Genomic DNA, 55,735 nt, shown 5'->3' with positions numbered 1-55,735 from the left:
ACAGAAACGCTTTAATACTGGTAATTGTGGTTATTCTTGTCATAGTGGGCGTAGCGGCCCTTATGACCAGAAACCCAACGGTAACACCCCCTGCAGCAGGCAACACACTTCTTGCACTGGACAACCATGCAGCTGACCACCAGGTACATGCCGTGGCAGTAGTGGAGAATGTATCAAAGGCCGACGGGTCACTTACAAACATATACCTTGATTCATGGACCCAGCCCGGTGGAAGGGTCACCGTGGATCTATCCAAGGAACTTGGCTACAACGGATCATTACCCGCCGGGACAACATTCACCCTGAAGATGTGGCTTGATCCACACGGGAACAAAACAGGAAACGCAACACTCAACATGACAGTTCATGGAGGCTCAGAGAATAAAATAACTGATGAGACAAACGCTTATCTCCTCACCGCTTCACACGTATTCTATCCATTATCCAGTATAACATCAAACCAGGTTAACACAACTCAGGATCCAGCAAAGGGTGCTGAGTTCCTCAAGGGCATAAGGTCCGTGTACGTTGAGCTTCTCATCACAGTAAACGCAGATGGGACCGTTACAGTAACACAGCTAGCGCCTCCGGTTCTATGCACACTTGCAGCGGGTGGTTAAAAAAACTTTTTTTCTTTTTTATTAAATGGGAGGTTTTTTTCATGAAGGCAGTTATACCAGCAGCTGGTCTTGGGACCCGTTTTCTTCCTGCAACCAAGGCACAGCCCAAGGAGATGTTACCTGTATTTGATAAACCAACAATCCAGTATGTTGTGGAGGAAGCTGTGGCTTCAGGCATAGACGATATCCTCATAATAACAGGTAAGGGTAAGAGGTCAATCGAGGACCACTTTGACAGGTCCTTTGAACTTGAATACTTCCTCAGGAAGAACAACAAAAAGGAGTACCTTGACGAGGTTGAGGCCATCTCGGACCTTGCAGATATATACTTTGTGAGGCAGAAGGAGCAGAAGGGGCTCGGGGATGCAATATACTGTGCAAGAAAACACATAGATGGTGAGGACGCCTTCGCTGTCCTCCTTGGTGATACAATAACATCATCTGATGTTCCCTGCACCCGTCAGCTCATGGACATATATGAAAGGTACGGTGCCTCCGCCATTGCCGTTGAGGAGGTCCCAAGGGATAAGGTTGAAAGGTATGGTATCATTGATGGAAAGGAGGTCAGTGAGGGCATCTACAGCATAGCTGACATGGTCGAAAAACCCCCCATCAGTGAGGCTCCATCGAATCTTGCCATAATGGGAAGGTATGTCCTTGAGAGTGAAATATTTGATCACATAGAGAATGTTCCCCCTGGATTTGGGGGTGAGATTCAGCTGACCGATGCCATGAGGGAACTTAAAACAGTTTATGGCTGTCTCTTCAGGGGAAAAACCTATGATATAGGTAACAGGGTGGACTGGCTTAAAACGTCCCTTGAATTTGCCATGAGGGATGATGAGATAAGGTCAGAACTGGTTGATTACCTGAGGGACCTCATTTCAGGGTACTAAAAAATATATTTTTTAAGGTCTTTTTTTATAGAAACGGCATTACAAGGAAGAGTATGGAATTTGATATCCCGTGGGATACAGTTATACCCGCAATACTCCTTGTTCTCTGGAATACAAATCCATAGACCAATGCGACACTGAACACAAATATAAGGTCGTAACCGGATTTCCAGCCCACGTGAAGTGCTGTAAATAGTAGTGATGCATAGAGGAGTCCTGGAACCTTCCCCATAACATCCTCAGCGTTTCTCTGAACAATACCCCTGAAGAGGAGTTCCTCAGCAAGTCCTGTTCCTATGAGCATAACAGTAAACCCCATGATAAAATTCTGAAGAGAGAGATGGGGTATGAGGGCCTCTGGTCTCAGTATCTGGTATTCAATGTATCCCATTGGAAAACCTGTAAGTGCAACTGCAACCTGCCACCGTAACTTCCTTAGGTTCAGCCCTGCATCATCCCTTGTGAGGTTCTGGGTTTTCATGAGGGCTGCTGATGCTGCAAAGAGTGGAAATGCTATTATTATGTACCAGTAAAGGTGCCTGATAACCAAGAGGGGCATTGAAAGTCCCACGATCCTTATTAGGGGAAGCATCATCATTGCGGCAAGGAGGACCTTCATCTTTTTCTTTGAGAGGGATGAGTGGATAAAAAGGGCAAAGAGAAGTGCTGTGTGAATCACAAGCCCCAGTTTCATGCTTATAAAGGTTGTCGTGTACTCTGCAATAACAAGGATGGAGAGGTAAAGGAAGAGGACAGAGGTGTTGTACCTCAGGAACTCATCGCTGAGCTGGTCCTCCAGCTCCTTCATCTTTGCATAGGCAACAAGCACCTTGACTTTCTCCTGGTTCCTTAGGCAGATTTCATTATAACGTTTGTATGCATCAATGGCCTCATCATGCTTCCCGAGCCTTTCAAGAATCCTTGCACTGTGTAGAACAGCCTCTGATTCACTTTTGAGATCGTTGATCCTTCTGAAACCTGACGCTGCAAGGTTGTAGAACCATCCTGCCCGCTTCAGCTTCCCCTTCCCCTCATAAATCTTACCCATACAGAATGATACATCGGCCTCGCGTGGGTCGTGCTCCTCCCTGTACAGTTCAAGGGCGTTCCTGTAACTCTCGAGGGCAAGATCGGTTTTCTGAAGTTTATGGTACTCCCTCCCCATTTTGAAGAGCGTATCAGCAGTTCTTTTCACGTCCCCTGCCTCTGCATACTCCTCAGCCCTTAGATTCAGGTACCTGATCCTGTCAATGTAATCCTCCGGTCTGAGAATCCTCCGCCTCTCCAAGATACCACCTAATTTTTCATGACCATCCTCTGAAATAGTTCCCCATCAACTTGAAGGTCTAGCTGTCCTGCTGATGGAAGGGAAGCCTTTTCAAACTTCTTAACGTCCTGTAGCATGCTCATCTCGGGTATGGCCTCCATTGACCTCACACCATGCCTGTACTCTGGGATTCTCAGGAATGCATTCAGCACTCCATCATCGATTCTGAGGCGGCCGTCACCATCAAAGAGGTGTGGGGTCTTCCTCTCAAACATGGACCTTAAGAGTATTGCCCTCCTCAGCATAAAAAATTTGTCTCGCCTGTGCTGTGGATTGGAATCGATGATAAACGGGGCCACTGAGCTGCTCATGAAATTCTCACCTTGCCCATCGATTTTCATTTCCATCACCACCTGAAGGAATTCAATCATTTTCTTGCGGTTCTATGCCAGTTCCATGCTGTTTTGATGATCTCCTCCAGTTCAGTGAAAGCAGGCTTCCACCCAAGGATTTCACGTGCCATTTTTGAACTTCCAACAAGTTCTGGTGGGTCTCCGGGTCTTCTTTCATCCTCCACAACCCTGATACTGGCACCTGTAACCTCTCTGCAGGTTTCTATGACTTCCCTCACAGAGAACCCGTTCCCGTTTCCAAGGTTGAACACTCCACTTCTTTCACCTTCAAGGTATTCAAGGGCCCTCCAGTGGGCATCTGCAAGGTCCATGACGTGTATGTAGTCCCTTATGCATGTCCCGTCGGGTGTGGGGTAGTCTGTACCGAAGATCCTTACAGAGTCCCTCAGGCCCATTGCGGCGTCCAGTACTATGGGTATGAGGTGGGTTTCAGGCTCGTGTAGTTCCCCGATCTCCCCATCAGGGTCAGCCCCTGCTGCGTTGAAGTAGCGGAGCGATACATAGCTGAGGCCATATGCGTCACTGTAGTCCCTCAGTATCTCCTCAACCATGAGTTTGGACCTCCCGTAGGGACTTATTGGGTTGAGGGGGTGTTCCTCGGTTATCGGGATACTGGATGGGTTGCCGTAGACGGCACATGTTGATGAGAATATGAACCTGCTGACCCCATTCTCCAGCATGGAGTCAAGGAGGTTCATGGTGTTCGTCACGTTGTTCCTGTAGTAGTCTCCTGGTTTCTGCACTGATTCACCCACATCTGTGAAAGCCGCAAAGTGCATAACTGCCTCAATATCGTATCTGGTGAAGATCCTCTCAAGAATGATCCTGTCACCGAGGTCACCCTCAATAAATTCACCCCACTTTACAGATTCCCTGTGCCCCTTTGTGAGGTTATCCAGGATGAGGGTTTCATATCCCCTCTCTGAGAGGAATTTATTGACATGTGAACCGATATAACCTGCTCCGCCGACTATGAGTATCATTGTTACACCACACACTAAGCTATCTCTCTATCTGTCCTTGAGGCAGATAAACATTGATGCTCTCCCCATCACCTTTTGCTGCTGAAGCTTTTTTATGTGAGATCCCATAGTTATGATACATACACTCAGAGGTGATGGTTTGAATTACCTGGTATTTGCGCTCCTTGCAGCGTTGATGTTTGGTCTGGCCCCAATTTTCAGCAAGATAGGACTTGAGGGCGTTAACCCCGGGATTGCGCTCACAATAAGAAGTTCCGTCATAACAATGGTCATGCTCGTATGGGTCATGTTCAGCGGGGGCTTGGATGCTCTCTCAGATGTGGGTCCAAGGGGATGGTTCTTCCTGGCACTTGATGGTATATCAGCAGCCCTCCTGGGGCAGCTCTTTTATTACTATGCACTCAAATCAGGGGAGGCCTCAATAGTTGTACCCGTGGTTGCCGCCTTCCCCATATTCACCCTCATACTTGCGGTGTTTCTCCTGGGTGAGAGGGTAACGGCGGCAAAGGCCATCGGTTTGCTCATGGTGGTTGGGGGTGTGGTGCTTGTCCGTATGTGAACTGGAGTAACACATTTCAGATAAACTTTTATCATTTGACGTGTAAAATGTTAACATAACTTAAGGGGAGGTCTTTTATGGAGATAACTGAAAAGATGGTTGAGGGGGTTCGGGTTGCCTACAGGGAGTGCACTGGTAGCTATGACCGTATACCCATGTACATAGCTGAGGTTGCAGAGTGGGTCATAGGGAGTGGATTGCAGATGATGGGACGTGTATACGGGACCTACTATAACAGTCCAGAGGATGTCAGTGAGGATGAACTCGTCTATGAGATAGGGGTCTCCATTGCAGGTGAGGCGAAGCCCTCTGGAAAAATTAAGATAAAGGATATACCTGCTCACAGGGTCCTTGCAACGCTTCATGAGGGACCATACACTGAGGTTGGACCTGCAATCCATGTTCTCGTCGATTATGCCACTGAAAATGGCTATGAAATTGCAGGTCCCATAACAGAGGTCTACCTCAACAGTCCACTGGAGGTGGATGAATCAGAACTTCTCACGGAGGTTCACCTCCCCGTCAGAAAACCAGATTAATTCTTTCCTTTTAATTAGATGAGTCAGGTCATTTTTCTTTGTTTTTTTGATTTGGATCTGGATTTTGGAATTGGGATTGGTTTTTCTTTGTTTTAGTAAATAGATTAGATCTGGAGGGGTATCTCCAGAGAATTGGAATTTAAACTGTGTTTTCCACTTAAATCAGTGTAGGTTACACTGAAACCACCTATGAAGAATGGGTTTGATAACGTGGCGTTTTCACCGAAGTCCATCTTAACCTCTTCCTCAGTGGGTATGTAGATCTGTACCTGAAACTCCACCTCTTCCCCTGCGCCTATAACATCAAAGGACCTCTCAAAGTCCTGTGATGTGACCTTAACATTCCTAGCTGGTCCAGCACCATCATTCCTTATCCTGCATTTAACTGTGATATTTGTCCCCGGCCTTGCAGACTCGGGACCGGTCTGGGTTGCAATGATCCTGGCCGCACCGGACGTCTCTTTTTTTCCACTTAAATTTTCAGCTTCCGTGTTACCTGTGTCTCCTGTTGCGGTGAAGAGGTAAACACCTGCTGAGACACCTGCAATGAGAAGCACCGCGATTAAAGCGAAGATTTTCATATCCATCTTACCGCCTCCAGATTAACAGATTGGAAACCAGGCACATATAAGTGTTTTGATCCGGGTAAGGCTGATATGGTTGAACATACATACAGTATAATGTGATTTAAAATGAAAATTGAGGAACCAATTAAAACAACAGTTGAGGAGCTTCGCAAGCTCCTGGACGTGAAGAACCTTGTGGGTGAGGCCATCGAGACAGAGGATAAGGTGCTGATACCACTCATGAAGATGGGTGTCGGCTTCGGCGCAGGCATGGGTGAAGGAACATCCTCAGAGTCTGAGGGAGGCTCTGGAAGCGGTGCAGGTGCAGCTGCTGGAGCTGAACCAGTGGCCATGATAGTCCTCCTTAAGGGTGTTGAGGGCCCGGAGGGTGTGAGGGTGATTGACCTCAGATCAGGAAGCACCGGGAGGATCATACAGGAACTTGGATCAACCGTTACAGATATAATAAGGGAGATTTCAGATAAAGGGGAACCTGAAACTGAGAGCGAAGAATGAGATAGACCATGAAGATTCTCCTCATAATTATCTCATTTTCACTTGCAGCCATTTTACTGGCCCTTGTATCGAAGTATACGGTTATCCTGAGGGTTGTCAGGGATGGAGGGAGAACTGACTTCAGAATAGGTGTAAATCTCTGGAGGTTTAGAATTTTAACCAGGAGCTTTAATGGGGGAGGTAAGGAGGTGGATGTGGATGCATTGAAGCCCGCAGCCATAAAAAAGATTTTCAGAAGGGCCTGGAGGGCAAAGAGGTACCTAATGGACCTATTAAGGACCATAATATCCTCCATAACCATAAGGAGGCTCGGGATAAGAGTTTCGGTGGGCACCGGTGATGCATCTGACACAGCAATCATTACAGGTTACCTCTGGACCCTTTCAGCACTGACCTCCTCCTTGAGGAACATTGAAATAAATGCGGTCCCTGATTTCCTCAGCAGGGATATAAATGGAAAAATCGAACTTGAATTGACCATCAGGCCCCTGAAACCTGTCCTGGTGTTTACCATGCTTCTCCTTAGAAAACCATTCAGGGATCTTGTTATGGGATTCAGGGAATTTTAATGAGCTGTGGGATTTATGCGGATTTTTGATTGCTTTGTGGGTTTCCAGGAATTTTCACGTGGTGGTGTTCAATGAAGATTGTTGATTGCACGTATTCGGCTGAGGCCATGAACGTGGATGGAAGGGTTATTGTACCTGTATTCAGGTTAACCTTCGCTTTAACCGGAAAAACTATAAATGCCGTATCAGTGGAACCTATAATGTGTATCGTTATGGAGGATGATCTGAGATACCCTATTCTATTGGTGGATGACCTTTTAAGTTCAGGAGGAGATTGCATTGAAGAGTGAGCGCATATCAGACTTTTTAATGGTGACTTTCCTGTTTTCATGGATACTCTGGATACCAGTTGCAATGATCTCAAATGGCTTCACATTCCCTGAACCCATTCAGTCCTTTCTTAGAAGCCCCTACAACCCTGCAGCATTCGGACCAACCCTCGCTGCTCTTATACTTACCTACAGGTATGGGGGAAGAGGCGAACTCGTCGCACTCCTGAGGAAGGGAATTAAACGTGATTTCCCGAGGATCTGGTGGGCCATAATCCTCCTCCTGTTCCCGGTTATCACGGCCCTTTCACTTTACCTGGGTGTCCTCTGGGGTGATCCACAGCCGTTCCTCTACTGGACCTCTAACCCCCTGGTTGTTCTCATTGCATTCCTTTACATCCTCTTCCTTGGAGGTCCCCTGCAGGAGGAATTCGGGTGGAGGGGGTATGCCCTTCCACGGCTCCAGGAGAGGCACTCTGCCATCTACGCAGCCATGATAGTGGGGATCATCTGGGGACTCTGGCACATACCCCTCTTCTTTATACAGGGCAGTATACAGTCACAGGTACCCTTCTGGAGCTTCATGATCCTCATAGTATCTGCCTCTGTGATATACACCTGGGTCTACAACTCAACAGAGAGCATACTGGCTGTCATGATAATCCACACAACAGGTAACCTCTCCTACTTCCTCTTCCCTGTCCAGTCAACCATCGCCGGGGGAGTGTTCCTCATGATACTCAATGTATCTGCAGCCCTGGCGGTTCTCATCTTTGCAGGATCAGAGCTTAAAACAGACTTCAGCTAAAATAGAAAAAAGGAATTTGAGGGCTTCAGTACGGGTTCGGGCCTGTTACAGTTGGGTTGTCCTCTATCTGGGTCCATTCGGTGAATGAGCCCTCATATATCCTCACATCAGGGTACCCGAGGTACCACTTGAACAGGAGGAACTCGTTGGTGGCCTCCCTTCCGGTTCCACAGCTGCAGATGATTTTCTTGTCTGGTGTTGCCCCCACAGACTCCACCAGTTCCCTTATCTCGTCCTCTGGTTTCAGGAGTGTCTTGTTTTCATCGTCCATGAGGCTTGCCCATGGAAAGTTAACCGCACCCGGGATGTGGCCGGGTTTTATCCAGGGCCCCTGACCCTCATAGACCTCAGGGGGTCTTGCGTCAAGTACCAGGACATCATCATCATCCTTTATCTTCTTGAATTCAGGGTACTCTATGTAGAAGTCCTCCTGCTCTTTAACAGCAAAATCTGATTCCTTGACCTCCGGGAAGACCTTTGTCACCTCTCCCCCGGTGTTCTTCCACTCTGCAAGTCCCCCGTTCAGTACGAGGACCTCTTCATGTCCGAACCTTGCAAGGCTGTAGGCCACCATGGTCTGTTCAAGCCCGTCACCCCATCCCTTAACTCCACCGGTGCCTGTGTATACGACGGTCGGCCTGTTTTCAACACCGGCCTGTCTGAATATCGATTCTGCGGCGTCTTCTGGGATGTACATTGCGGGTGCGATACCATGGGGCTCCCTGAAGAGGCCCTCATTGAGGTACGCTGCCCCTGGTATGTGCTCAAGTATGTAGTCGTGGATGTTGGGCTGGCAGTCGATTACTGCAACATCCTCCAGGTTTTCCATTAGCCATGCGGGTGTCACCCACCTTATGCGGCCATCTCCCCCACCATATGGTTCCATATGAATCACTCCTAACATCTGATGTATAGATTATGTTGCATGGTGAATATACACCTTTTCATTGATGATTATGAAAAAATTGATGGAGATGCCGGCTAATGGCTGGATGATTTTCAACCCTGTCGACCGGTTTTTCAGTCCCCGAACCTCTTCCGGTAGTAGAGGAGACCCTCAGGTTCCCTCCCCATCAACCTCCCGGTTAAACCCTGATTCAGAAACTCATCCACGACGCCCTCAAGGACCTCAAGCTTTTCACGGGCATCGTCAAGGAGTCCCTTGGTTATCTCTATCCGGTGCTTGAGGCGGTTGTTCTCATCCTCAAGTTCCTGAAGGTTCCTGAGCTTAAGGTCAAGCTTCAGGACATGGAGCCTGTTAACCTCCTCCTGGAGTTCCGACTTCTCGGACCTCAGCTCATCAACGCGTCCCCTGCACTCGGCGAGCTTCAGTTCAAGTTCCCTTATCCTTTTATCCTTCTCCTTTATCTTAAACTCCAGTTCTTCAATTCTCTCTTCATGATCCATGAAAGGCCTCCTGTTACAGAAGTGATGATGCAACACTTAGATATATCAGTGTCGTTGTGAAGTCACTGAGTATGGTTGCAAGGGGTCCGGTTGCAACCGCCGGGTCGAAGCCGAGCTTGCGGAATACAAGGGGGGATGCGGTGGATATTAATACAGCTGCAAGGACACTGAAGAACATGGATATGAAGATGATCAAACCCAGCGAAGGGTTCATCCTTGTAAGACCCGCCATCAAACCGGCAAAGGCAGAGGAAAGGGCCCCTATCCCGGCTGCAACCATAACCTCCCTTCTAATATAGATGAGGGGTCTCATTGATGGGTCCACAGCGATCTTACGTATTATAAGGGCCTCTGACTGGGTTCCAACAGCGTCGCTCATGTAAACCATTATGGGTATGAATGATGCAAGTGCTATGAACTCTGATAGGAGGTCCTCAAAGCTTCCTATGAGTGCTGCTGTGATGGTACCGCCTATGACCCCCACAACGAGCCAGGGGACCCTGGACTTCACCATGTTCAGTGCCCCGGGGTCCTGGTCGATGACCCTGTGGAATACCCCCCCGAAGTGGAGGATGTCCCGGTCGGCCTCCATCTTCAGTATCCTTATGATCTCATCATGGGTCACCGCACCCCTGAATCTGCCCTCCTGGTCAACCACGGGGATGGCCTTAATTCCATGTGAAAGTGCCAGGTAGGGTATATCAAAGGGGTCATCTTCAGGGGTTGAGGCTATTATGTCCCTCCGCATGAGGTCACCGAGTTTTCCATCGGTGGATAGGAGTTCCCTCATGGAGACGACACCCATGAGTTTACCATCATCAAGGATGTAGATGTAGTCTATGCTGTCATATTCATAAACATTTTCCATTATATCTCTGAGGATATCGGTGGTGTGCTTATCAGGGGTGGCTGATGGGACCCTATCTGTTATGTGAATTTTCATGGTAACACTATCCTGTGTGTTGATTTGATGAGCTGCAGGTTTCTCTGCCCTATATTCAGTATCTTTCTGTGTATCCGAGTTCCCTGAACTTCAGGGTGACGGTCAGGCCCTTCCTGGTTTCGATGTTGATGTCGGCGTCAAGCTGATCTGCGAGGGCCCTTACAAGGTACCATCCCATGTTACCGGATCCCTCAAGCACCTCTGGTGACTCAACTCCCCTTCCATCATCTGAGACCACGAGTTCAAAGCACCCATTGAGGCCCCTTAATTTCACCCCTATGTTCTCTGCACCTGAGTGTTCCAGTGAATTGGTGACGAGTTCACTGACTATGAGGCCAACCGGGAGGCTTGTCTCAAGGTTGAATTCAAGGTCCTCTATATCTGCACTGATCCTGACGGAACCCTTCACCAACTGCCCCTGGCTTATCTTTGATATGAGGTTCATGAGGTAGTCCCTTATCCTTATGGTTGTGAGGTCTGTTGAGCGGTAGAGGTGCTCGTGGACAAGGGCAATGGACCTTATACGGTCACGGCTCTCCCTGAGGACCCTTGAGAGTTCATCTGATTCAAGCCTACGCTCCTGTATGCTGAGGAGGCTTGAGATTATCTGGAGGTTGTTCTTGACCCTGTGGTGTATCTCCCGGAGTAGCAGCTCCTTCTCCCTGAGGGAGCGGATTACATCTGTCTGATCCTCCACTATGAGAATCAGTTCATCTCCAACACGCGTAAGTTTGAGGCTGGCATATATAATTTCACCGTTGGATCTCATTAGGCGCCTGGTTCCCTCAACCTCTTCATCTGAATCCTCAGGGTGTATGAGTTCCCTGAGGTTTCTTCCCTCAAGATCCCCCTTCGGGTAGCCCAGAACGGATTCCGCCCGGTTGTTGCAGTCCCTTATGGTGAGGTCCTCTTCCAGTGAGATTATTGGGCTTGGAGCCAGTTCGAATATCTCCCTGTATCTCCTCTCACTCATCTCAAGGGCCTTCCTGGTCCTCTGAACCTCTGTTATATCCTCACCTGAGATTATGCTGCCGGTGAACTCACCGTCCTCCCTGAGGAACCTGACCTGCCATGCCGCGGTCTTTCTTTTACCATTACAGGTTATTATATGTCCTGTCAGACGGTAACCATTCTCACCGGCTCTGATCTTGCTGTTGTAGAGTTCCTCGCGCCACTTACGATCCTCTGGTGGTACAAAATTGAGGAACCAGTTTTTACCCTCAACGTCTCCACGTTCATATTCAAGGATTTCAAGGCCCCTCCTGTTTATGAGTTTCACGCGGTTCTTTGCATCCAGTACCATTATGAGGGAGCCTGCCACCTCAAGATAATTTTCAGCCCGTCTCCTTTCACTTTCAACCTCATCTAGAAGGATGATGTTCTCCCTCATGGAGAGGTGCTGTCTCAATGTAAACAGGATTAGTATAACTCCAAGGGATAATAGGAGTTCAAGTGAATTTTTAACACCACTCTCAATAAGGCTGTAGGCTGTTAAAGTATAGAAGAGGATCATGAATGTATACGGTATATATGTAACAACTGAAATCTTCTTGCTGAGGTATATGGGCTTTGACCAGTCCTCCCTGAAGAATTCGTTCACTGCAACTAGGAGGATGATGTAACTGAATGCCCAGAGGAGGTCCTGGAAGTGACCCTCAGCATAGATTCCGGTTATGGTCTGATAGGTGAATGAGATGTCTGCTGTGAGGAGCAGGGATATGCTTGCAAGGAAGATGTATAGGGTTCTTGACCTGAAGTGCCCCAGCTTGTTTATTATTAGGTCCATTATCATGAAGACTATAAGGAGGTCCCCCAGTACGTAGAGTACCGATACAAGTACTTCTGTTAAATTTCCACCGGCGAGTACAGTTGGTTTCAGAAGGAAGACCCAGACTGCAGATGCAGATGCCACGAGGATTATGAGCAGGTCGATGACTGACTTCAGATCAGAGTATCTTCTGGCGGGAATTGTGAATATGCCGGCTGCAAATAGTGGATAGTAGAGGAGGTAGAATATATCGGCCACTGAGGGGTAGGGGTTCAGTGAGAGTATGCTTTCAAGCATGAATCATGTGAGGTCACCAAGGAATGAAAAGAACTGGCCAGCGGATAGGAGTATCAGGGTTAGGTATAGGTGTGGGTAGACCTTTCTCGCGTATATGCTGGCGTATAGGAGTCCCAGAAATGCTGCAAGGTTTGTTATTACATTTATAAGGGATACCATGTCATTTTTGAAGTTTGAAAACTGTGATATAACTGAAAGGGTGATTATGGCAGCCAGGAAAAGCTTGAGGTTTCTGTCCATTGAACTCCACCTTATATATACCTAATACAATGGAACATTTAAGTGTATGTATATTCTGAGTCATCCACTTGCATATGTCGCTGTCTTCTGTGGGGATGGCAGGGTTCAGCGTGTCTTATTTGCCCCTGAAATGGATAATCTTCAGGGTAACGCCAGCGGCCAGGGATGTGAATTCATGGGGGAACTCACAGGTTCCATATGGAGGTTCCTTGATGGTGAGGACGTCCACTTTGACCTCTCGGTACTTGACTGGGGGGTATGCACGGAGTACCAGAGGAGGGTCCTCCTTCTGGTATCTGACATTCCCAGGGGCTCCACACTCTCTTACGCTGAGGTTGCAGAGTCTGCAGGTGGAAGTCCAAGGAGCGCGTCCAGGGCACTGGCAGGGAATCCATTTCCACTCATCATTCCATGTCACCGTGTTATAAGAAGTGATGGAAGCCCTGGCGGTTACCAGGGGGGTGCTGATCTTAAGAGGCGACTCCTTGAGATGGAGGGTGTCCGGCTCAATTGATGGTTCTTCAGAAAACATGATTTGAGCGTGTTTAGAACAGGAATATGATCATGAAAAAGAGGAACATCACGAGGGCTATGGTAAGGGATTGCCTCGCCTTCTCTGGCTTTTCACCGTACCATACAAGGAATCCTATTAAACCTGCTATGGGTGAGAATAGGAGTATGACTATAAATTGGGGGAGTGTGAGGCCCTCCTTGTTCCCGTGGGGGGTGTCGTAACCTTCTGGAATGCCACCCTCAAGTTTCATACCGCATCTTCTGCAGTAAACTGCGTCATTGGCATTTCCGGTACCGCATTGGAGGCAGATTTTCCTCTTGAGGTGTCTTCCGCACCCTGAACAGAACTTACTGTCCTTTGGGTTCTCTGCCCCACAGTTTCCACATATGGTTTTCATGTTTGCCCTTATTCTATCCAGTTTCTCCTGTTTGAGATGTGGCCTGGACTTTCTTCCGGGCATCTGAATCACTTAACATCATCTATACTCTTATTATTAACTGGCGGGTAAATAATTTTTACAGAACTGTCACCTTCGTAATAGGTAAGTTTAACGCAGTTAATCCGTTCCCTTATGTCATTCCATGAGTAGCCTGAATCCACCAAAAAACTTATATGTGATAATTTTTACTTTTTCACCTTTATTATGGGGGTTATGTAACACAGAGGGAAGGTCCCACCAAATTAAAGGAGGCTTAGGATGTTTCTGAGACTGGCTGAACTGGATAATGAGAAAAAACAGGCAATCATGGAGAGGTACCTCAGGCATATAGAGGAGATATGGTTCCGTGATGAGTACATAATCGTCTTCAACACACTCTATGAGGCGGTCTTCCTCGAAAAACTCCCTGAACTCATGGACCGTTTCGTAAGGGAGGCCATAGAGGAGAGGTACCATGAACCACACAGGTCATTCATGTGGTGGATCTATGAAAAGAAAAGGGACTACCTGAGGGACTCGATCTCCGTTGATAAGGAGTACTTCATTGTCATCTCGAAGGCATTCCAGGAGCCTGGCTGGCTTGATGTGGACATGGTATTTGAATTCGTGGATCCCCTTGAAGCCGAATACGAGTTCATGGTGAATGTTATTGGGACGGTGGTTGATAAACTCACAGAATTCGCAGATAACACATTTGAGGACTTCATGGAAAAGATCGAGCCTGACATATATGTCCTCCACATGGAGGATAACGTCCTCCAGGAGATCTACCTCAACAGGGACATGATAAACATTGAACTGGACGATGAACTGAAATTCATATGTGTATGAACGGGCACGCACCGGTTGGCAGTGGATTTGGAGTGCAATGACTCAGGTGTGAAACCTTCACAAACTCCTTTTTGGAGGCATTCCTCTTCACGAGGCACATAAATGCAGTGGTACAATCATAACTGCTCCTCATAATGTAGGGTGGCAGATTCATTGATGGCCAAAGCTTAAGTTACCCAACCTATTATATTATCAGAGAGATAGATTCTTAGGTGAGGAGTGGTTGAATGGATTACTACCATGATGAAAAGATGCAGGAACTCTTTGAGCTGCTCAAACAGCCAAAGTCACTGGATGAGATAGACCTGTCAGTTAACTTCATAAAAAACCTCCTTCTGAAGATCATAGCAACCTACGGGAGCATACAGGTTAACAGGATCCATGAGATAACCGGTCTCCATGTGGACATACTTGAGGAGTGCCTCAAGGAGATGGAGAAGGATGAGCTCTGCGCCCCCACAGGAGGGGGCTTCCTCTTCCCCAGTGTAACCTACACCATCAAGAAACAGGGGAGGAAACAGGCGGATAAACTCCTCAGGGAGAACCCATACATGGGGATGGCCCCTGTAAGCTATGACAGCTACTTCGAGATCATGGGGAGGCAGCTTGAGGGGAGATTCCCGATAAGGATCCCCCAGGAGGTCATAGATAAGGCCTTCAGTGACGTGGTTGGAAATGAAAGCGCAAAGAAGACACTAATAGAGGGTGCGATAGGTGGTAAGGGATTATTCATCTACGGGCCACCGGGTACAGGTAAAACCTTCATAACAAGCAAGATGTCGGACCTTCTGCCCCCACTGGTCATACCAAGGTATGTGGAGTTCAGTGAACAGGTCATACAGTTCTATGACCCTGACTTCCACAGGGTATGCCCTGAACAGCCAGAGGACCCAAGGTGGGTTAAGATATATGCTCCGTTTGTCTTCACAGGGTCCGAACTTACAAGTGAGAAACTTGAAACCAGATTCGACCCCAACAAGGGTGTCTATGAGACATCACCAATAATAAAGGCCAATGGTGGAGTGCTCCTCATCGACGACCTTGGAAGGCAGAAGGAGGACCACAACGCCCTCCTGAACCGCCTCATCGTTCCCCTGGAGAACAAGAAGGACATGATCTACGTTAAGGGGTCCCCGATAATCGTCCACACACACTTCATACCGGCATTCTCAACAAACCTTGACATAACAATAATGGACGAGGCCCACCTGAGGAGGGCGCCACTGCATGTACACCTTGAACAACCCAGTGTGGATGAGATAGTGGAGGTATTCCGGCGCAACCTTGAATCCATGGGTGAGGAATACGACCCTGAGGTTCTTGAAAGGTTTGCACGGGTCTACAGGCCAATGGCCGAGGGTGGTGAGGGCCTCCAGCCGACATTCGCCCATGCGAGGGATATAGCCCAGATAGCCCAGGCCGTGAGGATAAGGAAGGGTGAGGACAGATTAACCCTTGAAACCATGGAGGAGGCCCTCCAGCAGCATGTGCTGATAGCGCTCCAGAGGAGATTCACCCCCATGCTCTTTGAGAGGATAATAAGGAGAAAGGCATGAGTTAACCTCAGCGGGAATTTGGGAAAAACTTTTATTGCATACCCCTTAATATATGAGAGGCAGAAATTTTAAGGAGAATCAGTATGACGTGCACCGTTTTAGTTGGAGGAGGATGGGGTGACGAAGGTAAAGGTAAATGCATAACCTATCTATGTTACAATGACAAGCCATCAATAATAGCAAGGGCAGGGGTGGGACCCAATGCGGGCCATTCAGTTGAATTCAGGGGTGATAAGTACGGACTCCGCCTCACACCCTCAGGTTTCTTCCATGAGGATGCAAGGCTCCTCATAGGTGCCGGGGTCCTTGTTGACCCTGAGGTCTTCCTCCATGAAATGGAGTATCTGTCAAAGTACAGTGTGGCAGAGAGGACAGGTGTCGACTACAGGTGCGCCATAATAGAGAGGAAGCACAAGGAGCAGGACCAGTCATCCAGTTACCTCTCCAAGAAGATAGGAAGCACGGGTACAGGATGCGGACCAGCCAATGCAGACCGTGTCATGAGGACAGCGAAACTTGCACGTGAGGTGAGTGAACTGGAGGATTTCCTTACAGACGTCCCCCTTGAGGTCAACGAGGCCCTGGATGAGGGGGAGGATGTCTTTGTGGAGGGATCCCAGGGGTTCGGTCTTTCACTCTACTACGGCACATACCCCTATGTTACAAGCAAGGACACCACCGCAAGCACGGCGGCGGCCGATGTGGGTATTGGACCCACAAGGGTTGATGAGGTCATAGCGGTCTTCAAATCATACATTACAAGGGTTGGTGAGGGCCCCTTCCCGACCGAGATAAGCCAGGAGGAGGCAGAGGAGCTTGGCCTCGAGGAGTACGGGACGGTCACCGGCAGAAGAAGGAGGATTGGCCTGTTCGACATGGAGATGGCCAGGGAGTCATGTATGATCAACGGGGCCACACAGATCGCTGTCACCTGTGTCGACAGACTATACCCTCAATGTGAACGTGTCAGAGAGTACTCTGACCTCTCAGCCGAAGTGAAACGTTTCATAGAGGAGATAGAATCTGAAACAGGTGTTCCGGTCACCATAATATCCACGGGTCCATCCCTTGAGGATACCATTGACCTCAGGGATGAGCTGCTCTAACTTTTCCTATGATTTTCACCTCATACTCCTCATTCCGGCGGTTCCAGGTCCTGGCATGATTTAATCAGTGTTCTGGTTTATGGAACCGGAAACTATAAATTAGTTTACTTTCAAGTAAATTACTGGTGAGTAAATAATGTTTCTTGACAGGAGGGATGAATTAGGGTCACTTGAGAATAGGGAAAAAAAAGGAAACGCAGAGTTCGTGGTTCTCTATGGGAGAAGGCGAGTGGGAAAAACAAGTCTTTTACTGGAATTTATAGAGAGATGTGGGGGAGTTTACCTTCTAGCCAGGGAAACAAGCAATTTTGAAAATCTGAAACGTTTTTCTGATAGGCTCGCCAGGTATTTTGAGGATGATTTTCTGCTCAGAAATCCCTTTCAGAACTGGGATGCGTTCTTTGAGTATCTGAACCAGAAAGCCTCCGAGAGGCTTATAGTCGCAATAGATGAATTTCCCTACCTCATAAAAGATGATCCATCCCTTCCGTCAGTTCTACAGGAATACTGGGACCTGAAGTTCTCAGAGAGTAAAATTTTTCTCATAATCTGTGGTTCCTCCATAGGTATGATGGAAAAACTCCTGGGATACAGAAGCCCAATATACGGTCGAAGAACAGCTCAAATGAAGCTTAAACCAATTGATTTTTTTAATGCGAGACTTTTCCTGCCAGGATACGACATCAAAGACTTTATGGTGGCATATGGAATACTGGGTGGAAGCCCTGCACATCTCCTGGAATTCGATGATAGTATGGGTGTATATGAGAACCTTCTGAATTATCTGGAGAGTGATTCATTCCTTTATCAGGATGCATTCTTTATTTTCCGCGAGGAACTTGATGAGCCAAGGAATTACTTTGCAATAATGGAGGCCCTGGCAGCGGGCAGAACCACTCTTGGCGAAATTATGAATGAGACAGGCCTTAGTCGTGCGACCGTGGCAAAGTACCTCTCCGTTTTGATCGACCTTGACTTTGTACGCCGTGAAGTACCCGTTACCGCAAGCTGGAAAAGCAGAAAGGGTCGTTACTATATAAAGGACAACTATTTTGCCTTCTGGTTCCGTTATATCCACCCTAACATGGACCTCATAGAAACCAGGAGAAAAAATGAACTTGCGGAGCTCATCATGAATAATATTAACAGTTACATGGGCTCAGTCTTCGAAAACGTTGCTTTTGAAGTTCTCCTCCACATTTCAGGTGCGTTGCCATTCAGGATACAGAAAACTGGACGTTGGTGGCACAGGGGTGAAGAAATAGACCTCGTAGCCCTTAATGAAAAAGAAAAAAAAGTACTCTTTGGGGAGGTTAAGTGGAAGAAGCTGGGTAGAGGTGATGTCCGGGGAATCCTCAGGGACCTTGAAAGAAAGTCCATGGAGACGGGACTGGGAGGATGGGAACACCACTACTGTATAATGGCAAGAGAAGTGGAAGATGATGTGGATGATGAGGTTATCATAATGGATCTAAGGGACATTGATGGCCTTTCAGGTCTTAAGAGGTAACCTATTCGCTGTACATCCAGAACTGGTTGAGGGTACCGTGGTGCCCGTACCTTATGGCCTCCCTTACAAAGTCCCCTGCCTCCCTCAGGGCATCAACCAGTTCAAGGCCCATCTCAAGGTATGCCGCGGTTGCAGCTGAGAATGAGCAGCCGCTTCCATGGGTATTCCCGCTCTCTATGAGTTCACCCTCAAGCACAGATACGTCACCGTCAATGCAGAGCACATTATTACCACCAAGGTGACCCCCTGTTATTATCACATCGCAGATTTCACCCATGATCCCTGCGGCCCTCACCGCATCATCCACGGTCCTTATGGAGACCCCGGAGAGCCTCTCTGCCTCTGCAACATTGGGTGTCGCTATGAGTGCCTCGGGGAGTAGCTGATCTCTAAGCGCATCAGGGAAACCACCTGCAGATAGGCTGCCACCTGAGGCCGCCACCATCACAGGGTCCACCACAACCCGCAGGTCATACTCCCTGATCTTCTCTGCAACGGTCAGCACTATCTCCTCACTGTAGAGCATACCTGTCTTGGCGTGCACCATATCCAGGTCCTCCATCACAAGGTCGATCTGCTCTGCAACAAATTCAGGGGGCACGGCCATCACACCAGAAACCCTCCTCACATTCTGGGCGGTGAGTGCAGTTATAACCCCTGCACCGTAAACTCCAAGGGCAGAGAATGTCTTGATATCGGCGAGGATCCCCGCCCCACCTGATGGATCAAAACCAGCTATTGAAAGCGCCATCATGGTCTCACCTAGAATGATCTTGAAACCTCAAGCCTGTCAGAACCCCTTGAGGGCCTCACGGTGAAACTGAGTTTTCTGAGGTACTCCCTTGCATGTGTCCCCTCTCCATGGAGTATTATCTCCCCGAGGTCCTCTGCTGTGTTAACGTCCAGTGAAAGGTAGAATGAATCATACACTGAGACGCTGAGACCCTTACCTTTGGCTTCACTCAAATGCTCAAAGAAGCTGCAGTCACCGAACCTCAACCTCATGGACCCTGGCCTGAATATGAGGGTGTTGGTCCCCCCACCCTTGGCAGGGGCTATCACAACATCAAAGTGGGATGCCCTGTGGAGGAGTTCAGTGATATCAGTTTTCCCTATTAGGGGTATGTCTGAGGGTGTTATCATGACCCTATCAAATTCGGGCATGCAGAACTCAGCAGCCTGTTCCAGGGCACCGTTGAGGTCCTTTCTACCCATCTCCTCGAGTATATCGACTCCAAGGCTGTAGGCGTATTCAAGGACATCTGCATCTGCACTGATCACCAGCACACGGTCAACGTGTCTCCTGAGGGCCTCTGAGACATCCATCAGCATGGCCCTGAGCAATCCCTCCCTCTCTGATGGTGAAAGTGTTGGTGATAAGCGTGTCTTTGCATGTGCAAACCTTGAAACCGGTATTATGGCACAGGTCTTCATTGTCTTGCTCCGATCTGGTTCTTCAGGGCATCAAGTATCGAGAACAGTTTAAAGGGACTTTCTGTCTGGTTGAGGATCGGGCTGGTGATGTTAAGCTCCGAGATCTGTCCCCCTGTGAGGCCGTACTCATCCATGAGCTCTGATCTCACCGCTGTGATGTTCTCCCTGAGCTGGTAGAAACGCATATCCCTCTTTTTGACCATGGCGTAAACCTCTCCACGGTATATGTTGAGTTCATCGCCCCTTGCAAGCACCCAGAGCTTGAGCTGTGTGGTGAACGCCTCAGATGGGTCTGCAGGGTTCGATGATGAGAGGACATCCACCATGAGTGCCGGGGCTTTGCCGCTGGGTTCCAGTTTAACCCCCTGCACGGTTCTCTCCTCAGGTTCCACTGAGTATGCAGGGACATCCTCCACGGAACCGGGACTCACACGGGTGTCTGCTGCAATCACAACGTCGCCTGAGGTCTTTGAGGCCAGCAGGGTGCCGGTGTCCACCCTCACAGGTTTATTTCCGGTGTTCCTTATTTCAACCGTATTCGGGACTTCACCGGCGCTTCCCTTCTGTATCACCTCTGCAGTCCCATCCCTGAAGGCCGATGCAAGGTCGGGGCCTCCCAGCGTGATGTAGCCTATCCCTCCGCTCAGAAATGCGAAGATGAATATGAGGCTGATGACAAGAAGGATTCTTGCGTTCATCCAATCTCCCATCTAGTAGGTTCTGGCAAGGTATGCCCTGTAGGGGGCATCTCTACCACAGTTCATGCATTTACCGCTTCCACCCTCCTGTATCCCCAGGATATCAACCCGGACCTTCTCCTCAACATCCATGCCACACTCCTCATCACCGCACCACATGAAGGATATTATACCCCTCTTCTCCTCTATTATGTTCCTGGCCTCCTCGATGGTCCCTGCCTCACGGATCTCTGATTCCATCCTATCCCAGGCCCTGCTTCTCAGGTTTTCAAGGATGTCATCCATGAGATCCCTGAGGGTGTCCTCGATACCATCAAGGTCTGCTGTTATCTTCTCCCCGGTGTCCCTCCTGGAGATGACTGCGGAATTATTTTCAAGGTCCCTTGGCCCTATCTCGACCCTCAGGGGGACGCCGCGCATCTCCCATTCATAGTACTTCCTCCCTGCCCGGAGGTCACGGTCGTCAAGGTGCACCCTGAAACCTGCATCCTCAAGCCTATCCATGAGGTCCCTGCAGGCCTCCATAACCTCATCCGCGGCCTTCTTGAAGATAACCGGCACTATAACCACCTGGTGAGCTGCAACCTCAGGAGGGAGACATAGTCCTGATTCATCCCCGTGGACCGCTATAACCGAGGCTATTACCCTGTCTGATAGGCCGTAACAGGTCTGGTGGACGTACTCATGCTCACCCTCAGGGGTTTCAAATTTTATCTCGAAGGTCCTTGCGAAGGTCTGTCCGAGGTTGTGAACTGTACCTATCTGGAGGGTTTTGCCGTCGGGCATGAGGGTGTCGAAGGCCATTGTGTAGTCTGAGCCAGGGAATTTGTCCCAGGGGGGCCGCTTTGTTATGAGGTATGGGATTCCCAGGGAGTCAAAGAATTCACTGTAGATCTCTATGGCCCTTTCAACCTGTTCCTCTGCCTCATCAGCGTTTGCATGTATTGTGTGGGCCTCCTTGAAGGTTGTTATCTCACGCACCCTTATCAGTGGCCTTGTATGTTTTGTCTCATACCTGAAGGTGTTAACTATCTGGTAGAACCTCATGGGGAGGTCCGTGTGTGACCTGACCCAGAGTGCAAACATGGGGTACATGACGGTTTCACTTGTGGGCCTGAGGGCCAGTTTCCTCTGGAGTTTGCTGAGGCCCCCATGTGTAACCCAGTAAACCTCATCCTCGAAGCCCTTTACGTGTATGGCCTCCTTTGCCAGTTCATCCTCAGGTACAAGAAGCGGGAAGAGAACCTCCTCATGGTCCCTGTCAAGTATCCTCTTCAGGATATTAAGGGTGTTTTTCCTTATCCTGAATCCGTGGGGCATCCATACATGCATACCCTTGACCGGATACCTCTGATCTATAATCTCAGCTTCCTCTAAAATATTGTGGAACCATTCACTGAACTCTGTCATTTTTTCACCATGATAACAGTTAGGGTCTTTCCTGATAAATTTCTGCAAAAGTATATTTTCTCTGGAGATAAACACCAATCAAAAATTATTTTATTACTCCTACTTAAATAATATACTCCATCAGAGGGTTAACATGGATCCAAGGAAAATTCAGCTACCAAGGGAGATACACACAGGGCCCGGTGTTATAGAGGATACCGGGAGGATATGCAGGGACCTCAGATTCAGGGGAAGGGTTATGGTGGTGACAGGCCCCAGAACCCTTAAAATTGCCGGTGAAGCGGCGATTGAGAGCTTGCAGGATGCTGGATTTGAGGTTGACCAGGTCACGGTTGGGGATGCCACCATGGCCTCGGTGGCCCAGGTCCAGGATGGACTCAACGGCACCTCCCTTGTGCTCGGTGTGGGTGGGGGTAAGGTCATCGATGTTGCGAAGATGGCCGCCACGCTTGAGGGTGTGCACTTCATAAGTGTACCCACAGCGGCATCCCATGATGGGATAGCATCCCCCAGGGCATCCATAAGGAACGGTGAGGGTACAGCATCCCTTGAGGCCTCCTCACCCATCGGTGTGATAGCAGATACTGAGGTCATAAGGAAGGCCCCCTTCAGGCTCCTTGCATCTGGCTGTGCAGATATAATATCCAATTACACGGCTATAATGGACTGGAAACTTGCCCACAGGCTTCTTAATGAGAGGTACAGTGAATCAGCAGCTGCACTTTCCCTCATGACAGCCAAGATGATTATAAAATCTGCTGATGCCATAAAGGAGGGCCTTGAGGAGAGCGCGCGGCTGGCTGTGAAGTCACTTATAAGCAGCGGTATAGCCATAAGCATAGCAGGGAGCAGCAGGCCTGCCAGTGGCTCGGAGCACAAGTTCAGCCACGCCCTTGACATGGTGGCACCTGAACCTGCACTCCATGGCGAACAGTGCGGGGTGGGGACCATAATGATGATGCACCTCCATGGGGGTGACTGGAGGTTCATAAGGGACGCCCTGGCCAGGATAAACGCCCCGACAACAGCAGCCGAACTTGGCATCGACCCTGAACACATCATAGAGGCACTTACAGTGGCCCACACCATCAGAAAGGAAAGATATACCATCCTTGGAGACAGGGGTTTAACCCGCGAGGCCGCTGAAAGGCTTGCAAAGATAACGGAAGTGATATGATTGATAACTCTTATTGGTGAAAAACTTGCAAGGAAGGGGTCAAGGTTCCTCTTCTGCGGACCTGCAGAGGAATGTGAGGATTGCAGGTTCAGGTCAACATGCATAGGACCCCTCGAGGAGGGGAGGCTCTACATGATAACCGATGTTAAGGACAGGTACCAGAGGTGCCCGGTTCATCTTGGAGAGAAGGTGAAGGTAATTGAAGTTGAAAAATCCAACGTTGAGGCACTGATAGACGCAAAGGGAGCATTTGAGGGATCAGTGATCTCATTTGAGTTTCCTGAATGTGACCTGGAGTGCGGCATGCATGATCTCTGTTTCCCCGAGGGTATCATGGAGGGTGACAGGTGCAGGATTGTAAAAAATCTTGGAAAACCTGGCAAACAGTGCCCTGGCGGTCATGAACTGAGAAGGGTTCTTTTGAAGCCCCTGAATAAAAAATGAGTGTGAGTTCACAATGGATCTCAAGAGGATGGCCGCCCTCAGGGCGGTTGAGGAGATAAGGGATGGGGATATCGTTGGACTCGGCACCGGTTCAACAACCCACCACTTCATAGTGGAACTTGGAAGACGCGTCAGGGAGGAGGAACTGGAGGTTATGGGTGTCCCCACATCCTACCAGTCCATGTTTCTTGCAGCAGAGTCAGGTATAGGGGTTACAAGTCTTGCAGAACACGATGTTGATGTTGCGGTTGACGGTGCAGATGAGGTGGACCCTCAACTCAACCTTATAAAGGGTGGCGGGGCTGCCCATACACTTGAGAAGATAGTTGACTCCTCTGCAGGGCGCTTCATAGTTATAGTGGACGAATCAAAACTTGTTGATAGACTGGGCGCCTTCCCGCTCCCTGTTGAGGTCATCCCTGCAGCATGCAGACCCGTTACGATGAGACTTGAGTCCATGGGGGCCATTGTAACCCTCAGATCATCTGAGGGGAAGGACGGCCCCGTTGTAACAGATAACGGCAACTTTGTCCTTGACGCGTCATTCGGTGCCATTGATGACCCGGCGGGTCTTGAGGTGGATCTCAACAGTATACCCGGTGTTGTGGAGAATGGTATCTTCGCCGGCCTTGCAGATATGGTTATCGTGGGGACTGCTGCTGGTGTTGAGATCCTCAGGCCTAAAGGGTGATCGTCACAATATGAGCAAGGGGTATTATTACAGTGGTGGTTGTTTTACCACCCCTTAGTTTTAGCTCAAGGCTCAGATAATCGGTTTCAACCCTCTTGACCTCACCGTAGTACGTCTTCCCGGTTATGAGTGTGATGCTGAGGTAGTCACCGATTGCTGATTTCAGTGTATCCCTGAGGTCTGATCCGCACTTCATAATCTAGGGTTTCATCTATTCTTTAATGTACTTTTTGATATGCTTGTGAATCCGTTTTCATCCATTCCTTAATGTAGTTATGATCCGGTTCCATCTATGAACCCCTCAGGGACTTGAGTATCCGGGCTGCGCCAAATAGAAGTGTGAGTATAAGGACTATGACGGCTCCTGATGAGATATTGAACCAGTAGGAAACCCATAGACCCAGTATAGCTGCAAAGATACCTGTGATTGAGGCTTTAACCATTATATCCCCCATATCTGTACTGAAGTCCCTTGCAACAGCCGCTGGAACCGTTAGAAGTGCCATCACAAGTATTATGTCCGCTGCCTTTATGAGCACCACAACACTTATGGCCACAAGTGAAAGCAGGTAAAGGTAAAAGGCGTCAGCAGGCACACCCAGGACCTCTGCGTACTCCTCATCAAAGCAGAGAGCCACAAATTCCCTGTTGAAAAGCAGGGCACTTGCTATTATGATGAGGTCAAGGACGAGCATGGTCCAGAGGTCGGTACTGCTTACCATGAGTATGTTCCCGAAGAGGTAGCTGAAGAGATCAGGGGCATAACCAGGGCTGAGGTTCACGAACAGTATACCCAGGGCCATACCGGCTGACCAGAGCATCCCTATCGCGGTATCCTCACTTATATCTGTTTTCCTCGTGATTTTACCCATAAGGAGCGCAGCTGCCACGGTGAAGGGGATGGCCGCTGTCACCGGATTCACACCGAGGAGGTATCCCAGCCCCACACCACCGAATGCTGCATGGGATATACCCCCGCTTATTGAGACTATCCTCTTGGTCACAACGTAGCTTCCAACTATACCGCAGGCTATGCTGACGAGTACCGCTGCAACCAGAGCGTTCCTCATGAACTGGTACTGAAGGATCTCAAGCATATCAATCACCCTTCCTGTGTTCATGGAGCACCCTGTGGGGTATCCCATGTGCAATGAGTTCCACTGGACACCCATATGCATCCTCAAGGCAGTTGACGGCCTCATCCACTGTCCCATGGACGAATAGCCTGTGGTTAAGGCACGCCACACTGTCCACGTGCTGAGCAACCGTTCCAATATCGTGGGATACCAGGATCACCGTCATCCTCTCCCTGAGGCCATCTATGAGGCTGTAGAATGAGGTCCTGAAGGCCGGATCAACGCTTGCAGTTGGCTCATCAAGAAGGAGAAGATCAGGGTCCCGTACAATGGCCCTTGCAAGGAAAACCCTCTGCAGTTCCCCCCCTGAGAGCTCACCAATTTTTCTATCCTGGTAATCCAGCATCCCAACCATTTTGAGGGATCTGAGGGCACTTTTTCTATCATCATCTGTATATGCCTCAAATCTCCTGTATGTGCCCATCAGGACTGTCTGGAGGACGTTTATGGGGAAATCTGTTTTGAAGTGACTCCTCTGGGGGAGGTATCCGATTCTCTCCCTGGCATCCTCAGGATTTTTCCCCAGAACCTTCACAGCTCCTGAAGATGGCCTTATCTGTCCTGTTATGAGTTTTAGGAGTGTTGTTTTACCCCCACCGTTGGGTCCGATCACTGCAAGGATTTCACCTTCAGGTACCTCAAGGTTGATGTCCTCAAGTATGGGCCTGCCATTCACGTGGTAGTTCACATTCCTCATCTCAACCGCTAGCATCTCCATCACCCCTGAAGAGCCCTAAGTACCTCCTCAATGTTCCTGGTATAGTTTCCCCCCAGTGGGTCCACAACGGCAACCCTGGCCCCTATCTCTTCTGCAATGAGTTCTGCATTTCTCCTGCTGAACTGTGGTGATACAATTACAACCCTTATGTTCTTCCTTCTGGCATCCTCAATTATCAGTGATAATGTTGCCGGACCGGGCTCTTTTCCCTCCCTTTCAATTGCAACCTGTTTTAACCCGTATTCCCTGCAGAAGTAGCCCCAGGCAGGGTGGTAGACCAGTATACTCTCACCTCTTCTGTTTTTAAGTTCCGTTCTGATCCGCATGTCCAGTTCATGCAGCCTTTCAAGGTAGGTTGCCGTGTTTTCCCTGTAGTATCTGCTGTGCTGGGGGTCAATCTCCTGGAGGCCCCTCAGCGTGTTGTTCACCATCACCATTGCGTTTCTGGGTGATGTCCACACGTGGGGGTCGTATGGACTCTCGGCTGATTCATGTGAATCTTCAATGGCTGATGGGATGAACTCTATCCCCTCTGAAGTGTTTATTATCCTCATATGGGGGTTAAAAGTCCTTATTTTATCAAGGTAGTGGTTTTCGAATTCAAGGCCGGATCCAACAATGAAGTATGCTCTGGCCTCTGACACCCTCCTGAGTGTCTCTGGTTCGGGTTCATAGGTGTGGGGATCGGCGCCCTCTGGCACCAGGACAACCACCTCTGCACGGTCCCCTGCAACTGCCTCCACAAACTCCTTCTGTGGCATTACTGTAACCGCCACAATCAGCTTTCCCTGATTGGGTTCATCTGATGCCTCTGATGTGAAGACGTACATTCCAGCCACTGAGAGTATGGTTATAAGTGCAATTGCACCTATCTTCCATTTTTCCATCCAACCACCCATCCAATCTATGTCCCTGGAAATATATAAAAATTGTTAATATCTGGAACATAATTTAATAAAATTTAACATAAAGTATATAAATTCTTATTAAAATAGAGTAGTCCATGGTTGTGGTCAGTGTTTCACTCAGTGAAAAGCTCCTTGCAGAGATAGATGCACTGAGGGATGAGATGGGATTCTCAGGGAGATCCGATGTTATACGGGCTGCTGCAAGGCTTTTGATAGATGAGAAAAGAAACATGCAGGAATTAAGGGGAGATATAAATGCGGTCCTCTCCATCATACACCAGAGAAATGCTGAGGACATGGTCACAGAGATAAAACATGACTATGAGGATATAATCAGCACCCAGATACACAGTCACCTCAAGGACGGGAAATGTCTTGAACTCTTCATAATTGAGGGTGAGTCCTCAAGGGTGAGGGAACTCACAGAGAGGTTCATTGCCTGTGGGAGAATGGCCCACATAAAGCTTTTCACATTCTGATTTCATGAGCATGCCAAAAAAGAGGATAACAGCTGTTCAGGGTCTGTATTCGTGGCTGAAACCGGCCTAGGGGAGAATTAATGTCAGGGAGGATAACAGCTGTTCAGGGTCTGTATTCGTGGCTGAAACCGGCGTCATAGAGCTTGGAGGCTCTGAAGTTCCCTGGCTCGAGAACCCTCCCAACAATTATCATGGCAGTCTTCTTTATACCCGCCTCACGTACCTTCATGGATATATCTGCCAGGGTACCCCTCACAATCTCCTCATCAGGCCAGGAGGCCCTCTTAACCACGGCAACGGGAGTGTCAGGTGGGTAGTGCTTCATCAGCCTCTCTGCAACGTCCCCTATCATGTGGACACCCAGGAATATACACATGGTTGAACCGTGTCTTGAAAGCTCCTCAAGGCTCTCTGAAGGAGGTACAGGTGTTCTCCCGGCAGGACGTGTTATTATGACGGTCTGAGAAATCTCAGGAAGTGTAAGTTCGGCCCCCAGGGCAGCTGCAGCTGCAAATACAGAACTGACGCCTGGTATAACGCTGTAGGGAATTCCATTCTCATCGAGCACCCTCATCTGTTCCTTTATGGCCCCATAAATCGATGGGTCGCCTGTGTGAACCCTCGCCACGGTTTTACCGGCCCTGCAGGCATCCATCATGATTTCTGTTATCTCCTCGAGGTCCATGTGGGCGCTGTTGTGGACCTCTGCAGCTGGCGCGTATTCAAGGATCTTCTTGTTTACAAGTGAACCTGCGTATATCACGACGTCGGCCCTTTCAAGAACCCTTATGGCCTTCAGTGTTATGAGTTCAGGGTCCCCTGGCCCTGCACCTATGAATACAACCTCACCTGTAAATTTCTCCTTAACTTCAGGGTTTTCTGTGCCTTTCAGATTATCATCTCCTCTCCATTATTCAGGGGTTTACATGCGGGGGTGATCCTATGGATCACTTCATGGTCGGGGCTTTATCATTTCTATGGCCCCATGGGGGCATTCCCTAGCGCACCTCTCACAGGCACCGCAGGAGAAGGGATCCACCTCTGCAGTCACACCCCTCCTTATGGTATTCATGGATAACCTGACAAGGGGGCAGACATCCATGCAGAGGAAGCCGCACTCATCTCCCAGGCATTCATGGGGGTTCACAAGGGCATGAACCCCGGGCACACCTGCAGCCCTCTTGAAGGCCTCCCTTGTGAGGTAACCTGCAATGTGAAGGTGGGTATCCCCCAGTACCGGGTCAGCTTCCATGGATGCCAGGCAGGGGTAGTTGTGGAATCCTTCACCTGCAGCCACATCCACCTCAGGGAGGGGAACCCCCCGTATCCTATCTGCAATGTAGAAGGTGGAACCGCAGGGGGCGCTTCTTTTAACCCTCACCTCAAGGACACTCTCCTTCACATCCATATCCACCTCTGGCTTCCCGAATCCTGAGGCAAATGAGTCAATGAAGGGGTTTCCTGTAGTATCAAGTGAACAGAAGGGTGATGGGAAGGCTGCGGATTCAACCATCCCTGAAATTTCGGTTTTAAGGCCTTCGGGAACCTGACCTGGCGCATGGGATTCCACTATGAGGGCCTTTGATCCAGATTTAACAGCTATTTCAGCCGCAACGAGGTTAAGATCCCCGAAGAGTCCCGCGGCTACTGTGAGATCTGCCTCAGGGATTTCTGGGGGAAGAAGTGATGATGGATCATCCAGAAATTCACCAGAATAGTCATCATAATCAAATACAGCCACAATGTCCGGTGCCAGCCCATGGGCAGCAACTGTATTCACCACCCGGGCGCCGTATTCCCCACCGGCGACCATTATGATCCTCATGGAAGCACACCTTATCTGTAGAAGAGTATGTAAGCCACCACCATGAGGATCAGGGCAAGTACAACCCCTGTGATGGCCATGTTCCTGTCACTGCCAAAGATTATGGGCACAGGTCCTATCATTACAACTCCTGCGGCCTTAACCTCCCCCTTATCCCTTGTCTGGGATGCGCTGAGGGCTCCTCCAATGAATGTTAAGAGTATGCCTGTGATTATAAGGATTACTCCGGCGGTTATGAGAATCTCTCCCCTCATGATATCCTCCACTGAACTGTTCTGGTGTATCCGCTGTCAGTACAGCTATTGTACTCTTCATTTTATTTAAGTGGTGTGTTGGGTGTCGGGGGCTGCTAAACCCATGCTCTCTCTGAATTAAATAGATGGTTGATTATTTTACTCGGACTCCACGTATTCAATGGACACACATTCCCAGGGCTGGACCTCAGTATTTATTGTGGCGTAGAGTTCCCTATCAGTGTGCCTGAAGAGGTCCTCGCAGCTGAAACTGAGGTCAGGCGATACCTTAACCGGGTAGATCCTCCCCCTGTTACTCTTTACAATTATCTCTCCATCTCTGCTTATACCTATCACAAGCTGTTTTATTTCATTTGCCATATTAAATCCTCCAGCTCCTATACTAATCTGAAGGACCACCTAGATAAATCTGGATGATGTGACTCCTGTGCTTCAGGATGGACCCTGTGAATTTTTGTCAGCATAGAATTTCATAGCAGACGGTACTCGACCCTATGACCCATCTTTCTTCTCTCAATGAGTTCCATGTCAACCATCTCATCAAGGAGGCCGTCGTCGGCTGCAATCTCCTCTTCGGGGGTCCATGAGGGTTCTTCTGCGAGCCTATCATAGACCTCGAGAAGGGACTGTATCCTCTCAAGGACATCATGGTCGACCTCCAGGCCCTCTATTTCCCCCTTTATTCTGCAGGCGGTCTCTCTGAGTGTGTCTTCATCTGCGCTGGGAATGATGCACAGGACTCTGACCTCATTTCTCAGGAAGTACTGGCCCCTGTGAACGCTGAATGTGTCCCTCTGGATTATAAGGCCACCGGCATCCTCAACAAATTCCTCAAGTTCATGGAAGTTGTGGGGTCCTCCGGTGAAGACCACTAGGGAATACATGTTAGGGTTTATGTGCATCAAACTATATCTATACACCAGTTAGTAATATTTATATATAAAAATTTATTAATTACTATCATGGATTCATATGGAGTTCTGGCAGCTGACGCAGTAACATCGACCTTTTTCATGGTTTTGCTTTTATCCACCATGATTGCCATTGCTGGTTCAAGGATTGATGGTGTTAACCATGAGGAGGGACTTCTCGAACTCCGCATCCTCATGGATGATGTGGCATGTGCCGTTGACCTTGCAGTTGCAGGTGGGCCTGGACGTGAGGTTCTGGTTGAACTCCCACCACGTCTCAACCACACATCATCTTACAGGCTTAGGATCAACTCAACTGGGGTCTATGGCTGGGCTGATGGTTACAGGGGATTCTCAGATATATGCCCTGTTATCATTGTGAACTCAAAGGGTAACCCTGCATCAATTAACCTTGAGGCAGGCAGGAAATACTCAATAAGGAACACCTGCAGGAATAACAGGACCCTTATCATGATCTCGGAGATGAGCCGATGGTAGATGCTCGTATCTATGAGGAGTCTGTTGAACCATGGGCTTCCTACGCCACACTAATCTCACTGATGGTAGATGCTCGTATCTATGAGGAGTCCTTGGGGGTTCATATGTGACAAGTTTGAGGGGAGGTGGTCATATCCACGGCTGCACGGGAGGGCAGGTACCCCTTGAGTACCTTCTACTTACAGGTGCAGGGCTCCTCATTGCCATCCTCATCTCGGGTCAGGCTGGAATGCAGCTTGAACTCCTGGCGGCCCATTCTGCTGCAAAAACAGGGGCCCTGGAGGGGGTTACGACCGACACCCTTGCAGTCTACCCTGGTGTTACCTTTGAGGAGTACCAGAACCAGAAACCGTCCCTACTCCAGCCATCAGATGTCAGGGTTCTGAGGGTTGAGATGATTGACGAGGGCTACAGCAGCACATACGGGAGGAGGAAGTTCCGGCTGAGGGCATGGCTCTCTGGCCCACCAATGGAGCCTTCCCTGAGGGAGTCCCTATCTGACAGGGTGAACTTCTGCATGAGAAGATCCATCTCAAGGACCTTCAGGACAGAGAACCTGACTGGCACCTACCACAACCCTGCCCTTTCAGACCACTACGTCTTCACAACATCTGAGGCGGTATGGGTTCCTCATTAGATTACTCCACCACCAGATGTAAAGTGATATAAAGGGTTAACAACATAATTAAACTGTAATACTCATTCACCGGGACGCTTCCTGATACCGGTTCCCGAGTCACTGGGGTGTATTGATGGCCAAAACAAAGATGGAAAAACTGGATGATGTGCTCTCTGCTTTTATGCAGGTGGGTCAGATAAGGGCTGCGGGTATTGTTTCAAAGGAAGGGCTGCTTATAAACGCACGGACACCTCCAGATGTCGATGCCAGGATATTCTCAGCCCTCTGTTCAACCATAATGGGTGCTGCAGAGGCGGCATCAGGGCAGATGAACACAGGCGGCGTTTCTGAGATAACCGTGAGAACCGAGAAGGGTATAATCATTCTCAAACCTGCAGGTGAGAAGGCCATATTCACGGCACTGGCAGAACCGGAGGCACAGCTTGGTCTGCTGCTCTTTGAGATGGATTCAAGGGCAGCGCAGGTTGATGAAATTCTAAGGGAGATGTGAACATGAAGAGGACTTACATCCCGAAACTCGACGACCTCCTGGGCGGTGGAGTGAGGGAGGGGGCTTCTGTGATGTTCTCGGCATCCCCTGGAGTGGACTATGAGGCATTCGGTTACCAGATGCTCAACGGGCGCCTTGATGAGGGCGAGAAGGGGTTCATATTCACCAACGTCGAGGAACCAGAGAGTATAATATATGAATTCAGATCATATGGCTGGGACATAGAGCCCCACATTGAGAAGGGGGACATGTTCTTTGTTGATGGAAGTTCACCCTTCCTTGGAATGCCATCAGAGGAGCGTTACACTGTCAGTGATTACTCGGAGATAAGGGAAACAGTCCTGAATGCAATAGAGGATATTCCTGGTGGTGTGGGAGTAATAAACTGTCTCTCTGTAATAATAGATTACCTGGGGAACGGTGACACCCTTGAAATCGTCGAGGCATGGAACAGGAGGGCCTCTGAACTGGATGTTAACCTTGTTTACCTATTCACTGAATGGGACTATGAAAGGGAGCTCATGGATAAACTCAGATCACTCATAGACTGTGTCATTGACCTGCGGACGATTGAGGAGAGGGTCATAATAGGTCAGGGCTTTATGGTTGCCCATTCTGACTGGTCCAGACCACCTGAAACAATGGTACTCTTCTTTGTTGTACAGCCCGGTGGCGTTAAGGTCTATGTGCCCAAGATACTGGTTACAGGCCCCTACAATTCAGGGAAATCCACATTCGTGAAGTCCATATCCACAAAGTCTGTTTCTGTTGATAGAAAGGCCCTCTCGGCATTCCCGACAACCATTGCAATGGACATAGGTCACCTAGAGTACAAGGGTTTCATGGCTGATATCTTCGGGACACCAGGACAGGAGAGATTCGACCTCATACTGGATGTGCTCTCAAGGGAGGCTGTGGGGGCATTCATACTGGTGGACTCAACCGCACCTGAAACCTTCGCCAGGGCCAAGGAGATGATAAGAAAGACAAGGGCAGAGGCGATACCTAAGGTTGTGGTTGCCAATAAACAGGACCTTCCAGGCGCACTCTCACCTGATGAGATAAGAACAAGGATGAAGCTTGGAGGTGATGTCCCCATAATACCTGTTTCACTCAAAGAGGGATGGGGAGTGAAGGAAGCGCTTGACACACTCCTTGGACTTCTCTATGGTGGTTAAATGATTGTTAAAATTCCCTCAGGAATACGGGGCCTTGATGAACTCATCGGTGGGGGAGCGATCCCTGAAAATACTGTTACACTTGTCTATGGCCCTCCGAAGGTTGGTAAATCAATATTCAGTTATGGCTTCACGGCGGGGGGTGCTGAGAGGGGTGAACCCTGCCTCTACATATCCACGGATTACGGGCTGGCGGACCTCAAGAGGAACATGCAGGTTCTTGGTATGGATGCTGAGAGTTACATGGAGAATGAACTCCTATATGTGATAGACGCAATATCAAGCATCTCAGGACCGGCATCTGATGCTGGCAACACCTACCTCTCATCATCTGTGCATAACCCCACCGATATAATGGTGAAACTGGGGGTTGCCATAAGGAACATAACTGCAGGCTACAGCATGTTCAGGTCTGTCCTGGATTCCCTCACAACACTCATGGCATTCAATGATGAGATGCTGATAGTCCGTGTCCTCACAGCATACATAATGAGGATCAAGGACGCCGGCGGAACTGCCATTGTCACATACACCGAGGGATCAGCAGACCCCAAGGTTGAAACCATGCTCAAGGCAGTTGTGGATAACATAATACACCTTGATGGATCTGAACTTACAGTTGAGGCCATGATAGGGACAGGGAGGGTCAGCGCCCCCTACACCATAGACGATGGGGGCATTAAGGTCAACCCATGAGGGATATCATGAGTGAGAACTACACCACTGGTATAGCTGGACTTGATGATATCCTGGGTGAACTGGAGCCGGGTTCAGTCATGCTGGTCACAGGTCCCCCCAAGGCAGGCAAATCTGTACTTGCAACAGAGTTCATCTACAGGGGACTCCAGGCTGGAACTCCATGCCTTTTCATAGCAGCGGAGTATGGTTTCAGGGACCTGCAGAGGAACACGATGGCCTTTAACTGGTTCATTCAAACCTTCAGTGATAAGCTTCATGTGATTGATCTCCCAACCGTACTTGGAGGCAGTAAACCCCAGGATTCAGGGAACATAAGGTACTCGGCCCTTCAGAATACCACAGACCTCATGGTAAAGGTTGGTATAGCCACAAGGAGCCTCTACCAGGAGTCAGGTATATTCCTTTCGGCTTTTGACTCTGCATCAATTCTTCTGGCATTTAACCCCCCACGGCTTGTGCTTAGGGTGCTCAAGGCCTACAATAACCGTGTAAGGGAGGCCAATGGAATAGCACTGGTGGCATATACAGAGGGGGTTGCGGATCCAGAAATAGAGGAGGGGATTTCTGAACTCTTTGATGTGCATATCCGCATGGATGGCTCCATGATATCTGCCAGTACCCCCACAGGGACCAGGGAGGCACCCTACAGGATAGGTGAACAGGGTCTTCTGGTGGGCTGATCCGGACCTGAGGCCCCATTTACTGGGCTGAAGCTATCGCATGTGGGTCCATTAAACGGCTGATGGGGGTCATCAGGTCCATTTACTGGATAGATATTTAAATTACGATTTCCATATATTACTATTATAATATCCGGGGCTGTGACGATGATCTTAACCATTCTGAGCATATTTGATTTTCTCAAGGGGGATGAGGGTGGCGAATCACTGGAGAAGTACCTGCGTAAGCTTGAGGAACTCCTTGAGGAGGAATTCGACACCCTCATAAGAATAGCCAGCTTTTATGCTGATGAAGGAGATAGCCGGGAGGCACTGGATTACCTTGAAAGGGCCTACAAGGTGGCCTCTGACATGAATGACGAGGAACTCATGGCATTTGCCCTCGACTCCATGGGGGACGTCTACCTCAGTAATAGAAAAATCAAAACTGCAATGGAGTACTTTAAAGAGGCGCTCCGGATTTATAACTCTGTTAACTCACCACTCAGAAAGGATCTAAGGGAGAAAATCAAGGAAGTCGAAAAGATCAGGGAGGCCATAGATATAGCAAGCCTCAACCGCCTACAGGAGGAGGCTGAACCTGAAATGGCCGAGGTGGACCTTGGTGCCATTGAGCAATTCCTGGACAGGCTTGTGGAAAGGATTGAATCACTCACCATGTACCAGTCACAGTCCTATGAGGACTCCATATCCCAGATAAGGGAAGCCTACCATATTGCAAGGGATATTGGTGATACAGCCACAGAGGCATCATTGCTCCTGCTCCTTGGGGCCTATTCACTTAAAAATGAGGATTTCAGTGAGTCAAGGAAGTACCTTAAAAAGGCCGAGGATCTTTTCAAAAGGACAAGCAATGATATGGGACTTGCCGTCGCAATGGTCCTAATGGGTGTCCTCGACTTCATAGAGAACAACCCTGAGGGTGTCGCATCAGCTTTCAGGGGGGCTGTTGAAATCTTCCAGAAACTGGATGAAAGGGAGATGGAGTCCGTGACCCTTGAGCTCCTCAACAGACTCTACAATTTCTGAGGTCAAACCATCAGATAATCTGCAGGATCATGGAATAAAGTGCTCTCAAAAACCCTGCAGTCTGGGGTCTTCAATCTCTTGAACTTTTAAGGCTCTGATACTGAGATAACCTTGACCACTCAGGGTTCTAAAGTTTCTGATTATAAGTTCTTAGAATGGGTCCAGAGGGAGTATGAATGCAAGCAGAACCCCAAGGGCCCCGAAGAATACCCCAATTGACCACACTATCATCACAACCCTCTTCTCGGTCATGGGTCTTCTAAGTATCCACCTTATGAGTGAGTTGAATCCCTCAGGGGGGGCTATGAGTTTGCCGTCCTCTGAGATTTCTGTGGGCCTGTGCCTGTGCCTCTCAACTACACCTGCACTGTAGAACTTCAGGAGGCCATCTATGATGTTGGGGAGGAGGACGATGAGTGCTATTATCTTGATTCTACCTATGAATGCAACAGAGGCTATACAGGCCCCTATTATTAGGGTTCCCACATCCCCGGGGAATACCCTTGACGGGTACCTGTTGTAGATGAGGAATGCAAGGAGGGCCCCCAGCATTGCCATGGTTATTATGGAGACATTGTATTTGCCCATTATGATACAGGAGGCTGTGAGGGCCGTCATCGCGATTGAACCCAGACCGGATTCGATGCCATTCAGGCCCGCCAGCATGTTTGTGAGGTTTGATGCTATTGAGACTGCAATTGGCATCATGATCATGTAGAGTATTCCAACATTGGGGGGGGCCACCCATATTATGGGTAGACCTGCAAGAAATAGAAGGAAAAGCTTTTCACGTGAGGAGAGCCTCACAAGGTCATCAACCATCCCCACTATACCCACAAGGAGTATCACAAGGAGGGTCACCATGAGCTCATAGTGGAGGCGCGGGAAGAAGTACATCCCCAGGAACATGCCTATCGTGAAGCCAAAGAGTATCCCGATACCCCCCATCTCTGCGACGATGGGCTTCGAGACTTTATGTATGTCGTTTCCAACGACGTTGGCATCCTTGAGCTTACTTATGAGCCTTGGCATAACGGTATATGTGGATGTAAATGAGATGATACAGCAGATTATTGATACGATAAGTACAGATGAACATTCAGGTGTAAAGTTCAGAACCATAGAATCACCGGATTTACCTATAGTATTAACTGCACACATTCATTTATAAATTTTCAGATAATCAGCCATTCTTAACTATATAGTATACTGTTCTGAGGGGTATCCCGAGCTCCTCAGAAATCTTTCTGGCTGGAACACCATTCCTTGCCATTTCACGAACCCTGAGGCGTGTATTCTTATCATACTTCCTCTTCTTACCCCTCTTCAGTTTCATATCGCCCTTGAGGTAGTAAACGGTCTTGAGGGGTATATCTGTGATACCTGAAATCTGCTTGGGGGTTTTACCCTCCCTTAGAAGGTTCTGCACCATTCTAACGTCCTTTTCCGTGTACTTCCTGGGTCTCCCGATTCTCTTAACGGGTTCAACCTCCACTCCAAGTTCCTCAAGGGCCTCAAGGTACCTCTTTGATGTACGGTGATAGAGGCTTATGGGACATGTGATCTTCTTGAGGTCAGGGTTCTTCTCAAGGATCTCAATTATCCGCCTTGAAGTAAGAGGCTGATTTAAATGGATCTTTTCTGCCATAAAACCACTCAATCACCTTTTATAAGGTTAAGAAACATTTTGGCCCTGTCGGTAGATGGCTTGCCAAGGTTTTCAATGCTCCTCTCCTCCTCGGCCACATCCTCCACCCTCACATGGAAGAGTTCAGCGCATGTTTCGGCATCAATACCAGCCTCCATGTGCAGCACAGCGGCACCGAATGCAAGGGGGTCAGGTTTCATGTGTAGGCCCTTCATTTTCTCCTCAATCTCAAATTTCCTCAGGAGAACATCCCCCAGATTTTCAATGTAGACCATTCCACAGTTCCAGTACCCTCTGAGGAGTTCAAGAGCCTCCTCACTGAACTCATCAAAGGTCCTCACCTGTGTCCTGTCAAGTACGGGTCTAAGGTTGGGGAAGGGACCCGAGTACTTGGAGCGGCGGTCCAGGGATGTTCCGAGGTAGTAGAAGGCAACGTCCCAGAGAATGAGATTCACGGGAACGTCCCTGAAGATCTCCCTCTTGAGTTCCTCCATTTTCTTCAGGTCCTCCCTCAGCTCCGGGTTGAGGTTACCGTTCTCATCGCCAAGACCAGCTTCATGGATTAGCCTGTGCATCCTCTGCAATCGGACCTCCATGAGTTCATCCTCGGAAATCCTGAGATCAGGCGAATATGTTCTGGCATCAAAGACTATCTCCCGGTACCTCCCCACGGCATCGTAATCCCTGAGGTTCTCCCTGTAGACAGCATCCCTTATCTCATCTATTATCTTCTGGGATAGACCTGCATATGCAAGTGCAAGGGCGGTCCTCGTGTACCTGTCATTCACTATGCTGGATTTTTTCCTGTGGAACTGTATCAGTTCCACCCTCACATTTGGGCCATACTTCTGCCTCAGCATCCTCTCGTAGTCATCGTCCTCACTGTCAAGGGTTATGCGCCTTCTGATCCACCTACCATCCTCAAGTACCCTTATAACAAGGGTGGCTGATCTTACGGCCCCCTTCTTTTCATTTTTAAGGAGCCTCATTATCTTCTTGAGGGCCTTCCTGGCCCAGAGGCTCAGCTCGGACATCTTCACCATGTAATCCCCTGAGAGGGGGAGGTGTGGTATTATCTCCGGCCTGCAGATCGCCCGGTCATTGAACCTGACCTTAAGGTTATCTGATCCACAGGGGCATTCAACACCCCCTGAGGGGTCATGGAGCTCCACCTCACCCAGGCGCAGGGTCCTTGAACATTCATGGCATTTGAGGACGGCATACTCCTCAATGTTTCCGAGGGCTATCCGGTGAGATGAGATTGCAGAGTTAACCCTGTCAAGGAGGTTCTTCTTTACAGATGCCTTCATACGGAAGTACTGGGCATGCCTCTTTATGTCATGGATGTCCTCAGCGATTTCAGGGGACTGGTGGGTGCTGTACCCGGATATTGACCTGAAGGGGTACTTGAAGCCCCTCAGCTCCATGGCCTCCTTCAGATCCTGAAGCTCCTCAAGGTTTCCCCGGAGGTATATGTAAAGGTTAAGGAGCGCATCCGGCGACTTAAGATCATCGTCAGAGATCCTTCTATCCCTTATACTCTCCAGAAACCTTTCTGACCTTGCAATTAGACCTGATTCGTTCATATTATTCTCCAGCCAGGCACAGCATACCGAATTATCAGGGGTTTATATCACATCTACATTATCCGTTCACCGATACCCGCATCACCGGGGTCCAGTATGTTCAGTGATTCACCGGTGGCAAGGACCATACCCTCTGATTTAACACCGAAGAGCTTGGCGGGTTTAAGGTTGGCAAGGACGGTAACCTTTCTCTCAAGGAGATCCTCGGGGCTGTACCTCTCTGCGAGGCCAGCAACCACCTGCATCTCCCTTTCACCAACGTCTATCATGAGTTTGAGGAGCTTATCTGACCCCTCTATTCTCTCAGCTGACCTCACTATACCGACCCTGATGTCCAGGGCTGCGAAGTCATTGATTGTCACGGTTTCAGACACACTATCCTCCTCCTTGATGAGTTTCGATTTCTCCTCCTCAACTGTTTCATCAGGTATCTTTGAGAAGAGGGGCCTGGCCTTCTCTATGACCCTCCCCGGTTCAAGTTCATGGAAGCCCCACGGTTCATCCTCCATGTTCATGATGGAGAGCACCCTCTCTGCTGAGGACGGCATGAATGGCATTAAGAGTTTCCCGAGGTTGGCCGCAAGGAGGTTGCAGAGGTATAGGCATGTTGAGGCCCTCTCAGGTGACTCCTTAACTGTCCTCCATGGTTCCTGATCGTTGAAGTACTTGTTACCCTTCTTTGCAAGTTTAATTACTGACATCAGGGCGTCCCTGAACTGGAAATTCTCCAGGAGCTCACTCACCACATCAGGGGAGCTTCTTATGGAGTTGAGGAACTCCTCATCCTCTGCTGTGAGTTCTGATGGTTCAGGCACCCTGCCATCAAAGAACCTCCCTGTGAAGGAGAAGGTCCGGTGGAGGAAGTTTCCAAGGACATCTGCCAGTTCATCGTTTACCCTCCTCTGGAAGTCGTCCCATGAGAAATCGGTGTCCCTGGTCAGCGGGGCGTTGACTGTGAGGTAGTACCTCAGAAGGTCCCTGGGGAATCTTTCAAGGAAATCTGATGTCCAGACAACCCAGTTCTTACTCGTGGACATCTTCTTCCCTTCAAGTGAGAGGTACTCCCCTGCTATTATATTCTCAGGGGTTCTGCACCCGTAGGCCATGAGTAGGGCTGGCCAGAATATGGAGTGGTGGTATATTATGTCCTTTCCTATGAAGTGAACCGCGCCTGCATCCCAGTATTCCCTCCATGGCTTCCCGGTTCTCCTGCTCCAGGCTGCAGCAGATGATATGTATCCAAGGAAGGCCTCACCCCAGACATAGATTATCTTACCATCATTTCCCTCAAGGGGTACAGGGACCCCCCAGTCCATGTCCCTTGTGAGTATCCAGTCCCTGAGGCCCTCCCTGAGCCACTGAAGGGCGTAGTTCTTAACATTTGAGGGCATATCTGATTCCTCAATCCAGTCCCTGATCTCATCCTGGAACTGGCTGAGGCGGAAGAAGTAGTGCCTTGAATCCCTCACCACGGGCTCTGACCCGCACACCATGCACAGGGGATCCTCAAGCTGGAGGGGTTCAAGGTGCCTTCCACAGACCTCACAGTGGTCTCCACGGGCACCCTCACCTCCGCAGTGGGGACAGGTCCCCTCAACGTATCTATCCGGGAGGAAGCGCTGGCAGCTGCTGCAGTAGAGCTGTTTTATGTCCTTCGCGTATATGTAGCCTTTCTCATAGAGTTTCAGGAAGAAGTTCTGGGCTATCTCGTAGTGCAGATCATCGGTGGTCCTTGTGAAACTGTCAAAGGATATGTCGCATTCCTCAAGGTCACGTTTTATCATCTCATGGTACCGTGTTGCAACTTCAATGGGTTCCAGGCCCTCACTCTCTGCCTTGACGGCTATGGGTGTCCCGTGTTCATCTGTGGCGCACACAAACAGGACATCGTCACCCCGCAGCCTCCTGTACCTTGCATATATATCTGCAGGTATGTAGGTTGACCTCAGATGACCGAGATGCGTGGGCCCATTGGCATAGGGAAGTGCGCAGGTGATAAATACTTTGCTCAACTCAACTCCTCCTTGAATCATGAAATGGATTAGAATGAGATGGGTAATATCATTAAGATGCAGTTTAGATTTACGGTTTACCTCTATATAAATTTATGTGAGGGAATTTAAAACCATTTCCATTTTCATGGAACCAGTTCAGGGGCCCTTCAGAACATTAAGGTTTATATGTACCCTTTCATGGTTTCTGGGCAGAATCCTTGCTGACCTGCTATATCATGGTAACTGTGAAGCATGGACCCATATCTTTATGGGTCACCTCAGTAAACAGTTTAAATATGGTGTCTTCACTTTTCATAAACCCCTTCTCAGAGGATGCCAGGGAGATTGTAAGAAACTATGGATCCCCTGACACGATATTTGAGGCCAGCAGTGCGCTCCTTGAAACTGTTAAACGTACAAGGGGCCAGAACCTTGATGACAATTCGCTCCTCCCGGGGAGCATAGGTGAACTTGCCATCAAGAGACTGGAATGGTACCTCAGGAGGCAGAGGAGGGGTTTCGACCATGGGGACTACGCATACCTCATGAATCCCGATATAGAGGAGTACGATGTAATTGCATTCTATGTCCTTGCACAGGCGGCGGGGGCAGGCTTCAGAGGGGGTTCACGGGAGGTGAGACTGGTCGTGGAATCTACAGGGGCCCTTGTGGAGGACCGCTTCAGGGTCCTTGGAAGCGAAAGGGATGAGATAATCGAGGAAGTCCTCATTGAACTTGGATCAGAGGGGACCAGGTGGATGGAACTCTCAGAACTCATCGGATCAGGTAAGCTGAGGCTCACAGACCTCATACTCCACAGGGGGAGGGTGGTGATTGATGAGGACGAATTCCTCGTGACATTCCAGGATCGGATAACCGACAGGGACCCCAGGAGCCTCTACGAGGCACTTGTGGGTCTGGAACTCAAGGAGACAATGATATCCCGTATAATAATGCAGAGGACAGAGGACTACATCGCGAGGGTCGCTGAGATGAGCTCCACGGTGGAACCCCACCCACTCATCCTTGAAACAGCAGAAAGGATAGGGGAGACTGTTAATGAGGTCACACCATTCAGGGGTGGACAGGTTAAAACTGCAGGTCCAGGTAAACTCGTCCCGGACGCATTCCCCCCATGCATAAGGGGAACCCTGGATGGTGTGAAGTCAGGTAACAGAAACGATGCAATAGTGCTGCTGCTCACATCATTCATATCCTATGCAAGGCTATACCCATCGGTCTTCAGGGACAGGACACCCCTTAAGGTTTCAGACCTTGATCCTGACCTCAGGGTGATCAGGGAGGAGATACTCCCCATAATATATGAGGCAGCAGAGAGGTGCGAACCACCCCTCTTTGAGGACGACCCCCAGGAGAAGCTGAACATAACCGCGAAGCTTGGTTTCGGTGTCCATGATGAACCTGAACCTGAGCATGAGGGTGAGAGTAAATGGTACACCCCCATGAGCTGCGAGAAGATCAAAATACACCTACCCGACCTCTGCAGACCCGATGAGCTCTGCAGGAGAATCACCAACCCCCTCACCTACTACAACAGGAAGAGGTGGGAGCTCCACAAGGGAAAATCGGAACAGGAAGGGGAGGACTGATAGGATCTTTGAGGCCGCAACACCCCTTGAGAGGAAGAGATACTACCGTGAAGAGTGGGATGTGAGGAAACTTCCTGACTTCATAGCCAGGAACATCCATATGAGGGAGTTCGGATTTGACCATACAGGCAGGGGCCCCAGCGACAGGTACAGGGTATTCGATGATGAGAAACGTCTTTCAAGGTTCATGAGGGCAAGGTTCCCATTTGCAGCCTACTCTTCCGTTGCATTCTACAGGGAGCCGGGTAAGAGGAGGGGCTGGCAGCGATCTGAACTCATCTTTGACGTGGACGCCAAGGATCTTCCTGTGAGGTCATGTGACTGTGAGGGGGTCTGTGAGAGGTGCCTTGATGAGGCAAGGGAACTGGTCCTCATGATGGTTGACACCCTCAGGGGAGACCTGGGACTGGGGGATGTGCACGTGGTATACTCGGGGAGGGGCTACCATATAAGGGTCCTTGACCCGGGGGTCATGGAACTTGGATCAGAGGTGAGGGCTGAGATTTTGAGGTACACCGCAGGTGCACGCCAGCCCAGGAGGAAATTCACACACAGTGGTGAATCCTATGAGATGGAACACTTCTCAATTCCCCTTGGATACCACCGGGTCTTCATAGAGAGGGCAAGGCACGTCTTCCTCCACATGAGGGGTGATGAGAGGATAGAGAATGTCACAGCAAGGACGGTCCGTGATGTGGTGAGGAACAGGGAGCTCCTCCTTGAGGACAGGTGGGGGGAGTTCAAGAGGAGGATAGGCCCAAGGGTCTACCAGAGGCTGGTTGCAGGGGTTGCAGGGATAAACATGAAGATGGTGGACGCCAAGGTCACAATTGACCTCAAGAGGATACTGAGACTCCCAACATCACTCCACTCGAAGGTCAGCATGATATGCATGGAGGTTAAGAACCCTGAGACATTTGATCCCCTTAAGAGTGCCGTCCCAAAGTTTGTTCATGAAAGAGAATAACAGCTACCTTCTAATGGCCTTCCATGGATTCAGGAAGGCGTCAAGGAACATCAAAAATTCGGGGTCCAGCGATTCAATGGTATTCTCGAGGAAATCAACACTGAAGCCATCTATTAGCTCTTTGCGTATGTGTTTTCCCATTTTGAGCCTTTCAGGTTTTGATAGGAGCCTTTTAATGTAATCAACCGCATTACTATCTCTCCTGGGGGATTCCACCACAAGCCTTGAGCCCTCAACCCATACCCTCTCATGCCTTTCTGTGAACCTCTCACTGTGCCGCCTGGACCAGACAGGGGGTCCGTATCTCTTTCTGTAGGATGGAAGTGTCCAGACCTCCATTTCAATGAGCATGACAGCAGTGCTTGATTCGTCGCTCCAGTAGTCGGCCCCGAGAACCGAGAATCCCTCATTCTCCAGGTTCCTAACTATGGAATCAAGGGTCTTCCTGAGCTGGGGGTAGAGGGCATCCGCCGGGACATCAGGCACCCCTGTGGATACCAGGATGACCTTTGAGCCCCTTTTTTCAATGATTTCAAGTATCTCATTGGAATCTGAGGTATACTGTGGTTTTCTGAAGTATTCTGGTTTCGGGTCCCTCAGGAAATTCCTGGCTGCAGTTACAAATTCAGCCATCCTCTGCAGTGTGAGTGCCGCCGCAACGTTTCTCTTGCTGTCGACAGGGTCAACCACCACAAGGGGCTCCTGGAAGCCCCCACCGGTCCCATGGCCCTCGAGGTCTATGATGTACCCTGGCCTCCACGTGAGGGCGCCTTTAAGCACTCCCTCAAAGTCCCCGTAGTGGAGAACAAGGAGCTCTGCAAGGTAACCTGCAAAGCCTCCAACCCTGAACTCGGATCCGTAGGTCCCTGTTGACTTCATGAACTGTTTGAGGAGAAGAACCTCGTCCATCTGTTTCTCCTTCAGGTTCCTCTGGATATACTCTGTGTGGAGTATGGTTCTGTCAACTGCGGATCTGAGTTCTGAGGCATTTGATATCCTGTAGCAGGGGACGAAGTCCACCTCGTAACCATCTATGTGTCCTGTAACGTAGGGGTGTGACGCATACCTCTCCTCGGCCCTGCCCTGGAACCTCTCTATGCACAGGTACCCGAGTTTCAGGCCCTTATCCTTCAGTTCATCCTCAGGGGTGTCCAGGGGGAAGTGTATGAATATATCGATGTCGGCGCCGCCTGAGAGCCAGGTCCCCTTGGCAACTGAACCCACAAGGAAGGCCTCAGCGTCGATCCCCCTGCTCGCTGCAAGTTCATTTATACATTCAACAAGCCTCCCTGATAATTCCATGACCCGCTGGTATTCTTCTCTTCTGGGTTTTATACTTTCAAGTATCCCACTGTAGTCCATGTTTGTTCACCACGTTGTCCATGGGTTTTATACTTTCAGGTGTTCCACTGTAGTCCATGTTTGTTCACCACGTTGTCCATGGGTCTATAATCTCAGTGCATACTCTGCTTCATGATTGTCCACCACATAATTAAAATTAATTAGATTCTGAAGACCTCGAGGTCACTGTAGACGGGTCCCTCTGGTTTGAGTTCACTCCTTTTAAGTGAGACCCTTTCAACTCTCAGGGTTCCGGCATCCACATTCTCCAGCTCCCCTATAAGTGCTGCAAGTTTCTCACGGTTCCTTGGACCCTTTACCCGCCCAATGGTCAGGTGGGGTACATACTCCCTTTCCTTCCGGAATCCTATCCTGGCAAATTCCATGTCCAGATTTCTCTGCAGCTCTGAGAATACCTCGGGGTTTTCAACACCAAGCCACACCACCCGGATGTACCGTGGGCTGGGGAAGACACCTGCACCCATCAGGTGAAGGTCGAATGGTTCATAGCCCTTCAGGGTTTCCTCAACTATCCCCCTTATCCTCCTCAGTTTACCCTCACCAACATCACCGAAGAATTTCAGGGTGAAGTGGAGGTTCTCAGGTTCAACGAATTTTATCTGGGCATCGGCGCCCCTCAGGATATCCTGTATCTCGCATACCCTTTCCCTCAGTTCATCGTCAACATCAACTGCAAGGAAGGCTCTGACCTTCATTTCATGATCCTCCATGAATTACCTGTCAAGTTTTTTCAGCCTTTCAAGGCTCCTGGCCGGTGTTTCAATGGTGTTGAGTATGTGGAGGTCCACCCTGCCCAGGAGTTCACTGAAGAACCTCCTCCGGAGCCCCATCTTTCTCTCATCCCTTACAAGCTGGTGGGGGTTGCAGAAGTCATTTTCAAGCAGATACTTCAGGCCTTCCTCTGGGTCAAGCCTCCTCATTGGGGGGTTATCAGGGTTTCTCTCAAGGAGAACAACCCTTTTGAGTGTGGTGGACTCCCTTATCCGCCCCCCGAAGAGCATCCCAACATCTGCAACCCCCCTGGATCTGGCATCCAGTTTCACAGAGTCCAGGAGGGAGGAGTACTCCTTCCAAACCATCCCTATATCGTCCCGGATATAGGAGTTCTTCTCGGATGCATACACGAGGACCCCGTTCTCCAGGAGGCGGGTGAAGAACCAGTCATCTGAGACATAACTGTAGGCCCCATCAAGGAGGAGCCCGTAGGTGAGGGTTGTCTTACCTGTACCCGGAGGCCCTATGATGGCAACTCCCTCCCCTTCACGGTCAAGGGCTGATCCATGGACCGAGTAGCGCCGGTGCTCTGAATGGTACTCCTCAAAGAAGTCGGCAACCGCTGCAAGGGCTATACTCTTAACCCAGCCATAATAGTCACAGTTTTTGATTATGACCGTCTTTGAATTTGCTTCGTAGAGAACCTCCAGGTCCCCACCATCTGAAACCGCGAATACCTTTGCATGGGGCCTCACATCTTCACTCATGAATCTGAAGTTATCCTCCCACTCCTCCTTGAATGAAGCGTCATCTGTGAGGAGCTTGACGCAGGCTCCATGGAGGTTGGCCTTCCTCTCAAAGAGTCTGAGTCTGGAGAGTTCAGCCAGGAGTTCATCCTTTTCCCCGGGCGTTATGAGCCTCACGCTGTACATACTATCCCATCTTCAAGGGTATGAGTTGATGATGGTGATTCAACCCGCCCATCTGCCGGCTTATTTCTCGATTATGGTCTCTGTTATGGCCATACCGAAGTGCCTTGCAGAGTCCTCAAAGTAGACAAGGACCTTATCACCCTCACTGAGCTCACTTACAGATACAGGTTCACCACTATCATTCACCAGCCTTATTGTCTCGGCGTTCTGCAGGAGTGTCCTCACCTTCACGCCCTCGTACTCTGCCTCAACAAGCATCAGGGGCCTCTTCTCGATCTTAACCCTGCCGACAACCGCGGTCCTTGACCTTCCGCTCCGGTCAACGATGAGGACCTCATCACCGGTTTCAAGTTCAGAGAGGTACTTTGTCCTGCCACCGGGTATCATGACGTAGGCCTGGACAGGCCCGGCGTTCACGCGGAAGGGCCTTGAAGCCACGTATTCACTTTCAAGGGACTCGCTGTGCACCAGGAAGAGACCCTGTGAGTAGCTGCCCACCAGCATACCCTCACCCACGTCCATCATTGAGCAGGTGTCCACGCAGACCCTGTCACCGGAGCCCAGGGGCTCAACCCTGGTGACCGTGGCGGGCTTGAGTTCATAGGTTTCACTCTCAATCTCCTCGAGGAGCTCTGCTATTGCCTTTATCTGTGAGATCTCCACGGGTTCTATGAGTACACCGTCGGTTCCATGTTCAAGGGTCTCAAGGGCAACCCTCGCCTCATCGGCATCTGCCACCGCCGCGACCAGTTTAACATCCTCGTTCTGGAGGTCCGCTATTATGTTCTCAAGTGGGATGATCTTCCAGTCCTCACCCACAAGTATGAGGTAATCCACGATGCGGCCCAGTTTCCTTGCGAGTTCCTCGTGGCCCTTGCTCCTTATCTCAACGTAGGCTGCAACCTCCTTACCCCCGGATTTAAGCTCAGCTGCCATTTCAAGGTCCCTCGAGTAATCCAGGGTCTCGGGGAGTTCCAGGGTCCCGTCGCCCTCCCCATCCCTTCCGATGAGTACTATGTCCGCCTCTTCCTCAGGGGATATGAGGGTCAGGTTTCCGAGCTTCTTTATTCTCTCGGCATCGGAGGTGTCCACTATGTGGTCTATCCCCGATTCAAGGGCTGCTGTTATGAAGGCCTTCTTCTCATCCCAGTAGGTATCAGGGGCCATCAGCCATGCGAATTTCATCTCAGTCGCCACCCCTGAGTATCCTGACGGCGTCATCAACTTCAAGGCCATCATGGACGATACCTGCAATGGCCCTGGTCATATCTGCCGGTGAATCTGCCTGGAAGATGTTTCTTCCAATGGCAACACCGGCACCGCCTGCATCAACTGAGTCCCTGACCATCTGGAGGAGCTCCTCCTCTGTTTCAATCTTTGGACCCCCCGCTATCACCACAGGGACAGGGCAGCCCTTCACAACCTCCCTGAAGGTGTCAGGGTCACCGGTGTAGTTGGTCTTTATTATGTCTGCACCCAGCTCTGCACCTGCACGTGCTGCAAGTTTAACAACCTCAGGGTCGTGTTCATCCTTTATCCTGTCACCTCTGGGGTACATCATGGCTATGAGTGGCATACCCCAGTCGTCACAGATCTCAGCCACGGTACCGAGCTTTATGAGCATCTCAGGCTCCCGCTCGGATCCCACGTTTACGTGGACGGATACTGCATCAGCCCCCAGCTTGAGGGCCTTCTCAACCGAGGTGACAAGTACCTTGTGGTTGGGGTCAGGGCCTAGGCCCGTACTTGCGGAGAGGTGTATTATGAGGCCGATATCCCTCCCGTACCCCCTGTGTCCGCTCCTCACCATCCCCTTGTGCATGAGGACGGCGTTGGCTCCGCCGCTTGCCACCTCATCAATGGTCCCTGCCATGTCTATTATCCCCTTAACGGGTCCGATTGAGACCCCATGGTCAAGGGGTACTATGACAGTCCTGTCTGTCTTTCTGTTGATTATCCTCTCAATTCTAATCTTTTTGCCTATCATGGGCACCCTCCTTGTAGATTTTACTGGACCAGAGTTTAAATTCCCTGAGCCTTGGTGGGATTCCAGCGTCCCCACTTGACTCAAGCCATCCATACCCTGAGGTGAATGACTCTTCGGTGATGGATGAGCATACAAAGTCCAGGAGGCCCCTGTTTCTTATGATTGAGGCCCCTGGTTTGAGTGTGGATGACCATATGAAGTACACCTTGAAGGTTGTATCCGGGTGGTATCCCCCTCCAAGGTCAACGCTGAGCACATCGCAGGATTCAATCCTACTGCAGACTTCTTCAAGGGTTTCATGGAGGCGAACATCCCCTGATATGAATTCAACATTATCCCTCTCCCTGCTCAGGGCCTCCATAACATCAACCGCCTCGGGGCTGTTATCAACCGCCACCACCCTGCCATCGGGCACAAGGTCGGATATTATGCGTGTTGAGTTCCCTATGTGGCACCCCAGCTCAACAACGGTATCCCCGGGCCTCAGGATCTCCCTGAGGACGTCCCGGTAGATGTTTATATCATATACCAGTCTTATCATGGCCTCACCTGACTCTCCCCTTAACACCATTCATCCGGGGATCCCCTGACGTGGAGAGGGGAACAGTGATTAATATAATCTTTTAATTTAAAGTATTTTCCCCCTAAATCCACAGATATGTTCATTATCACCCATAGAACCCCCCAGATGGTCTTCTACCCTTTAACTCCAGCATCACAGAAACCTTGCACCTGAAAAGTCAATCCCGTAAACCTCATCGCCTCCGGCATCGGGGTCTGCTGACAGGGCAAATACCGTGTTACCGAGCATTGCCATGGATGCCCCCAGTGTCCCCTCAGATAGGGCCTCCATGGGTTCTCTGAGTTCTGGGGTTATGAGTGAGGTTCCTGTGGCAAACTCACGGGAGAGTTTCATGAACATCCCGGGTGTCGGCTCCCGGAGGAGTCTCCTGATCATCCCTGCGCCCATCCGGTTTATCGCCCCAACCTTTGCTTCGTCACCGATGACCGATGCCGTGTCAAGCTCTCCCAGGGTCTCGGTTAAAACATATAGGTCCCTGTCAATGATCCGGTCTGTCCTGCCGTATCCAGGCGGGCCCTCCCTTGTTCTTATGACAATCCCACCTGTCATCTCGGCTATCAGGTCGCCCAGTCCCGTTCCAAGTTCCACCTCGGCCCTGTGGGCCACTGACCCTGCACTGTTGACTGTGACGGGGAGTTCAAGTTCCCTTACAACTGCAAGGACGCTCCCCAGGGCGCAGGCCGCGGATGCCCCGAAACCACACCCTATGGGGACATCAACCCTGTGGTGTATGCTCACACCATCCATGAACCCTGTGATTTCCCTGAGTATTTCAAGGGAACGCAGGCTAACTGATTCCCCATGTTCTCTCTCCCCGTTGACCCTCACGACTGTTCTATCTTCGGACCTCATGACCTTTATGGAGGTTTCAACTCCCCGATCAAGGACGACCCCTGCACCCCTGGAACCTGTTCTCAGGGGATCATCGGCCCTTACAACCTCAAAGAATCCGGTTATATGTGCTGGGACAAAGACGGTGGGCTTCATTTAAATACTTCCCTGGACATACTTTAACTGTTCACTGGTATATTGTAACATAAATATAATGATTTTTAAGGAGGACCTGCCATCAGAAAGAGGATTGATCTTCACACCCACAGCCTCCTGAGTGACGGTGAGCTCCTGCCATCGGAACTTGCAAGGAGGGCATGTGTCCTGGGACATGAGGCCATAGCCATCACGGATCACATTGACGCCTCGAATATAAACACCATAACATCCCTCATAGACGCGGTTGAGGATATCGGTGATAACTGGGACATCAGGGTCATACCGGGGGCTGAGATAACACATGCGCCTGTTGAGATAATTGAAAAACTTGCAGTGAGGGCAAGGGGTCTGGGGGCTGAGATTATTGTTGTTCACGGAGAAACAATCGTTGAACCTGTGATTCCAGGCACAAATCATGCGGCTGTGAGCTGCCCGGAGGTTGATATACTGGCGCACCCTGGCCTCATAACTGTGGATGATGCTGAACTTGCCCGTGAGAATGGTGTTACACTTGAGATAAGCGCAAGGAAGGGGCACTGTCTGGGTAATGGGCATGTTGCTGATGTTGCCCGTGAGGTGGGGGTTCCTGTTGTCATTGACACCGACACCCATGCACCCGGTGACCTCCTTGATTATGACATGGCACGCCGTGTGGGGCTTGGAGCGGGACTTGATGAATCAGAGGTTGAGGATGCCCTTGTTAAGAACCCCAGAAAACTTCTTAAGGGTAATGGGATTATATGAGCTGTTATCTGTTAATGAATTAATTTTTTCTGAGCTTTTCATTTAGTTTTTCAGGGATTTAGAAAATGCGTGAATGATGGGTAAAGCGATAAGTGGATTAAGAGGGGCCAGAAAAAAGAATTTTAAAATAAGTAAACTGGGGATTTAAATCGCTTCACCTTCGCCCTGTCCTGAACTTCAGGGTCCACCTCTTCTGCGGGGCATCCACCAGAGCTGCAGCGGGTACCACGAGGTTGTACCACCTGTTTCCTGAGAGCCTTGATAGGGGTTTCACATTGAGGGTGTTGCCGCTCACCCACTTTTTAATCCTCACGGTTTTTCCGAACTGGTTCCTGAGTGTTATACTGTTCCAGTATCTACCCTGTGTTATGCGACCAGAGAATGTGACCCTGATGATGGGCCTTCTTGTGGTCATAGCCCCCCATGAGGGGGTACTTGAGGTTACACTGGGGCCGGTTGCTGTGTATCTCTGGAGGCTCTCAAGCGCTTTTACCAGAAGATCGGCGTCGTTGAGTTTCCGTGGGTAGGTGTCATGGAAGTATGTCTCATAGATCACAGTATTGTAACCCTGTGACGCTATGGGTATCGTGACATACTGGGGGCTTGTTGGTTTCGGGGGCCTGTAGATCCTCAGGAAATTCATGCGGGCTATTATCTGGTCAGTGTAGTTGATGGTTGCGGTGTTCTCTGATATTATGTCCAGGAATCTTGGGTAGGCGTATCCACTGTCATGGTAGTGGTTCTCATGGCAGTCTATGACGAGCATGGGTTTCTCGTTCTTTATATCAGGTACTATGAAGTCCCTTGCAAGGAGCTGGCCGTTCATACGGCCCCTTGAATAATCATTCACGTCTCGGGTTACATGGACACTGTAGAGGACATACCTCTTTGTGAGGTTAGATGTCTGAATCTTCTCTCTCACTGCACTGTGTATACCTGACTCCTGGGGGTGGACGCCTATGATGACTGCAATGGTGTCGGTTGAGTTGAGGTCCCCGTAGTAATCCTTTTCAACATACCCGTAGGTCCTGTTTCCAAGCTGCACGGCCTGTGAGGATCCCATGAGGGTGAAGATCATTACAATAATTAAAAGTTTCCATAGATGCTTCATATTAATCAGCCGTTAATTCCTTGATAGGAAGTATGGAGAAAGGAGTATATAAAGTGGAGTGTAGGTTGTTAATTAGGGGTCGATTCATGGGATGTGGACCTTTTTATCTTTCAAGGCGGTCAAGAGCCACGAGTAACTTTTCTGCATCAATAAGCTTCCTTTTGGCACTGTCGAATCCGTTTGTCTCATAGATTACAGTACTGTAACCCTGCGACGCAACTGGAACTGTCAGGTAGCGTGGGCTGCTGGATACGGGCGGATGGTATATCTTCAGGAAGGGCATCCTTCTACGGATCTGATTCACATAACGCCGTGTTGAATTCTTCTTTGATATGGGATCCAGGAACCTTGAGTACCTGTAACCCACCATCCTGTAAGCGTTCTGGTGGCAGTCTATGACGAGCATGGGTTTCTCGTTCTTTATATCAGGTACTATGAAGTCCCTTGCAAGGAGCTGGCCGTTCATACGGCCCCTTGAAAAACTCATTGCATTTCGGGTTACATGGACATGGTAAAGGACGAATCTCTTTCTGAAATTTTTTCTTCTAATATGGTATTTTACAGCCTCATGAACTCCAGATTCGCGGGGATGAACCCCAATAATAACTGTTATGGTATCACTGGAGCTACTGTTACCGTAAAATGTCTTCTCCACGTAACCGTAACTTCTGTTACCCAGTATCACAGCATGGGCCATTGAAATAAAAGTAAATGCGATAAAAAGAAGCATGGCAAATATGAGGACCTTCTTAATTAACCGCACCCCCTAAAATAATATATATCTGTTCATCCACATAAACGCTGTGGTTCAGTCTTAATCTGTGGTTCAGTCTTAATAATTTGATGCCAATAAATAACAAAAAGTTTATATCCCTTCAGAATAAAATAACCTCTTGTAACTAATGCCTTGATGGAGGATAAAGCCAAAATGAGAAAACTCAGCACATGGAAACTGAAGCTAAGGATGTTCCTGGCAACAGCACTTTTATTTGGTATAATCTACGCCATACTCATAGCAATAGGGGCCATCATGGGATTCGGCGGTCCACTGTTCTATGCCCTGCTTGGTTTTGGCATAGTGTTCCTTCAGTACCTCCTCTCCCCCAAGATAGTGGAACTCACAATGAACGTCCACTATGTCAGCGAGGCCGAGGCCCCCAGGCTACACGCCATGGTGGATGAACTTGCAAGGAATGCTGGAATACCCAAACCCAGGGTTGGAATTGCAGAGATTGCAGTGCCCAACGCCTTTGCATTTGGTAGAACAAAATCAGACGGCAGGGTATGTGTAACAAGGGGCATACTGAACCTCCTTGATGAGGAGGAACTCCGGGCTGTCCTGGGACACGAGATATCCCACATAAGGCACAGTGACATGATAGTCATGACCCTTGTGAGTGCGGTTCCACTCATCTGCTACTACATATTCTGGAGCACCGTCTACAGCAGGGACGACGATGCAACCCTGGTTGGAATCGCAGCGCTCATAGCATACTTCCTTGGCCAGCTGATAGTCCTCTTCATATCAAGGACAAGGGAGTACTATGCAGACCAGGGCAGCGTTGAGATCGGTGGCCAGCCACACAAACTTGCAAGTGCACTCTACAAACTGGTTTATGGCTCCGCTGCATTTGACAGGGATGACCTGAAGCAGGTTGAAGGTGTTAAGGCGTTCTTCCTCAACGATGTATCCGATGCCAGAAATGAGATAAATGATCTCAGGCAGCTTGACATTGACATGGACGGTACCATAAGCATGGCTGAGCTTCAGAGAGTGAAGTACAGTGGAGTAAAGGTTGGTGTGGGTGCAAGGGTACTTGAACTTCTCTCAACACACCCAAACATGCTCAGGAGGATTGAGAGGCTCTCTGAGTTCACCTAATCCTAATTAATTTTTTATCGGAGGATTGAGAGGCTCTCTGAGTTCACCTAATTAATTCTTTATCTCAGGAGTTCAACATCTTTCTGAAAAATGATTATTAACACACTAATTTTAAATAAATGGTAGATTAATTAAATTTAGTTATATGATTTAGAGTTTAGGGATTGAGGGGGGTAAATATGGATGGAAACAGTAAATGGGGGGTAGTATCAGTAGCCTGCATAGCGGTATTCATAATAGTCCTGGATTCTTCAGCCATGAACGTGGCCATCAGGACACTTGTGGTTGACCTTGATACGACCCTTTCAACCCTGCAGGCCATCATAGCAATTTATGCACTTGTAATAGCATCATTTCTTCTGACAGGAAGCAAATTACAGGACATAATTGGAAGAAGAAGGTCATTTTTCACTGGTCTCATGATCTATGCATCGGGTACCATAATCGCAGCCCTCAGCGTCAATGCAGCCATGCTACTCCTGGGCTGGTCCATCCTGGAGGGTCTGGGCGCCGCTCTTATCCTGCCAGCCACAACCACCATGGTCAGCAGCAGCTACGAGGGAAGAGACCGTGTGATCGCCTTCGGCATATGGGGAGGTATAGCTGCAATGGGCGCAGCGCTGGGGCCAATAGTCGGGGGCGTTTTCACAACATACCTTTCATGGAGGGCTGTATTCGGTTCTGAACTCATATTCATAGCTATTATACTGATTTTAAGGCATTACATCACCTATTCAAAACCAGAGCTCTCATGGAAAGACTTTGATATTATAGGGGCTGTCCTATCAGTTATATCACTTTCCATGATCGTCATGGGTATCCTCCTCATGAATAGGCCCAGGCAATGGGTTTATGCATCCGCAATTCTTGCAGTTGGAATCATCCTCTTTTCAGTATTCCTTTTATGGGAAGTTAGAAGGATTGGAAGGGGGAAGATGCCACTATCAGATGTCACACTTCTTGGAAACCACAAATTTGCACTGGGGAACCTTATTACAGTTGTACAGCAGATACCCCTGGCAGGCTTCCTGTTTATAATGCCTGTTTTCCTCCAGCTGGTCCTGGGTCTGAACCCATTCATGACCGGTGTCACGCTTCTTCCAGCGGCGATGGCTGTTTTCATTCTCTCGATTGAGGGATCCAGGATTTCAGTTAAAATAGGTGCAAAGGGTGTTTTAATGGCGGGTTTCCTTATATCCGCACTTGGGGCGTTCATTCTGGGAAATATGGTTCATGTTGGTACCACAGTATCAGCTATCCAGCCGGGGGCGGTCCTCTTTGGATCAGGTATAGGGCTTCTCCTTTCACAGACCACAAACCTCACCATGTCAGCCGCGCCATCTGATATGGAGAACGATGCCTCAGGATTACTGAATTGCTGTAAGAACCTGGGGTATTCAATTGGAACGGCCCTCATAGGGGTTCTGCTCATCACCGGAATATTCTATGGTGCTGTTGATGCGGTGAAGGATTCAGGTTTAGCTCCAGGTGCAACGGAAAGGGAGATAGAGGCATCGATAATCAGTTATGTGGATAAGATGCAAACCGAAAGACCGGAAATAAGACTTAAAGGAACCGGGGATTACAGGGAAATCGTGAATGCATCTGTGAGTTCAGCGATGAGGCAGACATTCAGAACACTTTCACTGATACTCATGGCAGGTTTCTTCATCAGCACCATGGTTCCAGCTAATAGAAAACGTAGAAGTG

The 55,735-nt window shown here is 49.4% G+C and carries 65 protein-coding genes (1 of these 65 cut by a window edge); 29 read left to right on the top strand and 36 right to left on the bottom strand.

Annotation, left to right across the window (positions count from 1 at the left end; translation table 11 throughout):
• Together L5462_RS05185 and galU are read left to right on the top strand one after the other, a co-directional pair.
• Positions 1-620: the 3' portion of a hypothetical protein gene (locus L5462_RS05185; protein WP_237779748.1), read on the top strand. Its footprint begins 4 nt before the window's first position; the window shows 620 of its 624 coding nt (coding positions 5-624); the start codon falls outside the window, past its left edge; its stop codon occupies positions 618-620.
• A gap of 41 nt (positions 621-661) precedes the next feature.
• Entirely contained in the window at positions 662-1,516 is an 855-nt protein-coding gene (gene galU / locus L5462_RS05180; protein ID WP_237779747.1) for a UTP--glucose-1-phosphate uridylyltransferase GalU, read from the top strand.
• Between the two features lie 25 nt (positions 1,517-1,541).
• Here galU and L5462_RS05175 read toward each other — a convergent pair whose 3' ends face one another.
• From L5462_RS05175 to galE, 3 genes are read right to left on the bottom strand one after another with little or no spacing between them, the layout of a single operon-like run.
• Positions 1,542-2,804, bottom strand: coding sequence for a type II CAAX prenyl endopeptidase Rce1 family protein (locus L5462_RS05175; RefSeq protein WP_237779746.1), 1,263 nt, complete (start codon positions 2,802-2,804; stop codon positions 1,542-1,544).
• A gap of 8 nt (positions 2,805-2,812) precedes the next feature.
• Positions 2,813-3,154 carry a hypothetical protein gene (locus L5462_RS05170; RefSeq protein WP_237779745.1) on the bottom strand — a complete coding sequence of 114 codons (342 nt, stop codon included), beginning with the start codon at positions 3,152-3,154 and terminating at the stop codon, positions 2,813-2,815.
• Between the two features lie 56 nt (positions 3,155-3,210).
• Positions 3,211-4,179: a UDP-glucose 4-epimerase GalE gene (galE, locus tag L5462_RS05165; protein ID WP_237779744.1), complete on the bottom strand. Its 969-nt coding sequence runs from the start codon at positions 4,177-4,179 to the stop codon at positions 3,211-3,213.
• A gap of 139 nt (positions 4,180-4,318) precedes the next feature.
• Here galE and L5462_RS05160 point away from each other — a divergent pair, with 139 nt between their 5' ends.
• Together L5462_RS05160 and L5462_RS05155 are read left to right on the top strand one after the other, a co-directional pair.
• On the top strand, positions 4,319-4,738 hold the full coding sequence (locus tag L5462_RS05160; RefSeq protein WP_237779743.1) for an EamA family transporter: 420 nt from the start codon (positions 4,319-4,321) through the stop codon (positions 4,736-4,738).
• A gap of 77 nt (positions 4,739-4,815) precedes the next feature.
• Positions 4,816-5,277, top strand: a complete 462-nt coding sequence (locus tag L5462_RS05155) for a GyrI-like domain-containing protein (protein WP_237779742.1) — start codon at positions 4,816-4,818, stop codon at positions 5,275-5,277.
• Between the two features lie 104 nt (positions 5,278-5,381).
• Here L5462_RS05155 and L5462_RS05150 read toward each other — a convergent pair whose 3' ends face one another.
• Positions 5,382-5,864: a hypothetical protein gene (locus tag L5462_RS05150; protein WP_237779741.1), complete on the bottom strand. Its 483-nt coding sequence runs from the start codon at positions 5,862-5,864 to the stop codon at positions 5,382-5,384.
• 105 nt (positions 5,865-5,969) lie between these two features.
• Between L5462_RS05150 and L5462_RS05145 the strand changes: the two genes are divergently transcribed.
• The 4 genes from L5462_RS05145 to L5462_RS05130 all read left to right on the top strand — a co-directional run bounded on the left by L5462_RS05145 (position 5,970) and on the right by L5462_RS05130 (position 8,005).
• Positions 5,970-6,359, top strand: a complete 390-nt coding sequence (locus tag L5462_RS05145) for a GerW family sporulation protein (protein WP_237779740.1) — start codon at positions 5,970-5,972, stop codon at positions 6,357-6,359.
• Positions 6,360-6,367: 8 nt separating this feature from the next.
• The gene (locus L5462_RS05140) at positions 6,368-6,928 is read left to right on the top strand and encodes a DUF2953 domain-containing protein (protein WP_237779739.1); all 561 of its coding nucleotides are present in this window, start codon (positions 6,368-6,370) and stop codon (positions 6,926-6,928) included.
• Between the two features lie 71 nt (positions 6,929-6,999).
• The gene (locus tag L5462_RS05135; protein ID WP_237779738.1) at positions 7,000-7,218 is read left to right on the top strand and encodes a hypothetical protein; all 219 of its coding nucleotides are present in this window, start codon (positions 7,000-7,002) and stop codon (positions 7,216-7,218) included.
• Positions 7,208-8,005, top strand: coding sequence for a type II CAAX endopeptidase family protein (locus L5462_RS05130; RefSeq protein ID WP_237779737.1), 798 nt, complete (start codon positions 7,208-7,210; stop codon positions 8,003-8,005). The genes L5462_RS05135 and L5462_RS05130 overlap by 11 nt, the downstream gene beginning before the upstream one ends.
• A gap of 25 nt (positions 8,006-8,030) precedes the next feature.
• On the opposite strand, the gene L5462_RS05125 is transcribed toward L5462_RS05130, so the two are convergent.
• The 5 genes from L5462_RS05125 to L5462_RS05105 form a co-directional block, all read right to left on the bottom strand.
• Positions 8,031-8,891: a sulfurtransferase gene (locus tag L5462_RS05125; RefSeq protein ID WP_237779736.1), complete on the bottom strand. Its 861-nt coding sequence runs from the start codon at positions 8,889-8,891 to the stop codon at positions 8,031-8,033.
• A gap of 134 nt (positions 8,892-9,025) precedes the next feature.
• The gene (locus L5462_RS05120) at positions 9,026-9,412 is read right to left on the bottom strand and encodes a hypothetical protein (RefSeq protein ID WP_237779735.1); all 387 of its coding nucleotides are present in this window, start codon (positions 9,410-9,412) and stop codon (positions 9,026-9,028) included.
• Positions 9,413-9,425: 13 nt separating this feature from the next.
• Entirely contained in the window at positions 9,426-10,355 is a 930-nt protein-coding gene (locus tag L5462_RS05115) for a magnesium transporter (protein ID WP_237779734.1), read from the bottom strand.
• A 55-nt stretch (positions 10,356-10,410) separates the two neighbouring features.
• Positions 10,411-12,420: a sensor histidine kinase gene (locus L5462_RS05110; RefSeq protein WP_237779733.1), complete on the bottom strand. Its 2,010-nt coding sequence runs from the start codon at positions 12,418-12,420 to the stop codon at positions 10,411-10,413.
• Positions 12,421-12,423: 3 nt separating this feature from the next.
• Positions 12,424-12,660: a hypothetical protein gene (locus L5462_RS05105; RefSeq protein ID WP_237779732.1), complete on the bottom strand. Its 237-nt coding sequence runs from the start codon at positions 12,658-12,660 to the stop codon at positions 12,424-12,426.
• Between the two features lie 46 nt (positions 12,661-12,706).
• Between L5462_RS05105 and L5462_RS05100 the strand changes: the two genes are divergently transcribed.
• Positions 12,707-13,174 carry a methylated-DNA--[protein]-cysteine S-methyltransferase gene (locus L5462_RS05100; RefSeq protein ID WP_237779731.1) on the top strand — a complete coding sequence of 156 codons (468 nt, stop codon included), beginning with the start codon at positions 12,707-12,709 and terminating at the stop codon, positions 13,172-13,174.
• A gap of 31 nt (positions 13,175-13,205) precedes the next feature.
• Here the strand turns inward: L5462_RS05100 and L5462_RS05095 are convergent, their stop codons facing one another.
• Positions 13,206-13,634, bottom strand: a complete 429-nt coding sequence (locus L5462_RS05095) for a zinc ribbon domain-containing protein (protein ID WP_237779730.1) — start codon at positions 13,632-13,634, stop codon at positions 13,206-13,208.
• A gap of 237 nt (positions 13,635-13,871) precedes the next feature.
• Between L5462_RS05095 and L5462_RS05090 the strand changes: the two genes are divergently transcribed.
• The 4 genes from L5462_RS05090 to L5462_RS05075 all read left to right on the top strand — a co-directional run bounded on the left by L5462_RS05090 (position 13,872) and on the right by L5462_RS05075 (position 18,616).
• Complete coding sequence (locus L5462_RS05090) at positions 13,872-14,444, top strand: hypothetical protein (RefSeq protein WP_237779729.1); 573 nt, start codon at positions 13,872-13,874, stop codon at positions 14,442-14,444.
• A gap of 227 nt (positions 14,445-14,671) precedes the next feature.
• Positions 14,672-16,000 carry an ATP-binding protein gene (locus tag L5462_RS05085; RefSeq protein WP_237779728.1) on the top strand — a complete coding sequence of 443 codons (1,329 nt, stop codon included), beginning with the start codon at positions 14,672-14,674 and terminating at the stop codon, positions 15,998-16,000.
• A gap of 83 nt (positions 16,001-16,083) precedes the next feature.
• Positions 16,084-17,106 carry an adenylosuccinate synthetase gene (locus L5462_RS05080; protein WP_237779727.1) on the top strand — a complete coding sequence of 341 codons (1,023 nt, stop codon included), beginning with the start codon at positions 16,084-16,086 and terminating at the stop codon, positions 17,104-17,106.
• Positions 17,107-17,242: 136 nt separating this feature from the next.
• The gene (locus L5462_RS05075) at positions 17,243-18,616 is read left to right on the top strand and encodes an ATP-binding protein (protein ID WP_237779726.1); all 1,374 of its coding nucleotides are present in this window, start codon (positions 17,243-17,245) and stop codon (positions 18,614-18,616) included.
• A gap of 1 nt (position 18,617) precedes the next feature.
• On the opposite strand, the gene thiD is transcribed toward L5462_RS05075, so the two are convergent.
• The 4 genes from thiD to proS are packed head-to-tail and all read right to left on the bottom strand — an operon-like array spanning position 18,618 to position 22,158.
• A complete protein-coding gene (thiD, locus tag L5462_RS05070) occupies positions 18,618-19,370 on the bottom strand; it encodes a bifunctional hydroxymethylpyrimidine kinase/phosphomethylpyrimidine kinase (protein ID WP_237779725.1) in 753 nt (250 codons plus the stop codon).
• 8 nt (positions 19,371-19,378) lie between these two features.
• Positions 19,379-20,050, bottom strand: a complete 672-nt coding sequence (gene cofC / locus L5462_RS05065) for a 2-phospho-L-lactate guanylyltransferase (RefSeq protein ID WP_237779724.1) — start codon at positions 20,048-20,050, stop codon at positions 19,379-19,381.
• Positions 20,047-20,748 (bottom strand): hypothetical protein, encoded by a 702-nt coding sequence (locus L5462_RS05060; RefSeq protein ID WP_237779723.1) that lies wholly within the window; start codon positions 20,746-20,748, stop codon positions 20,047-20,049. The genes cofC and L5462_RS05060 overlap by 4 nt, the downstream gene beginning before the upstream one ends.
• 12 nt (positions 20,749-20,760) lie before the next feature.
• Positions 20,761-22,158 (bottom strand): proline--tRNA ligase, encoded by a 1,398-nt coding sequence (gene proS / locus L5462_RS05055; RefSeq protein ID WP_237779722.1) that lies wholly within the window; start codon positions 22,156-22,158, stop codon positions 20,761-20,763.
• A gap of 133 nt (positions 22,159-22,291) precedes the next feature.
• Between proS and L5462_RS05050 the strand changes: the two genes are divergently transcribed.
• From L5462_RS05050 to rpiA, 3 genes are read left to right on the top strand one after another with little or no spacing between them, the layout of a single operon-like run.
• Positions 22,292-23,335, top strand: a complete 1,044-nt coding sequence (locus L5462_RS05050; RefSeq protein ID WP_237779721.1) for an NAD(P)-dependent glycerol-1-phosphate dehydrogenase — start codon at positions 22,292-22,294, stop codon at positions 23,333-23,335.
• Positions 23,336-23,779, top strand: a complete 444-nt coding sequence (locus L5462_RS05045; protein ID WP_237779720.1) for a UPF0179 family protein — start codon at positions 23,336-23,338, stop codon at positions 23,777-23,779.
• Between the two features lie 13 nt (positions 23,780-23,792).
• Positions 23,793-24,470, top strand: coding sequence for a ribose-5-phosphate isomerase RpiA (gene rpiA / locus L5462_RS05040; protein ID WP_237779719.1), 678 nt, complete (start codon positions 23,793-23,795; stop codon positions 24,468-24,470).
• On the opposite strand, the gene L5462_RS05035 is transcribed toward rpiA, so the two are convergent.
• The 4 genes from L5462_RS05035 to L5462_RS05020 all read right to left on the bottom strand — a co-directional run bounded on the left by L5462_RS05035 (position 24,460) and on the right by L5462_RS05020 (position 27,211).
• Positions 24,460-24,666 (bottom strand): hypothetical protein, encoded by a 207-nt coding sequence (locus tag L5462_RS05035; protein WP_013295805.1) that lies wholly within the window; start codon positions 24,664-24,666, stop codon positions 24,460-24,462. The two genes, rpiA and L5462_RS05035, sit on opposite strands and share 11 nt — an antisense overlap.
• 94 nt (positions 24,667-24,760) lie before the next feature.
• Positions 24,761-25,567 (bottom strand): metal ABC transporter permease, encoded by an 807-nt coding sequence (locus L5462_RS05030; protein WP_237779718.1) that lies wholly within the window; start codon positions 25,565-25,567, stop codon positions 24,761-24,763.
• 1 nt (position 25,568) lies between these two features.
• Complete coding sequence (locus L5462_RS05025; protein WP_237779717.1) at positions 25,569-26,318, bottom strand: metal ABC transporter ATP-binding protein; 750 nt, start codon at positions 26,316-26,318, stop codon at positions 25,569-25,571.
• Between the two features lie 5 nt (positions 26,319-26,323).
• Positions 26,324-27,211, bottom strand: coding sequence for a metal ABC transporter solute-binding protein, Zn/Mn family (locus L5462_RS05020; RefSeq protein WP_237779716.1), 888 nt, complete (start codon positions 27,209-27,211; stop codon positions 26,324-26,326).
• A gap of 116 nt (positions 27,212-27,327) precedes the next feature.
• Here L5462_RS05020 and L5462_RS05015 point away from each other — a divergent pair, with 116 nt between their 5' ends.
• Positions 27,328-27,711: a CopG family ribbon-helix-helix protein gene (locus L5462_RS05015; protein WP_237779715.1), complete on the top strand. Its 384-nt coding sequence runs from the start codon at positions 27,328-27,330 to the stop codon at positions 27,709-27,711.
• Between the two features lie 103 nt (positions 27,712-27,814).
• On the opposite strand, the gene cobM is transcribed toward L5462_RS05015, so the two are convergent.
• From cobM to L5462_RS04990, 5 genes are all read right to left on the bottom strand, one after another.
• Positions 27,815-28,546 (bottom strand): precorrin-4 C(11)-methyltransferase, encoded by a 732-nt coding sequence (cobM, locus tag L5462_RS05010; RefSeq protein ID WP_237780023.1) that lies wholly within the window; start codon positions 28,544-28,546, stop codon positions 27,815-27,817.
• Positions 28,547-28,663: 117 nt separating this feature from the next.
• On the bottom strand, positions 28,664-29,536 hold the full coding sequence (locus tag L5462_RS05005; RefSeq protein WP_237779714.1) for a DUF166 family protein: 873 nt from the start codon (positions 29,534-29,536) through the stop codon (positions 28,664-28,666).
• A gap of 11 nt (positions 29,537-29,547) precedes the next feature.
• Positions 29,548-29,790 carry a TIGR00304 family protein gene (locus tag L5462_RS05000; RefSeq protein ID WP_013295798.1) on the bottom strand — a complete coding sequence of 81 codons (243 nt, stop codon included), beginning with the start codon at positions 29,788-29,790 and terminating at the stop codon, positions 29,548-29,550.
• Between the two features lie 138 nt (positions 29,791-29,928).
• A complete protein-coding gene (locus tag L5462_RS04995) occupies positions 29,929-30,150 on the bottom strand; it encodes a hypothetical protein (RefSeq protein WP_237779713.1) in 222 nt (73 codons plus the stop codon).
• A 110-nt stretch (positions 30,151-30,260) separates the two neighbouring features.
• Entirely contained in the window at positions 30,261-30,674 is a 414-nt protein-coding gene (locus tag L5462_RS04990) for a methyl-coenzyme M reductase family protein (protein ID WP_237779712.1), read from the bottom strand.
• 78 nt (positions 30,675-30,752) lie between these two features.
• On the opposite strand from L5462_RS04990, the gene L5462_RS04985 reads away from it, so the two are divergent.
• The 7 genes from L5462_RS04985 to L5462_RS04955 all read left to right on the top strand — a co-directional run bounded on the left by L5462_RS04985 (position 30,753) and on the right by L5462_RS04955 (position 35,915).
• A complete protein-coding gene (locus tag L5462_RS04985) occupies positions 30,753-31,199 on the top strand; it encodes a hypothetical protein (RefSeq protein ID WP_237779711.1) in 447 nt (148 codons plus the stop codon).
• Between the two features lie 106 nt (positions 31,200-31,305).
• On the top strand, positions 31,306-31,836 hold the full coding sequence (locus L5462_RS04980) for a hypothetical protein (protein ID WP_237779710.1): 531 nt from the start codon (positions 31,306-31,308) through the stop codon (positions 31,834-31,836).
• A 115-nt stretch (positions 31,837-31,951) separates the two neighbouring features.
• Positions 31,952-32,329, top strand: a complete 378-nt coding sequence (locus tag L5462_RS04975) for a roadblock/LC7 domain-containing protein (protein ID WP_237779709.1) — start codon at positions 31,952-31,954, stop codon at positions 32,327-32,329.
• Between the two features lie 2 nt (positions 32,330-32,331).
• A complete protein-coding gene (locus L5462_RS04970) occupies positions 32,332-33,507 on the top strand; it encodes an ATPase domain-containing protein (protein ID WP_237779708.1) in 1,176 nt (391 codons plus the stop codon).
• The gene (locus L5462_RS04965) at positions 33,508-34,203 is read left to right on the top strand and encodes an RAD55 family ATPase (protein ID WP_237779707.1); all 696 of its coding nucleotides are present in this window, start codon (positions 33,508-33,510) and stop codon (positions 34,201-34,203) included.
• Between the two features lie 8 nt (positions 34,204-34,211).
• Positions 34,212-34,886, top strand: a complete 675-nt coding sequence (locus L5462_RS04960; RefSeq protein WP_237779706.1) for an RAD55 family ATPase — start codon at positions 34,212-34,214, stop codon at positions 34,884-34,886.
• Between the two features lie 147 nt (positions 34,887-35,033).
• The gene (locus L5462_RS04955) at positions 35,034-35,915 is read left to right on the top strand and encodes a tetratricopeptide repeat protein (protein WP_237779705.1); all 882 of its coding nucleotides are present in this window, start codon (positions 35,034-35,036) and stop codon (positions 35,913-35,915) included.
• Between the two features lie 150 nt (positions 35,916-36,065).
• Here the strand turns inward: L5462_RS04955 and L5462_RS04950 are convergent, their stop codons facing one another.
• The 4 genes from L5462_RS04950 to metG form a co-directional block, all read right to left on the bottom strand.
• A complete protein-coding gene (locus L5462_RS04950; RefSeq protein WP_237779704.1) occupies positions 36,066-37,037 on the bottom strand; it encodes a glycosyltransferase 4 family protein in 972 nt (323 codons plus the stop codon).
• A 61-nt stretch (positions 37,038-37,098) separates the two neighbouring features.
• Positions 37,099-37,563, bottom strand: a complete 465-nt coding sequence (locus L5462_RS04945) for a DUF1699 family protein (RefSeq protein ID WP_237779703.1) — start codon at positions 37,561-37,563, stop codon at positions 37,099-37,101.
• Positions 37,564-37,571: 8 nt separating this feature from the next.
• Positions 37,572-39,149: a DUF530 domain-containing protein gene (locus L5462_RS04940; RefSeq protein ID WP_237779702.1), complete on the bottom strand. Its 1,578-nt coding sequence runs from the start codon at positions 39,147-39,149 to the stop codon at positions 37,572-37,574.
• Between the two features lie 53 nt (positions 39,150-39,202).
• Entirely contained in the window at positions 39,203-41,161 is a 1,959-nt protein-coding gene (metG, locus tag L5462_RS04935) for a methionine--tRNA ligase (protein ID WP_237779701.1), read from the bottom strand.
• A gap of 278 nt (positions 41,162-41,439) precedes the next feature.
• On the opposite strand from metG, the gene L5462_RS04930 reads away from it, so the two are divergent.
• Positions 41,440-42,753 carry a DNA primase gene (locus L5462_RS04930; RefSeq protein ID WP_237779700.1) on the top strand — a complete coding sequence of 438 codons (1,314 nt, stop codon included), beginning with the start codon at positions 41,440-41,442 and terminating at the stop codon, positions 42,751-42,753.
• Positions 42,754-42,757: 4 nt separating this feature from the next.
• Positions 42,758-43,720 carry a DNA primase catalytic subunit PriS gene (priS, locus tag L5462_RS04925; RefSeq protein WP_237780022.1) on the top strand — a complete coding sequence of 321 codons (963 nt, stop codon included), beginning with the start codon at positions 42,758-42,760 and terminating at the stop codon, positions 43,718-43,720.
• A 3-nt stretch (positions 43,721-43,723) separates the two neighbouring features.
• Here priS and cca read toward each other — a convergent pair whose 3' ends face one another.
• The 7 genes from cca to L5462_RS04890 form a co-directional block, all read right to left on the bottom strand.
• The gene (gene cca / locus L5462_RS04920) at positions 43,724-45,082 is read right to left on the bottom strand and encodes a CCA tRNA nucleotidyltransferase (RefSeq protein ID WP_237779699.1); all 1,359 of its coding nucleotides are present in this window, start codon (positions 45,080-45,082) and stop codon (positions 43,724-43,726) included.
• Positions 45,083-45,222: 140 nt separating this feature from the next.
• Positions 45,223-45,777, bottom strand: coding sequence for an RNA 2',3'-cyclic phosphodiesterase (thpR, locus tag L5462_RS04915; RefSeq protein WP_237779698.1), 555 nt, complete (start codon positions 45,775-45,777; stop codon positions 45,223-45,225).
• 18 nt (positions 45,778-45,795) lie between these two features.
• Positions 45,796-46,728, bottom strand: coding sequence for an HPr kinase/phosphorylase (locus L5462_RS04910; protein ID WP_237779697.1), 933 nt, complete (start codon positions 46,726-46,728; stop codon positions 45,796-45,798).
• Positions 46,729-46,788: 60 nt separating this feature from the next.
• Positions 46,789-47,913: a 3-dehydroquinate synthase II gene (locus L5462_RS04905; RefSeq protein ID WP_237779696.1), complete on the bottom strand. Its 1,125-nt coding sequence runs from the start codon at positions 47,911-47,913 to the stop codon at positions 46,789-46,791.
• Between the two features lies 1 nt (position 47,914).
• Entirely contained in the window at positions 47,915-48,715 is an 801-nt protein-coding gene (locus L5462_RS04900; RefSeq protein ID WP_237779695.1) for a 2-amino-3,7-dideoxy-D-threo-hept-6-ulosonate synthase, read from the bottom strand.
• Positions 48,696-49,256, bottom strand: a complete 561-nt coding sequence (locus L5462_RS04895) for a class I SAM-dependent methyltransferase (protein ID WP_237779694.1) — start codon at positions 49,254-49,256, stop codon at positions 48,696-48,698. Before L5462_RS04895 ends, L5462_RS04900 begins: the two co-directional genes overlap by 20 nt.
• 174 nt (positions 49,257-49,430) lie before the next feature.
• Entirely contained in the window at positions 49,431-50,285 is an 855-nt protein-coding gene (locus L5462_RS04890; protein ID WP_237779693.1) for a pantoate kinase, read from the bottom strand.
• An 81-nt stretch (positions 50,286-50,366) separates the two neighbouring features.
• Between L5462_RS04890 and L5462_RS04885 the strand changes: the two genes are divergently transcribed.
• Entirely contained in the window at positions 50,367-51,032 is a 666-nt protein-coding gene (locus L5462_RS04885; protein WP_237780021.1) for a histidinol phosphate phosphatase domain-containing protein, read from the top strand.
• Positions 51,033-51,186: 154 nt separating this feature from the next.
• On the opposite strand, the gene L5462_RS04880 is transcribed toward L5462_RS04885, so the two are convergent.
• Positions 51,187-52,110, bottom strand: a complete 924-nt coding sequence (locus L5462_RS04880) for an Ig-like domain-containing protein (RefSeq protein ID WP_237779692.1) — start codon at positions 52,108-52,110, stop codon at positions 51,187-51,189.
• A gap of 136 nt (positions 52,111-52,246) precedes the next feature.
• A complete protein-coding gene (locus L5462_RS04875) occupies positions 52,247-52,840 on the bottom strand; it encodes a hypothetical protein (protein WP_237779691.1) in 594 nt (197 codons plus the stop codon).
• A gap of 231 nt (positions 52,841-53,071) precedes the next feature.
• Here L5462_RS04875 and L5462_RS04870 point away from each other — a divergent pair, with 231 nt between their 5' ends.
• Together L5462_RS04870 and L5462_RS04865 are read left to right on the top strand one after the other, a co-directional pair.
• Positions 53,072-54,025 carry a zinc metalloprotease HtpX gene (locus tag L5462_RS04870; RefSeq protein ID WP_237779690.1) on the top strand — a complete coding sequence of 318 codons (954 nt, stop codon included), beginning with the start codon at positions 53,072-53,074 and terminating at the stop codon, positions 54,023-54,025.
• Positions 54,026-54,204: 179 nt separating this feature from the next.
• Positions 54,205-55,735: MFS transporter (locus tag L5462_RS04865; RefSeq protein WP_237779689.1), on the top strand; the 1,531-nt coding region annotated here is incomplete at its 3' end.

The organism is Methanothermobacter sp. K4 (assembly GCF_022014235.1).
Lineage (GTDB): Archaea > Methanobacteriota > Methanobacteria > Methanobacteriales > Methanothermobacteraceae > Methanothermobacter.
The sequence above is the reverse complement of the archived record's forward strand: the minus strand, read 5'-3'. Positions and strand labels throughout refer to the sequence as shown.

Bases quoted from the DNA above. Each gene is read 5' to 3' on its own strand.
- L5462_RS04870 (WP_237779690.1), top strand. From the start codon at position 53,072: ATGAGAAAACTCAGCACATGGAAACTGAAGCTAAGGATGTTCCTGGCA.
- L5462_RS05170 (WP_237779745.1), bottom strand. From the start codon at position 3,154: ATGAGCAGCTCAGTGGCCCCGTTTATCATCGATTCCAATCCACAGCAC.
- L5462_RS04955 (WP_237779705.1), top strand. From the start codon at position 35,034: ATGATCTTAACCATTCTGAGCATATTTGATTTTCTCAAGGGGGATGAG.
- L5462_RS05090 (WP_237779729.1), top strand. From the start codon at position 13,872: ATGTTTCTGAGACTGGCTGAACTGGATAATGAGAAAAAACAGGCAATC.
- L5462_RS05120 (WP_237779735.1), bottom strand. From the start codon at position 9,412: ATGGATCATGAAGAGAGAATTGAAGAACTGGAGTTTAAGATAAAGGAG.
- L5462_RS05110 (WP_237779733.1), bottom strand. From the start codon at position 12,420: ATGCTTGAAAGCATACTCTCACTGAACCCCTACCCCTCAGTGGCCGAT.
- galU (WP_237779747.1), top strand. From the start codon at position 662: ATGAAGGCAGTTATACCAGCAGCTGGTCTTGGGACCCGTTTTCTTCCT.
- L5462_RS05105 (WP_237779732.1), bottom strand. From the start codon at position 12,660: ATGGACAGAAACCTCAAGCTTTTCCTGGCTGCCATAATCACCCTTTCA.
- L5462_RS04890 (WP_237779693.1), bottom strand. From the start codon at position 50,285: ATGAAGCCCACCGTCTTTGTCCCAGCACATATAACCGGATTCTTTGAG.
- L5462_RS05020 (WP_237779716.1), bottom strand. From the start codon at position 27,211: ATGGAAAAATGGAAGATAGGTGCAATTGCACTTATAACCATACTCTCA.
- L5462_RS04970 (WP_237779708.1), top strand. From the start codon at position 32,332: ATGAAGAGGACTTACATCCCGAAACTCGACGACCTCCTGGGCGGTGGA.
- L5462_RS04875 (WP_237779691.1), bottom strand. From the start codon at position 52,840: ATGGCCCATGCTGTGATACTGGGTAACAGAAGTTACGGTTACGTGGAG.
- L5462_RS05155 (WP_237779742.1), top strand. From the start codon at position 4,816: ATGGAGATAACTGAAAAGATGGTTGAGGGGGTTCGGGTTGCCTACAGG.
- L5462_RS04985 (WP_237779711.1), top strand. From the start codon at position 30,753: ATGGATTCATATGGAGTTCTGGCAGCTGACGCAGTAACATCGACCTTT.
- L5462_RS04900 (WP_237779695.1), bottom strand. From the start codon at position 48,715: ATGATAGGCAAAAAGATTAGAATTGAGAGGATAATCAACAGAAAGACA.
- L5462_RS04895 (WP_237779694.1), bottom strand. From the start codon at position 49,256: ATGATAAGACTGGTATATGATATAAACATCTACCGGGACGTCCTCAGG.
- proS (WP_237779722.1), bottom strand. From the start codon at position 22,158: ATGACAGAGTTCAGTGAATGGTTCCACAATATTTTAGAGGAAGCTGAG.
- L5462_RS05125 (WP_237779736.1), bottom strand. From the start codon at position 8,891: ATGGAACCATATGGTGGGGGAGATGGCCGCATAAGGTGGGTGACACCC.
- galE (WP_237779744.1), bottom strand. From the start codon at position 4,179: ATGATACTCATAGTCGGCGGAGCAGGTTATATCGGTTCACATGTCAAT.
- rpiA (WP_237779719.1), top strand. From the start codon at position 23,793: ATGGATCTCAAGAGGATGGCCGCCCTCAGGGCGGTTGAGGAGATAAGG.
- L5462_RS05000 (WP_013295798.1), bottom strand. From the start codon at position 29,790: ATGAGGGGAGAGATTCTCATAACCGCCGGAGTAATCCTTATAATCACA.
- L5462_RS05095 (WP_237779730.1), bottom strand. From the start codon at position 13,634: ATGCCCGGAAGAAAGTCCAGGCCACATCTCAAACAGGAGAAACTGGAT.
- L5462_RS04905 (WP_237779696.1), bottom strand. From the start codon at position 47,913: ATGAAATTCGCATGGCTGATGGCCCCTGATACCTACTGGGATGAGAAG.
- L5462_RS04945 (WP_237779703.1), bottom strand. From the start codon at position 37,563: ATGGCAGAAAAGATCCATTTAAATCAGCCTCTTACTTCAAGGCGGATA.
- L5462_RS04950 (WP_237779704.1), bottom strand. From the start codon at position 37,037: ATGGTTCTGAACTTTACACCTGAATGTTCATCTGTACTTATCGTATCA.
- L5462_RS05005 (WP_237779714.1), bottom strand. From the start codon at position 29,536: ATGAGGATCATAATGGTCGCCGGTGGGGAATACGGCGCCCGGGTGGTG.
- L5462_RS05100 (WP_237779731.1), top strand. From the start codon at position 12,707: ATGTATATTCTGAGTCATCCACTTGCATATGTCGCTGTCTTCTGTGGG.
- L5462_RS05085 (WP_237779728.1), top strand. From the start codon at position 14,672: ATGGATTACTACCATGATGAAAAGATGCAGGAACTCTTTGAGCTGCTC.
- L5462_RS05115 (WP_237779734.1), bottom strand. From the start codon at position 10,355: ATGAAAATTCACATAACAGATAGGGTCCCATCAGCCACCCCTGATAAG.
- L5462_RS05030 (WP_237779718.1), bottom strand. From the start codon at position 25,567: ATGCTTGAGATCCTTCAGTACCAGTTCATGAGGAACGCTCTGGTTGCA.
- L5462_RS04990 (WP_237779712.1), bottom strand. From the start codon at position 30,674: ATGTATTCCCTAGTGGTCTTCACCGGAGGACCCCACAACTTCCATGAA.
- L5462_RS05015 (WP_237779715.1), top strand. From the start codon at position 27,328: ATGGTTGTGGTCAGTGTTTCACTCAGTGAAAAGCTCCTTGCAGAGATA.
- L5462_RS05025 (WP_237779717.1), bottom strand. From the start codon at position 26,318: ATGCTAGCGGTTGAGATGAGGAATGTGAACTACCACGTGAATGGCAGG.
- cofC (WP_237779724.1), bottom strand. From the start codon at position 20,050: ATGAAGACCTGTGCCATAATACCGGTTTCAAGGTTTGCACATGCAAAG.
- L5462_RS05135 (WP_237779738.1), top strand. From the start codon at position 7,000: ATGAAGATTGTTGATTGCACGTATTCGGCTGAGGCCATGAACGTGGAT.
- L5462_RS04995 (WP_237779713.1), bottom strand. From the start codon at position 30,150: ATGGCAAATGAAATAAAACAGCTTGTGATAGGTATAAGCAGAGATGGA.
- L5462_RS05075 (WP_237779726.1), top strand. From the start codon at position 17,243: ATGTTTCTTGACAGGAGGGATGAATTAGGGTCACTTGAGAATAGGGAA.
- thpR (WP_237779698.1), bottom strand. From the start codon at position 45,777: ATGAAGGTCAGAGCCTTCCTTGCAGTTGATGTTGACGATGAACTGAGG.
- L5462_RS04975 (WP_237779709.1), top strand. From the start codon at position 31,952: ATGGCCAAAACAAAGATGGAAAAACTGGATGATGTGCTCTCTGCTTTT.
- L5462_RS05150 (WP_237779741.1), bottom strand. From the start codon at position 5,864: ATGGATATGAAAATCTTCGCTTTAATCGCGGTGCTTCTCATTGCAGGT.
- L5462_RS04965 (WP_237779707.1), top strand. From the start codon at position 33,508: ATGATTGTTAAAATTCCCTCAGGAATACGGGGCCTTGATGAACTCATC.
- L5462_RS04910 (WP_237779697.1), bottom strand. From the start codon at position 46,728: ATGTACAGCGTGAGGCTCATAACGCCCGGGGAAAAGGATGAACTCCTG.
- L5462_RS05035 (WP_013295805.1), bottom strand. From the start codon at position 24,666: ATGAAGTGCGGATCAGACCTCAGGGATACACTGAAATCAGCAATCGGT.
- L5462_RS04930 (WP_237779700.1), top strand. From the start codon at position 41,440: ATGGTGTCTTCACTTTTCATAAACCCCTTCTCAGAGGATGCCAGGGAG.
- L5462_RS05050 (WP_237779721.1), top strand. From the start codon at position 22,292: ATGGATCCAAGGAAAATTCAGCTACCAAGGGAGATACACACAGGGCCC.
- L5462_RS05140 (WP_237779739.1), top strand. From the start codon at position 6,368: ATGAAGATTCTCCTCATAATTATCTCATTTTCACTTGCAGCCATTTTA.
- cca (WP_237779699.1), bottom strand. From the start codon at position 45,082: ATGGACTACAGTGGGATACTTGAAAGTATAAAACCCAGAAGAGAAGAA.
- L5462_RS04880 (WP_237779692.1), bottom strand. From the start codon at position 52,110: ATGATCTTCACCCTCATGGGATCCTCACAGGCCGTGCAGCTTGGAAAC.
- L5462_RS04960 (WP_237779706.1), top strand. From the start codon at position 34,212: ATGAGTGAGAACTACACCACTGGTATAGCTGGACTTGATGATATCCTG.
- thiD (WP_237779725.1), bottom strand. From the start codon at position 19,370: ATGATGGCGCTTTCAATAGCTGGTTTTGATCCATCAGGTGGGGCGGGG.
- L5462_RS05080 (WP_237779727.1), top strand. From the start codon at position 16,084: ATGACGTGCACCGTTTTAGTTGGAGGAGGATGGGGTGACGAAGGTAAA.
- L5462_RS05060 (WP_237779723.1), bottom strand. From the start codon at position 20,748: ATGAACGCAAGAATCCTTCTTGTCATCAGCCTCATATTCATCTTCGCA.
- L5462_RS04940 (WP_237779702.1), bottom strand. From the start codon at position 39,149: ATGAACGAATCAGGTCTAATTGCAAGGTCAGAAAGGTTTCTGGAGAGT.
- L5462_RS05145 (WP_237779740.1), top strand. From the start codon at position 5,970: ATGAAAATTGAGGAACCAATTAAAACAACAGTTGAGGAGCTTCGCAAG.